Below are 40403 nucleotides of genomic sequence, written 5' to 3'. Positions count from 1 at the left end.
CGCACCCGGCGGCGGCCGGGGCGTTCCCGGCCGGCCCGCCGTGCCGGTCGTGCCGCAGCCCGGCCGCCCGCCCCGGCTGCGGGTCGCGCTGCCCTCCGCGCCGGTGCCGCCCGCGCTGCCGGCCGCCCCCGTCCGTTCCGTCCCCCCGGCGCACCAGCCGCCGGTCGCACCGCCCGCACCAGCAGAAGGAACCGAATCATGACCGCAACAACTCCGCCGTCCGGGGGCCTCGACTGGCTCCTCAACGACCTGGTCGGCCGCGTCGCGACCCTTCGGCACGCGGTGATCCTCTCCAGCGACGGTCTCGCCACCGGCGTCTCCAGCGGCCTCGGCCGGGAGGACGCCGAGCACCTGGCCGCCGTCGCCGCGGGCTTCCACAGCCTGGCCAAGGGCGCCGGCCGGCACTTCCGGGTCGGCGGCGTCCGCCAGACCATGGTCGAGCTGGACGAGGCCTTCCTGTTCATCACCGCCGCCGGTGACGGCAGCTGCCTGGCCGTGCTCAGCGACGCCGAATCCGATGTGGGCCAAATCGCCTACGAGATGGCACTGTTGGTGAAGCGCGTCGGCGAGCACCTGGCCGCCGAGCCGAGGACCGAGACCACTCCGCCCGGGAGATGACCGACCGATGAGCGAGCCCGAGCCGACCGAGCCGACCGAGGGCGCCGCCCCGGGCGGCCCCAGCGGTGAGATCGCGGACGAGACGTCGGCCGACGAACCGTCGGTCGACCTGTTCGCGCCCCGCACGCCCGTGGACGACCGCTGGTTCGACGACGACGCCGGTCCGATGGTCCGGCTGTTCTCGATGACCGGAGGACGCGCCCGGCCGGTCGACGACGGCCTGTTCGACCTGATCTCGCTGGTCACCGCCGCCGGGCAGGCCCTCGCGCCCGGCGGCGCCCCCACCGATCTGCCGCTCGGCCCCGAGCACCACGCGATCATCCAGCTCTGCCGCGAAGAACCCCTCAGCGTGGCCGAGTTGGGCTCCTACACCGACCTGCCGGTGAGCGTGGTGCGGGTGCTGCTCGGCGACCTCCACGACGCCGACCTGATCAGCGTCACCCGACCCTTCCAGCTCGCCCAGCAACCGGACGAGCGCCTGCTGCGAGACGTGATCAATGGCCTCCGTGCACTCTGACGCCCCGTCGACCTCCACCACCCGCAGCGCGCCCTGGGGCGCCAACGCGGTCAAGATCCTCGTGGCCGGCGGCTTCGGCGCGGGCAAGACCACCCTGGTCGGCGCCGTCAGCGAGATCCGGCCGCTGCGCACCGAGGAGACGCTCAGCGAGCGCGGCCGCCCGATCGACGACACCGTCGGCGTCGAGGCCAAGCGCACCACCACCGTCGCGATGGACTTCGGCCGGATCGACCTCCGGCCCGGCCTCGCCCTCTACCTGTTCGGCACCCCCGGCCAGGACCGCTTCTGGTTCGTCTGGGACGAACTCGCCCGCGGCACGCTCGGCGCGGTCGTGCTGGCCGACACCCGGCGCCTGGCCGACTCCTTCCCCTCCGTCGACTACTTCGAGCAGCGCGACATCCCGTTCGTGGTCGCCGTCAACTGCTTCGAGGGCACCGAGGTGTACGCGCCGGAGGACGTCCGCGCCGCACTCGACCTGCCCGGGACGGTGCCGGTGCTGCTGTGCGACGCGCGCCGCCGCGAGGACGGCAAGGAACTGCTCGTCCGGCTGGTCGAGCATGCCGCCGAGCGGCTCGGAATCCGATTGTAGGACTGGCGGCATTGTCGCAGGTCAGCGGAGTGCCGTCCGCATGGTGAGCAGAATCTGTCTTGCTGTGCGGACCGGCCGGTACAGTGGGTTGCCTTCCGGGCACTTCGCGTGGAAGTCTCGTACTCATGCCCGCCGTTCGACGCGGGCCCGATGACACCCGCCGGGGGAGGAGCAGCGCCATGGCCGATGCGGCCCGCATAGCGGCGCTTCCCGCGCTCACCGTCCGGCGATACATCGACCAGGGTCTGATCTACAGCGCCTGCTGTCGCTGAGGCACCGCCACCATCCTGTTCCCGCGGATGTGGTGGCGGTTTCGTGCGTCCCCCGCCGATCCCCGCCGTGCTCCGGAGAGCAGCCCGTGCACCCTCGCACCCTTCTCGACCCGTTCTGGCCCTCGCGCCAGGCCCACCACTTCGATCAGACCTGTCGGCGCGCACCACGCGCCTCCCGCCCGCCGCGCTGACCCACCGTCAGCGACGGCGCGCCGGAAGCGCAGACGACGACCACCCACCGACCGTCACGCGCGAAAGAGCCCACGATGTCCTACGCCGCCACCGCGACCCCGCACCTGCGCGCGGTCCGCACCCTGCCGAACCACTCCCTCGACACCGAGCACCGCCGAGTCGCCCCGATCACCCGGCCGGCGCCCGCGATCGCCCCCGAGAGCCTGCTCGCCGGCCTCCAGGACGGCGCGGCCGTGGTCGCCGCACTGCCCCAATCCGTGCTCCCGCAGGGCCTGTTGACGCAGCTCGGCGCGAATGCGAACGCGCCGCTGGTCGGCTACCTGGTGCTGGTCCCGGCCGAGAAGGTCGCTCCCGCGCCCGCACCGGCCCCCGTCGCCGCACCCGCCCCGGTCCGGCCGTTCACCCGCCCCGCCGACAGCGGCATCTCCGTCGACCTCGACCGCCGCAACGCGTACGTCGACGGCTCGCTGCTCGACCTCACCTACCTCGAGTTCGAGCTGCTCGCCCACCTCACCGAGCACCCCCACCGGGTCCACACCCGCGACCAACTCGTGCACACCGTCTGGGGTTACGGCCACGTCGGCGACGGCCGCACCGTCGACGTCCACGTCGCCCGGCTGCGCCGCAAGCTCGGCGCCGCCTACCGCGACACCATCGTCACGGTCCGCCGGGTCGGCTACAAGTACGCGCCGGTGGCCTGAGACTCCGTACGACCGGCCCGGCGAGCCGCGTCGCCGGGGCGGTCGTGCGGCACCCGGGCGGCGGCCCGCACCGAACGGTGCGGGCCGCCGCTCTGTTGCGTGCCCGGAGAAGTGTGCGGCCGTGTCCAGGGAGCACCTCTGCTCGTTGGCCCGTGCGAGTGACGCCCGGAGGTGTTTCGGGCCGGGCCCGATCGGGAGTTCCGCCCCCGTTGAAGAGGAGTGCTGCTCGCCATGCCAACGTCAGCCGTGCGGTTCGGAGACCTGGAGATCGCCTACACGACGGAGTTCAGGCTGGGCCTGGACAGCCGGGGCAAGCGGACCAAGCTGAGCTGCTCCTTCTACCATCCGGTGCCGCCGGAGGGGTTCCACGTGCTGGGCAGCCTCGGCTTCCCCGGCCTCACCGATCCGAACGGGAAGGTCGCGGCGCTCTGCGTGCGCGACGTGGCCGGAGTGGAAGGCGACGCGCTGGCCCTCCCGAAGGACTACGAGTGGGTGTGGAACGACGCCGGCACCGGTGGCACGGACGGCTCGTGCTGGCGGCCGGTCCCGCCGCCCGGCTACCGGGCGCTGGGGAACGTGTTCGTCTACGGCCACGACAAGCCTCCGGTGGACCTGGTGCGGTGCGTCAAGGACTCGTTGACGGTGCCCGCACCCGCGGGTGACCTGATCTGGAACGACTCGGGCGGCGGGGGCAAGTACGACTTCAGCGCCTGGAAGGTCTGCGCGCCCGAGCAGTTCGTCGACGAGACGCCGGGCGCCACCAAGGCCGTGATCACGCCCGAGTCGTTCGTCGCGCTCGCCGGGTACGAAAAGCCCTCCCACGCGCCCGAGTTGAACGCGCTGTGCCTGCCCCTGTCCACCGAGCGGCCCGGGCTGTCCCCGGAGCCCCCGAGGCTGACGGGCCGCACCCGGCCGGCGCAGTCCACGCCCGCGGTGACCGACCACAGCGTGCGCGTGCCGCTGACCGCCGTCCGCGACGACGCGAAGTCGCTGGCGTGGCGGATCGAGAACTCGCCCTACTACACGATCGAGCGGCGGGTGTGGTGGTCGCTGCTGCTGTTCAACGACAACCGCACCGACACCGACCAGACCGTCGAGGACGCGGTGACCGTCGGCGTGGAGAAGTCCAGCAGCGAGACCTTCAGCAGGAGCACCGGCGTCTCGGTGAGCGCCGAGGTCGGCGTCAAGATCTTCGGCACCGGTGCGACCGTGAGCGCGACCGTGACCGGCGAGTTGGGTTACGAGTCCTCGACCTCGGTCACCGAGTTCCGCTCGCGCACCGTCACCCGCCGGCTGGTCACCCCCAAGAACACCGCCGGCGCCCTCTGGGTGGCCTCCTACGGCCTGCGGACGCTGCGGGCCGACGGCACTGTCGTGGGCTCCCAACTCAGGTTCGACGGCGACGCGTTCCACCACGCGCAATACCCCTCCAGTGAGGCGTCGTCCGGCGCCGGCATCCCGTCGCTGGCCCGGCTGGTGTCCGTGTACAGCGGCAAGGTGCTCGACGTGGCGGGCCCGAGCGCGGCGAACGGCGCGGTCGTCCACCAGTGGGAGTGGAACAACGGCGACAACCAGAAGTGGCGGATCGAGCCGGCGGGCGACGGCTACTACCGGCTGGTGTCCGTGTACAGCGGCAAGGTGCTCGACGTGGCGGGCCCGAGTACGGCGAACGGCGCGGTCGTCCACCAGTGGGAGTGGAACAACGGCGACAACCAGAAGTGGCGGATCGAGCCGGCGGGCGACGGCCGCCACCGGCTGATCGCCCGTCACAGCGGCAAGGCGCTGGACATCGCGGGGCCCAGCGCGGCCAACGGGGCGGTTGTCAACCAGTGGGAGTGGAACAACGGCGACAACCAGAGGTTCCGCCTCGAAGCCGTCACCGGCTGACTCGTTCGACGACCTGGCGGGCGGGGGTTCCGGGTGGATCCTCCGCCCGCCCCAGGGGTTCAGTCGGAGGAGACGATCTCGTTGACGAGCCAGGAGCCGAGTTCCTCGGTCATGGGTACCTGGTGCTGTGACCGCATAGGTCTCCCGAGGTGGCACCAGTGAATCGACTGGATGCCCCGTGGCAGTTCGTCCGAGGGTGTCAGAAGCGGTGCCGGGCTCGGTCGGCCCGCGAGCGGCTGCCGCTGCTCGTCCGGGTCAGTGGGTGAAGCGCGGGTCCGATGCGTCGTACTGGTATCCGCGGGACAGAACGCCCGCGACCTCGGCCTCGCCGTGTGCCTCGGCCCACGCGCGGATCAACGCCTTCGCGGCGCTGTGGCGTTCGGCCACCTCGCGCAGCGGCACCACGACTTCGGCCACCACCTCGCCCTCCGGCACGCCCTCGTCGTCGGCGGCCCCGGCGTTGCCGTCGTTCACCGCGGCAACCCTGACCCGGCGCGGTGTCCCGGGGGCGTCCGGCAGCGGGATCAGTTTGACGAAGTACGAACCCTCGAAGAAGTAGAAGTCACGGACTTCACCGTCGAGCGCCCCTGCCACCGCGGCCCCCATCGAGCCGAGCACGGAGAGAACCGCATCCGTCCACCCCGAGAACGGGAACTCCCGGCTGCCCAGCGTCAGCCAGGCCGGGCCGTCGACGAAGAGGGGATCGCGGGAGTCGACCTTGATCCGGTCCGGAACGACCTGCACGTCGAACAACTGCCACCGCTCCCGTGTACCCGAAACCGCACCAGTTGCGACCCCGGCGCAGTCTAGTTGGGCGGCCGGGCGCGTTCACGTCGTCGGGCGGCCAGGACATCGGGTTCGCCCAGGAGGAATTGGTCGGGGCACAGGTGGACGTCGTTCCTTCTCGCCCGGCACAGGATCTTCTCGCCGTTGTGGGCGGAGAGGCTGTCCAGGATCACGTAGCTACCGGCGCCGACCCGGGGGACCTGTGCGGTCAGAGCACTGGCGTCGGGCCGGGCACGCACGCGTGCCCGGCCCGGCAGGGTGCGGCGGGTCAGCGCGGGGCGCGGATGGCGTCGATGATGCGGGTCCAGTTGTCGCCGCCGTGCCCGTTGTCGACGGCGTGGCGGTAGTGGGCCTGGACGGCGAGGGGGAGGGCGAGGTCGAGGCCGAGGGTGGTGCTGGTCTCGACGATGTGGTCGGCCGTCGCGCCCATCATGGTGACGGTGCTGAGGTGGCCGGGGTGTTCGCCCGCGTCGAGGGCGGTGCCGGGGACCTGCTCGACGGCGCGCAGGATGGCGCCGATCCGGTCGGCCGAGGCGAGCAGTTCGGGCAGGGCCTCAGCGGCCTTCATACCGGCGGTTCCCAGCATCGCGGTGGCGTGCATCAGGGAGGACAGGGTGGTGAGGAACACGGCGAGTTGGGCCTGGTACATCATCTGGGCGAGGCCCGGGTCCGTGCCGAGGTAATTCGGTGTGCCGAGCAGCTCCAGCACCGCAGTATGACGCTGCATCAGTCGAGGGTCGCCGCTGTAGTAGACGTGGGCCGCCGGGGTGCCCACCATCGGCGCGGGAACCATGACGCCGCCGGTGAGGAAGTCCGCGCCGTGGCCGGCCGCCCAGGCCGCCGCCTCGCGCGAGCGGTCGGGGGTGTCGGAGCTGAGGTTGGCCAGGGTCCGGCCGGCCAGCGAGGCGGTGGAGCGGTCGAGGATGTCGTGCATCGCCCGGTAGTCGGTGAGGCTGAGGAGCACCAGGTCGCTCGCCTCCACCGCTTCGGCGGGCGTCGCGGCGAGCGTCGCCCCGGCGGCGACGAGGTCGGTGGCGCGGGCGGGGGTGCGGTTCCAGACGGTGACGGGGTGTCCGGCGGCGAGCAGGGCCCGGGTCATGGCCTGGCCCATCGGGCCGAGGCCGATCACGGTGACGGCGCTGAGCTTCTGTGGTTCGTTCACCCCTCCATGCTCGGAGGCTGCCTCCTGTTCCGGAAGTACCTACTATCTTCTGCGGTACTTACCTTTTTGTAGGGGGATCGGGATGGTCAAGGCACCGCGGCAGGGTCCGTACATCTGCGGCATCGACGCCGCGCTCGACGTGGTGAGCGGCAAGTGGAAGGGCCTGATCCTCTGGGAGCTGGACACCCACGGCGTTCGCCGCTTCGCCCAACTCCGGCGCGCGCTACCGGGGGTGAGCGAGAAGATGCTGACGCAGCACCTGCGCGAACTGGAGCAGGACGGGCTGGTCCACCGCGAGGTGTACGCGGAGGTGCCGCCCCGCGTCGAGTACTCGCTGACCGAGCAGGGGCGCACGCTCAACGAGGCGCTGCGGCCGCTCGGGCTGTGGGGGACGGAGCGGGTGCGCCGGGAAGGGCTGGGGACGGTCGCCGTCGATCAGTGATCCTCGCCCCGCAGGCCCAGGGCCTCGCGGAAGTCGTCGAGGGCGGCGTCGAAGCGGCAGGCGGCGGTGCGGAAGGTCGACCGGTCGATCAGCACCTCGGCCAGGGTTCGGCCTCCGGCGGCCGGGTCGTGCGCGTCCAGTCGACGGGCCAGTTCCACGCCCTCGTCGAACAGGGGTTGCAGCTCCGGCAGTTGCGCGGTGAAGGCGTAGGTGCGGTGCTCGCACCGGACGGTGGAACGGACGGTGAGGACGCGGTGCAGCCGGAGCAGCTCGGGCAGGTGCCGGTCCGGGGCCTCGGCCAGGGTGTTCACCTGTTCCCGCAGGGTGGCCAGGCGGTCGAAGTAGCGCTGCCCGACCTCGGCGGACCACTGCCTGGGGCCCGCGCCCGAGGGTGGACACGGGCCGTCGGAGGCCAGCCGTTCGCCGTCGGCGGCGGACCAGGACAGCAGGGTCGCCCAGAACGGCGCCTGGTCGCCGCTCCGCACCTTGCGCTCACCGGTGGTGGCCAACTCCGTCAGCGCGGCCAGCGCCGACTGCCGTGCGGCGGCCGCCCGTTCGGCGTGACCGCGGCCGTCGAGCAGTTCCGCGTACCGGACCAGCGCGTAGAAGTGGCAGGCCAGCGGGCCGCGGTCGTCCGTGGCCTCCCCCGCGTCCAGGTCGACGAGCACCTCGAACGCGGCGAGCGCTTCGTCGATGCGGCCGGCGTCGGCGAGCGTGGCGGCCCACTCCGCGAGGGACCGGGCGAGCGTGTCGAAGTCGGGCCGCAGCGGCCGGATCGCCGCCACCCACTCGGCGAGGGCGTCGGCGGCCTCGGCGTGGCGGCGCTCCTCGGCGAGGGCGGTGGCCCACAGGTGCAGCGCGCTGACGGCGGGGACTCCGGAGAGTTCGCCCGGGGGGCGCTCCATGGCGACCATCTCGGCGAGCATGGCGAGCCCTTCGGTGCGGCGGCCGAGGGCGTAGAGCTCCCGGTGGCACAGGAGGAAGGCCCTGAACAGGAGCTTCTCGCGGTCGGGTGTGCCCGGATCGATGGCCCGTGCAGCGGCCACCGCCTCCTCGCACAGCGCGAGTCGGAGCGGGTGGCTGTCCCGCAGGCCGTGCTCGTAGCTGAGCGACAGCAGGGCGTTGACCAAGCGGGGTAGGTGGGTGGCCGGGTTGACCTGGGCGAGCACCCGGTAGGCCTCGACCTCTTCGCGCCGGGTGGGCCCCGTAGTGGCGAGCAGCTTGGTCCGGGCCCGCAGAACGTCGTCCTGATCGATTGTCGGCGAGGGATTCATGACGGGGATTCTGGGCGTCCCGGACGGACCCGAACAAGGCCGGTGACCTGTGCGGTTCGTCCTACGAAAAGGCCTGTCGACCTGTCATGATGGGTGTGTCGTCGGCCCTCGGGCCTCGGCCGGGCGCAGCGGACCCACCGCCCCGGCGGGGTCGCTGCCCGGCTCTCCTCCCCACTCCCGTTCGGCGGGCGTCTTCGCCTGCCCGGCGTCCGGTCAGCGCTCGTCCGGGGGCAGCAACAGCACGGCCAGCGCCTGGGCGCAGGTCTGGGCCTGGGCGAGGGTGTGGGGGAGGGACTCGGGGGTGAGGTGGGCGGGGGTGGAGCGGAGGGCGAGGGCGAACCGGGCGGTGCGGGTGGCGTCGAGGACGGGGACGGCGAGGGTGCGGATGCCGGGGGCGGACTCGCCGTCGTTGAGGGCGTAGCCGCGTTCCCGGGTGAGGGCGAGTTCGGCGTCGAGGTCGGCGGGGTCGGTGAGGGTGCGGTCGGTGTAGGCGGGGAGCGGGCCGGGCGGCGGGCTCTCGGTGGAGGCGGGCCAGGCGAGCAGCACCTTGCCGAGGGCGGTGGAGTGCAGCGGGCGGCGCAGGCCGAGGCCGGTGGACGGCAGGACGGAGCCGCCGACCAGGATGACGGCGTGCGGGCCGGAGCGGATGGCGAGGTCTGCGGTGGCGCCGGTGCGGCGGGCGAGCTGGTCGAGTTCGGGGCCGGCCAGGTGCAGTCCGCGCTGGTGGAAGGTGAGTTGGCCGAGTTCGGCGACGGCCGGGCCGAGCCGGTAGCGGGCGGTGCGCTCGTCCTGGTCGAGGAATCCGGTGACGACCAGGGTGCGGGCGAGGCGGTGCGCGGTGGAGACCGACAGGCCCATCCGGCGGGCGAGTTCGGAAGCGCTGAGGTCGGGACCGTTGTCGTGGAAGCAGTGCAGCAGGCCGAGCGCCCGGTGGACTGCCTGGGCGCCGGCCGGCGGTGACTGCAGGGTTCCGGGGCTGGCGGGCATCGCACCTCTTAGGGAGTGGCTCAATCGGGTCAACTGGGCTGGGATTTCCAGGATATGGGGGTGATCGCCAACGGAGCATGTCGGCGGTGTTGCGGCGGCTCACCCGCACATGAACAACTGATCCCATCATCTGGCAAAGCTTGATCGAGGCCCTGGCGTCGTGGAACGCTCGACCCATCGGCCGACATCGGCAGCCACCGGCCCATCGGGCCGGTCCGACAGGAGGGAGCGCGCCGTGAACACCGTCCGGCAGCGCCCCTGCTGTTGCTGTTGAGAGCTCTCCCCCGAACTCCCTTTTCCCGTCGTGCAGTTCCCACTGTGTGGGACACCTGCGCGTTTTCCCAGACTTCCCGGAGCCCCGCCATGAGCCCCGCACCCGCCGTGCCCGGCACGCCCCCGTACCCCGACACCCTGTGGTTCACCCGTTGCCCGGTGCCCACCGCCACCGGCATCGCCGCCGATCAGGGCTGGCTGGCCGCGGAGTTCGCGGCCGACGGCATCGAGGTGCGTTCCCTGCAGGACGTCCCGCCGGAGGTCGCCGCCGACCACCACTACACGCACGCACTGGCCGGGCTGTTCCGCGAGGGCGGCAACGTGCCTGCGCTGTGGGCCCGTTCGCGTGGCGAGCGGACCCGGCTGATCGGCCTGACCTGGATCGAGGAACGCCAGACGATCCTGGTCCGGGAGGGCAGCGGCATCCGGTCCGCCGAGCAGTTGCGGGGGGCCCGGCTCGCGGTGCCCCGGCACCCGATCGGCATCGACTTCTGGCGGGCGATGGCCCTGGCCGGCCACCGCGGCGCGTTGGAATCGGCACAACTCGGCCTGGCCGACGTCGAGTTGATGGACATTCCGGCGGAGCCGGACGGCGACCAGTGGGCGGCCGAGCTGGCGGCGCTGCGGGACGGCCGGGTGGACGCCGTGTACGTGAAGGGCGCGCTGGCGGTCGAGGCCGCCCGCCGGTACGGCGCGGTGCCCGCCGTGGAGCTGGACGCGCTCGCCGACCGCCGCCACCGGGTCAACAACGGCACCCCGCGACCGATCACCGTCCACCAGCAACTGCTGGACGAACACCCCGAGTTGGTGGCCCGGTTCGTCGCCGTGCTGCTGCGGGCCGCCGACTGGGCGGCCGACCGGCCGGCCGAGGTGGCGCGGATCCTCGGCGCGGAGACCGGCGCCGGGCCGGAAGGCGTCGCCGGGGCGTACGCCGGGGGCGGGCACCGCACCCTGCACCTGGACCTGTCCGCCGAGCGCCTCGACCTGCTCGCCCAGCAGGAGCGGTTCCTGCACGCCCACGGTTTCCTCGCCGACCGGGTGGACGTCCAGGCCTGGGCCGACCCCGCGCCGCTGGCCGCCGCCCGCGCCCTGCTCGCCGCCCGTCCCTGACGCCCGTCCCCGACGTTCGTCCCTGAGACCCACCCTGACGTCCGCGCCCGACGCCCGCGCCCGACCTTCCGTGATTCCAGAGGAGAGACCCATGCGCAGCACCACTTCGCGCACCCCTGTCACCGCCACGCTCACCGCCGTCGCCGCCGCCCTGGTCCTCACCGCCTGCGGCTCGTCCGGGCCGGACGCCGCCGGCAGCGCCGACGGCAAGGGCGGCGAGGTGGTGCTCCGGGTGCCCGACCCCGGGAACTCGGGGTTCCTGGCGAAGGGGAAGAAGGACGGGTCGCTGGACCGGGCGCTGGCGGCCGTGCACGCCAAGGTGGCGTGGACGGGCAGCGCCGGGCCGTTCGCCCCGGCCGCGCAGGCGCTGAACGCCGACCAACTGGACGTCGCCCAGGGCTCGATCACCTCGGCGGTCACCGCGCTCGCCCAGAAGCCCGGCTTCAAGCTGTTCGCGCAGATCGCACCCGACGAGGCCGGCGAAGGCATCCTGGTGAAGAACGGCTCGCCGATCAAGGAGGTCAAGGACCTGGTCGGCAAGAAGGTCGCGGTCTCCCAGGGCGGCACCTCCGAGTACCTGCTGCTGAAGGCGCTGGAGAAGAACCGGATCCCGGTCGACCAGGTGCAGCGGGTCTACCTGCGGGCCGACCAGACCTCCGGGGTGTTCAACTCCGGTCAGGTGGACGCCTGGGCGACCTGGGGGACGTTCTCCATCCCGGCGATCGCCAACACCGGCGCGCACTTCCTGGTCGACGGCAAGGCCGTCGGCAGCGACAACTACGCGGTGTGGGCGGCGCGTTCGGCCTTCGCCGAGCAGCACCCCGAGGTGCTGAAGGCGTTCTACGGCTACCTGCACGAGAACGGCGCCAAGGAGAAGGCCGACCCCGCCGCCTACCTGAACGTGTTCACCGACGCCGGGCCGACCGCCGTCACCCCCGCCGAGCAGCAGGTCGCCGTCGACTTCGGCAGGAAGCGCGCCGTGGACTCGCCGATCACCGACGCGGATGTCGCCCGGTTCGCGGTGGTCGCCGGGTTCTACGCCGACCAGGGCGTCACCAAGTCGAAGGTCGACGTCAAGCCCTACCTGATCGACATCGACGCGCTCGGCGGAGCGGCGAAGTGACCGTCACCACCGCCACCTCCGTCACCACCGAGCAGGCGCAGGCCGCAGGGCTGGTCGCCCCGCGCGCCCGGACCACCGCCGACCGCCCGCGCGGCGTCTCGCTCGCCCTGCGCACCCTCGGCCCGCTCGCGCTGCTCGCCGCCTGGCAGCTCTCCTCCGCCACCGGGGTGCTGACCCCCGACGTGCTCGCCTCGCCCGGCCAGGTCGTCCAGGCCGTGGGGGAGTTGTGGGGCAACGGGCAGCTGGCCGACGCACTGTCCACCTCGCTGACCCGGGCCGCGCTCGGCCTGCTGTTCGGGGCGGGCGTCGGGCTGGTGCTCGGCGTGGTCACCGGGTTCTTCCGGCTCGGCGAGGAACTGCTCGACTCCGCCGTCCAGGTGCTGCGGACCGTCCCGTTCCTGGCGCTGGTGCCGCTGTTCATGGTGTGGTTCGGCATCACCGAGACCGCGAAGGTCGCGCTGATCGGCGTCGCCACCTCCTTCCCGATGTACGTCTCCACCTCCGGCGGCGTGCGCAACACCGACCGCAAGCTCGTCGAGGCGATGCGCAGCTTCGGCCTGTCGCGCTGGGCGGTGGTCCGCGAGGTCGTCCTGCCCGGTGCGCTGCCCGCGCTGCTGTCCGGCCTGCGGCTGTCGATGACGCTCAGCGTGATCGCGCTGATCGCCGCCGAGGAGATCAACTCCACCGAGGGGATCGGCTACTTGATGGCCCAGGCGCAGAACTTCTCGCGCACCGACGTGCTCGCCGTGTGCATCCTGATCTACGGCCTGCTGGGCCTGGCCGCCGACGGCGCGGTGCGCGTCCTGGAGCGGCTGCTGATGCCCTGGCGTCCCGTCAACGGCCGGGCGGTGGTGGGACGATGAGCGCCCCCGCCGTTCACGTCCGCGGACTGCGACGGGTGTTCGGCGCCCGCGCCGTCCTGGACGGCATCGACCTGGACATCGCCCGCGGCGAGTTCCTCGCCCTGCTCGGCGCGTCCGGCACCGGCAAGACCACGCTGCTGCGGATCCTCGGCGCACTCGACCGCGCCGACCAGGGCACCGTCCTGGTGCCGCCCGCGCGGACGGTGGTCTTCCAGGAACCCCGGCTGATCCCGTCCAAGCGGGTCCTCGGCAACGTCACCGTCGGCCTGCCGCGCGGCGAGGCCACCCGGGAGACCGGCCGGCAGGCGCTCGCCGAGGTCGGCCTCGCCGACCACGCCGACGCCTGGCCCAGCACGCTCTCCGGCGGCGAAGCGCAGCGCGCCGCACTCGCCCGGGCGCTCGTCCGCGAACCCCAACTGCTGCTGCTGGACGAGCCGTTCGCCGCTCTGGACGCGCTCACCCGGCTGCGCATGCAGGACCTGGTCGGCGACCTGTGCCGCCGGCACCGCCCCGCCGTGCTGCTGGTCACCCACGACGTGGACGAGGCGATCCGCCTCGCCGACCGGGTCGCCGTCCTGCGCGACGGCGCACTCGTCCGGGACGAGACCGTGGCCGTCGACCGCCCCCGCGACCCCGCCGACCCCGCCTTCGCGGCGCTGCGCCGCGACCTGCTCGCCGACCTCGGCGTGCACCAGGCAACCGAAGCCCACTGACTGACGCCACGTCAGATCGCAAGGAAGAAGAGAGAACCGCTGCCATGACCGTCACCGTCGGTGTGCACCGCTCCAACCCGTCCCTCTACCACCTGGCCCGACTCGACTACCTGCAGCAGGAGTTGGCCCCGCTCGGCGAGAGCGCCGAGTTCCACCACTACGCCGACGGCACGAAGACCGGCGCCCACCTGGCCGACGGCACCATCGACTTCGGCGGGACGGGCTCCACCCCGCCGATCACCGCGCAGGCCGCCGGGCACGACATCGTGTACACCGCGGTGTCCGCGCCCCGGCCCGACCACGGGGCGCTGCTGGTCGCCGCCGACGGGCCGATCGCCTCGGTCGCCGACCTGAAGGGCGCCACCGTGGTGCTCGCCGTCGGCTCCTGGCAGACCCACCTGCTCGCCAAGTCCCTGCACCAGCACGGGCTCTCCTACCGGGACGACATCACGGCCGAACGCCCCGCCGGGGACGAGGCGGAGCGGCTGCGCAGCGGCGCGATCGCCGGTTGGATCGCGCAGGGCGCGGAACTCGCCGCCGCCCGCCGCACCGGCGAGTTCCGCGAACTGATCCGCACCACGGATGTGATCACCGACCGCTCGGTGTTCTTCGCCCGCCGTGAACTCGCCGTCCAGCGGCCCGAGGTGGTCGCCGCGATCGTCGCCGCCCTGCAGCGCGCCGACCACTGGGCCGCCGCCCACCCCGAGGAGGCTGCCGCGCTGGCCGCCGCCGACCAGGGCGGCGAGGCCGCCGACTGGCACACCGCGCTGACCGCGCTGCCCTGGCAACTGGAGCCCGCCACCGCCGAGTTCGTCGCCGAGCAGCAGGAAGCCGCGGACATCTTCCACCGGGTCGGCTTCATCGACCGGCCCGTCACCGTCGCCGACATCCACCTGCCCGCCCTGGAGCAGCCCGTCGCCGACGCCATCTCCCGCGCCGGAAAGGGGAACTGAGCGCCATGGCCACCGAAGTCCTGTGGTACCTGATCCCCCGCGAGGGCCACTACCCGTGGGAGCCCGAGGGCCGCCGACCGGTCGACCTCGGCTACCTCCAGCACCTCGCCGCCACCGTCGAACGCCTCGGCTACACCGGCGCGTTGCTCGCCACCGACCAGTACGACGTGTGGGCGCTCGGCTCCGCGCTGGCCGCCGCCACCGGCCCCGGCTTCCAGCCGCTGCTCGCCGTCCACCCCGGGCTGGTCTCGCCCACCCTGCTTGCCAAGATGGCGCTGTCCTTCGAGCACCTGCACGGCGCCGGCCGGCTCCGCTTCAACGTGGTCAACGGCTCCACCAACCAGCTGCGCGAGTACGGGCTGCACGTCGACCACGACGACCGCTACCGGCTGTCCGCCGAGTACTGGAGCCTGGTCAAGCGCCTCACCAGCGGCGAAGTCTTCGACCACGAAGGCGAGTTCTACCGGCTGAAGAACGCCGGTGAGTCGCTGCGCGACCTGCCGCCGCTGCGCGAGGGCCACATCCCGCTCTGGTTCGGCGGATCCTCCCCGGCCGGCATCGAGGTCGCCGCCGAACACGTCGACGTGTACCTCACCTGGGGCGAACCCCCGCACCTGCTCCGGCAGAAGCTCGACCTGGTCCGCGAACGCGCCGCCGCCCACGGCCGCACCCTGCGGCTCGGCCTGCGGCTGCACCTGATCGTCCGCGACACCGAGGAACAGGCCTGGGCTGCCGCCGACCGCCTGCTCGACGTCACCAGCCAGGCCACGTACGCGCGGCAACTCGGCGCCCGGCAGGGCGAGGACGGCGTCGGCTGGCAGCGACAGTTCCGCCAGCACGGCGGCCGGGTGCCGGCCCGGGCCCGGGAGCTGGAGACCCACCCCAACCTGTGGCCCGGCATGAGCCTGTTCCGGCCCGGCCCCGGCACCGCCGTGGTCGGCTCCACCGAACAGGTCGTCGAACGGCTCCGGGAGTACCAGGAGCTGGGCGTCGACACCTTCATCCTGTCGGGCAACCCGCTGCTGGAGGAGGCGTACCGGGTCGCGGAGACCGTTCTGCCGCAGCTGCACTGACCGCGGACGGGCGGGCGGCCGGGGAGAACCGGCCGCCCGCCCGTCGGGTCCCGGTGGACGTCAGACGGTCAGGCGGTCGATCTCCGCCAGCTCCTGCGCGGTGAGCGGGCCGGCCGCCAGCGCGTCCAGGTTCTGGTCCAGCTGGCGCACGCTCGACGCGCCGACGATCACCGACACCACCCGCTCGTCCCGCAGCACCCAGGACAGCGCCAGCTGCGCCAGGCTCTGGCCGCGGCCCTCCGCGATCTTCGCCAGCGCCCGGAGCTGCGCCAACTTCGCCTCCGTCAGCGCCTCCTGCTTCAGGAAGTGCCCCACGGACATCCGCGAACCCGCCGGCACGTCACCGCTCAGGTAGCGGTCCGTCAGCAGCCCCTGCGCGAGCGGCGAGTACGCGATCAGCGCCGTCTGCGTCTCGCCCACCGCGTCCAGCAGGCCCTGCTCCGGCTCCCGGTTCAGGATCGAGTAGCTGGCCTGGTTCAGCAGGCACGGCGTGCCCAGGTCCCGCAGGATCGCCACCGCCTGCCGGTGCTGCTCCGCCGGGTAGTTCGAGATCGCCGCGTACAGCGCCCGGCCCGAACGCACCGCCGTGTCCAGCGCCCCCATCGTCTCCTCCAGCGGAGTCGACGGGTCCCACCGGTGCGAATAGAACACGTCCACGTAGTCCAGACCCATCCGGTCCAGCGACTGGTCCAGACTCGCCAGCAGGTACTTGCGGCTGCCGCCGTCCCCGTACGGGCCCGGCCACATGTCCCAGCCGGCCTTCGACGCGATGAACAGCTCGTCCCGGTACGGGCGGAAGTCCTGCGCGAACAGGTAGCCGAAGTTGCGCTCCGCGCTGCCGTACGGCGGGCCGTAGTTGTTCGCCAGGTCGAAGTGCGTCACCCCGCGGTCGAACGCCCGGCGCAGCACCGCGCGCTGCACCTCCAGCGGCTGGGTGTCACCGAAGTTGTGCCACAGGCCGAGCGAGACGGCGGGCAGCTGCACGCCGCTGCGCCCGGCGCGGCGGAAGGTCATCGAGGCATAGCGGTCGTCCGCGGCGAGGAAGGTCATACCGGCATCCTGCCAGGTGAGCGCCGTGAACGGGACCAACGGCCCTGCCGTTCCCGAACCCCGGGACGTACCCTGACCGGGCGCGAGACGTACGAGGAGGAAGCCGTGGCGCTGTCGGACATCACCACCAGGGCCGAGCTGGAATCCGCCCTGCGGCGCTTCTACGGCGCCGCGTTCGCGGACCCGCTGATCGGCCCGATCTTCACCGAGATCGCCCGCCTCGACCTGGAAGCGCACCTGCCGAGGATCACCGACTTCTGGGAGAGCGCCCTGCTGCGCACCGCCGCCTACCGGGGCAACGCGCTCGCTCCGCACGCCGCGCTGCACGCGATCAGCCCGCTCACCGCCGAACACTTCGGCCGCTGGGTGCAACTCTGGCGCGCCACCCTGGACGGTCGTCACGCCGGCCCCGTCACCGAACGGGCCAAGGCGCAGGCCCAGCGGATCGCCGTCGCCATGCTCCGCCGCCTCGGCGAGGGCGACACCGGCGGCGGCAGCGGAGGGTTCGTCCCGCTGGCGGCGGTCCGTCTCGCCTCCGGGGCCTGAGCGGGAGACGTCGGAGCGGGAGACGCCTGGGCGGGCAAGGCCCGCGCGGGAGATGCCGGGGTGGGGACGCCTGGGCGGGGGCGCTCAAGCGGGGGACGCCTGAGCGGGGGATGCGCGTCGTTCGCGTCGTCCACCCGTTTTCTGCGGATTCGGCACGCAGGGGTGGGGATTCGTGGTGCGCCCGGATTCCGGTTCTCCCGCTCCTCGGCTTGCGGTCGGGCCGGAGAGGGTGGGGGAGTTCCGGTATGCGGGCAGTGGTCATTTCCTGACCGTCGGCGCGCCGGGCGCTGTCGGCAACACTCGCGGTGTGGTCCGCGGGATTCCGGAGCGGCGGCGGGGGGAGTTCGCCGTGGCGGTCAATTCACGCGCTGCGGTCGGCAGTTGTTCAGCGCTGGCCCCAGGTGACGTCCGGGTCGGGGCCGGCCGGGGCCTGGCCCCAGGTCACGTCCTCGTCGCGGTCGTCCGGGGCCGACAGCGAGACGCCGTTCGCCCGGACCGTGTGGGCGGAGGCGGAGGGCGCGGCGGAGATTCCGACCAGGACGGTGATTCCGGCGGAGAGCAGACCGACGAGGACGGTGCGGGACAGGCGGGTGACGTTCACGGAATTCTCTTCTCTGGGATGATCTCGATGCGAATTCGGAAATTTTCCCGGTGAATTGCTTTACCGGTATTTCCTTTTCGTCGGCGTCCGGTTCGTTGCTGCTCCCTGCCGACGCCTCATACTTTGGCCGCTCGTTCGACCGCAGGGAAGAGTCTGAGGGTGGACGGATCATGCAGTGGCACAAGTCGTCCACGAGTGCCTCGTGGTAGGGCACTGCCCCGGCAGGCGGTGGCGAGGGTGAATCCGCAGGTGGGAGCGGTCGGAGGGGCGGCCCCCGGGTGCGGGCGGAGCGCTCGGTGCGCGGGTGGTGGACGGTTCCGGACAGCCATCGCATAGGCTCGGCGCACGATGGTGCGGATCACTGTGCTCGGGGCACTCACGGCGCAAGTGGCGGGGGACGCAGTTCGGCTCGGCGGCCCGCGTCAGCGTGCCGTGCTCGCCCGCCTGTTGGTCGCCCGCGGCGCGGCGGTGTCGGCCGAGCGGCTGATCGACGACCTGTGGGACGGCGACCCGCCCGCGAAGGCGGCCGTCTCGCTCCAGGCCTACGTCTCCAACCTGCGGCGGCTGTTGGAGCCCGCGCGCGGCCCCCGGCAGGAGTCACGACTGCTGGTCAGCGCCGGGCGCGGCTACGCACTGCGCGAAGTGGACGTCGACGCGGCCGAGTTCGAGACGCTGACAGCGGCGGGCGAACCGGCGCGCGCGCTCGCGCTGTGGCAGGGCGCCGCGTACGGGGAGTTCACCGACCGGCCGTGGGCCGTCGCCGAGACCGCCCGGCTGGAAGAACTCCGCACCGGCGCCCGGGAGTCGGTGACCGCGCAGGCGCTGGCCGAAGGACGCTTCGGCGCGGCGGTGCAGGACGCCGCGGCACTGGTCGAGGACCACCCAATGCGGGAGGAGGGCTGGCGGCTGCTCGCCCTCGCCCTCTGGCACTCCGGCCGCCAGGCCGACGCCCTCGCCGCCGTCCGGCGCGCCCGCGCCCACCTGGCCGCCGAACTCGGCCTCGACCCAGGCCCGGCCCTCGCCGACCTCGAAACCGCGATCCTGCGGCAGCAGTTGGACCGGCTCGCGCCGACCGGCCCGGCCCTGGGCGTGAGGGGCTTCGCCGGCGGGGGTCGGGGCGGGGCGCAGGGCGGCGGAGCCGACGATGCACGGCGGGCCGACGGGCCAGGTGCCGGACGGGGGAGAGCCGGGAGATCGGACGAGGACGTCGCCGGCCGCAGCGGTGGCGGGGTGCGCGACGGTGTGTGGGGCCCGCCGGCCCGGCCGGCCGGTGGGCTCACCGGAGGAGGCGGGCCGGGGGCGGCGGCGCCCGCTCGCACCGGAAAAGGCGACGGACGGCCGGCGCCGGGCCGACGGGCCGTGCCGTCCGGCGTCGGCGGGGTGGCCGTGCCCGGCGGGGTGTTCGTCGGACGGCAGGAGGAGCTGGCCGCGCTCCGGCGGGCCGCCGAGGCCGCGCGCGGCGGCGTCGGGTTCGCGCTGGTGAGCGGCGAGGCCGGGGCCGGGAAGTCCACCGTGCTGGGGCGGCTGGGCGAAGAGCTGGGCGCGCACGGCTGGCGGGTGGTCACCGGGCGCTGCCCGGAGAGCGCCGGCGCGCCCGCCGCCTGGGCCTGGACCGAGGTGCTGCGCGAACTCGTCGGACAGGAACCGGACGCCGCCGCCGACCCCGAACTCGCTCCGCTGCTCGGCGACCTGGAGCCGACCGCAGGTCAGGACGCGCTGTCCGGCCGGTTCCGCCTGCACCGAGCCGTCGTCGCCCGGCTGCACGCCGCCGCCCGCCGCGCCCCGCTCGCCGTGCTGCTCGACGACCTGCACGCCGCCGACCCGGAGACCCGCGAACTGCTCGGCGAACTCGCCGCCCACCACGCCCCCGGCCCGCCCGCCGGCGGCCTGCTGGTGATCGCCGCGCTGCGCCCCGGCGAGGGCGAACTCTCCGACGTGCTCGCCAGGTTGGCCAGGCGCTCGCCCACTCGGGTGCCGCTCGGCGGCCTCGCCGAGGCCGACGCGGGACGGCTGATCGAAGCAGTCTGCGCCGCTCCCGTCCGCCCCGAGACCGTCCACGCCCTGGCCGAACGCACCGGCGGCAACCCGTTCTACCTGGCGGAGATCGCCCAACTGCTGGCGCTGGAGGACGAATCGACCGCGCTCAAGCAGGTGCCGCAGGGCGTCCGGGACGTCCTGCGGCGACGCTTCGAGCGGCTCCCCGCACCCGCCGTCGACCTGCTCCGGCTGGCCGCCGTCGCCGGCCGGGAGAGCGACGTCGACCTGCTGGTGCGGGCCGGCGAGCAGGACGAGGACACCGCCACCGAAGCCGTCGAAGCGGCCGTCGCCGGCGGCCTGCTGCTCGAACCGCGGCCCGGCACCGTCCGGTTCGCCCACCTGCTGGTCCGCGACACCCTGTACGCCGACCTCGGCGGGCTGCGCCGGGCCCGCCTGCACGGCCGGATCGGGCACGCGCTGCACGACCGGCGGCCCGGCGAACTCGCCGCCCTCGCACACCACTTCACCCAGGCCGCGAGCGCCGGCACCGCCGAACTCGCCGTCCAGCACTGCGTCCGTGCCGCCCAGGCCGCCGAACGGCGCTACGCCCACCGCAGTGCCGTCACGCTGCTCCGGCAGGCCGTCGACAACCTGGAACGCGCCGCCGAACAGCCCGGCGAGGACCGGGCCGCCCGCCGCATCGAGCTGCTCGGCGCGCTGCTGCGCGCCCAGATCCGGGCCGGACAGGTCACCGACGCCGGGGACACCAAGGCGCACGCCCTGCGACTGGCCCGCGAATCCGGCCGCGAGGACCTGCTGATCGCCGCCTGGACCGCCTGGACCGAACCCACCCCGTGGGTCACCCACCCCTACGGCAGCATCGACCAGGACGCCGTCGACACCCTCGGCCGGCTGCTGCGCCGCACCGACCTGCCGGCCGCCACCCGGTGCCGGCTGCTCGACGCGCTCACCCACGAACTCGACTGCACCGGCTCGCCGCAGGCCGTCGACGCCGCCGCCCAGGCCGTCGCGCTGGCCCGCGCCGAGGGCGACCCGCAGCTGCTGTGCCTCGCGCTCGCCGCCCAGGCCCGCGCCTGCGACCACGAACTCGCCTCCGTGGACCGGCTCCTGCTCGCCGAGGAGATCACCGCGCTCGCCGTCGCCCACGACCTGCCCGCCTACCGCTGGCACGCCGAACACCTGGCGGCCACCGCCGCCGCCGTCCGCGGCGACCTGCCCGCGCTGCGCCGCCACCTGACGGCCGGTGAGGAGCTCGCGCAGCGCTACCGGCTGGCCGAGCTCTCCGACGTGGTGCTCTGCCAGCGCGGGATGCTGGAACTCGCCGCCGACCGGGTCGAGCAGGCCACCGCCCTGTACGACCGGGCCATGGCGGGCCTGCGGGAGCGCGGCTCGCTGCACGCCGACGCACTCGACGCGCTGGTGCGGATCACGATCGCCCACCGGGAGGGCCGCCTCGGCGAGATGCTCCCGCTGATCGACCAGCACCGCGCCCAGTACGGCCCGCTGGTCGCCGACGTCACCGCACTCGCCCTGCTCGCCGTCGGACGCCCGCCCGAGGAGGCCCGCGCGGCCCGGGTCGAGCGCCGCACCGTGCAGGCCGACTACTTCCGCTCGCTGTTCCTGGTGCTGCGCGCCGACGCCGCGATGGCCCTGGACGAGCGCGCCGAGATCGCCGAACTCCTCGACGAGCTGCGGCCGTTCGCCGACCTGGTGGCGGGCGCCAGCTCCACCTCGATCGCCTCCCGCCCGGTCGCCCTGTCGCTCGGCGAACTCGCCCGCCGGCTCGGCCGCACCGCCGAGGCCGCCGACCACTTCCGGCACGCCGCCGAGGTCGCCCGCCGCTGGGAGTCGCCGAGCTGGGAGGCCCAGGCCCGCACGGCGCTCGGCGCGCTGGAAGGCTGACGGCAGGTCACCCCCCCGCAGCGCCACTTGGAAGATCGCCACGCCCGCGCCAAGTGGACTCCAAGACGCCTCTCCCACACTGGTGTTCGTCAGTGACTCGAACGCCTTACGGGAGGCACCCGCACCATGTCCACACTCCTCGGCCGCCTCGGCGGGGCCGCCGCCGCCCGGCCCTGGCGCACCGTCGCCGCCTGGCTGCTGCTGATCGCCGCGATCTTCGGCCTGGCCCGGGCGTTCGGCGGTGAGTCCCGCGACAGCTACCGGGTGCCGGGCACCCGCTCCACCGCCGGACTCGACCTGCTGCACGAGCGCTTCCCGGAGACCGCGGGCGCCGACGCCCGCGTGGTGGTCCACGACCGCACCGGGAAGGCGCTTCCCGAAGACGCCCTGACCGCGCTGCGCACCCGCCTGTCCGGCCTGCCGCACGTGCTCGCCGTCTCCCCGCCGATACCCTCGCAGGCCGGTGACACCGCGCTGCTGACGCTGAGCTACGACGTCGAGGTGACGGCCTTCAAGGACTCCGCCGGAATCGACGCGCTGCACGACGCCGCCCGGCCCGCCACCGACGCCGGCTACCAGGTGGAGCTCGGCGGCCAGGTCCCCGAGCACTTCAGCGCCCCCGACGGCACCGCCGAGGCGATCGGCATGGGCGCCGCCCTGATCATCCTGGTCCTCGCCCTCGGCACCGTGGTCTCCGCCGGCCTGCCGCTGCTGGTCGCCCTCGCCGGCCTCGCCCTCGGCACCGGCCTGATCACCCTGCTGTCGGCCGTCACCGACATCAGCAACACCGCCCCCACCGTGGCCTCCATGGTCGGCCTCGGCGTCGGCATCGACTACGCGCTGCTGCTGGTCGCCCGACACGTCGAAGGACTGCGCCGCGGCCTGGACGCCCGCGCCGCCGCCACCGTCGCCAACGCCACCGCGGGCTCCTCCGTGGTGGTCGCCGGCTCCACCGTGCTGGTCTCGCTGTTCGGCCTGAAACTCGCCGGCCTCTCCATCTACGCGTCCTTCGGCTACGCGACCTTCGCCACCGTCGGCGGCGTCATGCTCGCCTCGCTCACCCTGGTCCCCGCCCTCGCCACCCTGGCCGGCCCCCGCCTGCTGCGCCGCGCCGAACGCCGCGCCACCGCCGGGGGCGAGCCTGCCCGGACCACGGCCACGCCCACCCGCACCGAGCGCTGGGCCCGGCTGATCGGTCGCCGCCCGGTCGCCGCCGCGGTGCTGTCGCTGGCCGTTCTGCTGGGCCTGGCCGCGCCGATGCTCGGCATGCGCACCTGGCCGCAGGACGCCGGCAGCCAGGCCGCCGACAACACCACCCGCAAGGCGTACGACCTGATCGCCGAGGCGTACGGCCCCGGCGCCAACGGGCCGCTGCTGCTGGCCGTCGACCTCGACCGGCTGCCGAAGAGCGAACTCCCCGCGTTGGCGGCCAAGGTGGCACAGGACCCGGCGGTGGTGCAGGTCCAGCCCGCCCGGTTCAACCAGGCCGGGAACGCCGCCGTGATCACCGTCCAGCCGAGGACCGGCCCGCAGGACGAGGCCACCGCGCAGCTGGTGAAGCGACTGCGCGACCACGACCTGCCCGCCGGCGCCGAGGTGACGGGCGTGGTCGCGACCTTCTCCGACATCTCCGACCGGCTCTCCGCCCGCCTGTGGCTGGTGGTCCCGTTCGTGGTGGCGCTGTCGCTGGTGCTGCTCACCGTGCTGTTCCGGGCGCCGGTGATCGCGGTGAAGGCCGCCGCGATGAACCTGCTGTCGGTGGCCGCCGCGTACGGCGTGATGACGGCGGTGTTCCAGCACGACGCGACCGCGAAGCTGCTCGGGCTGCCGCACGCCGTGCCGGTGTCCAGCTGGGTGCCGATCCTGATGTTCACCGTGCTGTTCGGCCTGTCCATGGACTACGAGGTGTTCCTGCTCGCCCGGGTCCGCGAGGACTGGCTGGCCACCGGCGACGCGAAGGGCAGCGTGGTGCGCGGCCTGTCCGCCACCGGACGGGTGATCAGCAGCGCGGCCGCCATCATGGTCGCGGTGTTCACCGGCTTCGCGATCGACCCCGACATGACCGTCAAGATGATGGGCGTCGGCATGGCCGTGGCCGTCCTGATCGACGCCACCGTGGTCCGCCTGGTGCTGGTGCCCGCCACCATGACCCTGCTCGGCCGCCACAACTGGTGGCTGCCGCGCCCGCTCGACCGGCTGCTGCCGCAACTGCGCATCGAGCACGGCGAGGAACCGCCCACCCCCGCCGAGCCGCTCCGGCCGGCCGCGGTCTGACGCGCCGCGACCGACCTGCCGACAAGGGCCCGCCCCCCGGGGCGGGTCCTTGCTGCGTGCGGGTGGCCGCCCGCGTGGTCCGCCCCGCCCCGGCCCCGCCCGTGCGTACCGTGGGCGCATGAGCGTGCGAGTGGAGCGGGTGTACGAGGCGCCGGACGGCGGGGTGCGGGTGCTGGTGGACCGGCTCTGGCCGCGCGGGCTGAAGAAGGAGGACGCGCACCTCGACCGGTGGGCCAAGGAGGTCGCGCCGTCCACCGAGCTGCGCCAGTGGTTCCACGGCCCGCGGAGCGAGTACGGGGAGTTCGCCCGCCGCTATCGGACCGAGCTGGACGCGCCGCAGGTGCAGCAGGAACTGGCCGAGCTGCGGGAGCTGGCGCAGAACGACGACCTGGTGCTGCTGACGGCGGTGAAGGAGCCGTCGCACAGTCATGTGAACGTGCTGCTCGAACGGTTGGAGCAGGCGGGCTAGCTCCGCCCGGTCGGTGCGGCCCGGCGGTGTGTTCTCTCCGGCATATGTGTGCAGACAGGATGTAATGCGGACATGAGCCTGCTGCGGGAGAACGCCGTTCTCGCCCTCTTCTTCTGCCTCGGCCTGGGCTACCTGGTCGGCAAACTGCGGATCGGACCGATCCAACTCGGCGGCATCTGCGGCGTCCTGATCGTGTCGATGCTGATCGGCGCGCAGCACGTCTCGGTGAACGCCGACGTCAAGAACATCGCGTTCGCGCTGTTCATCTTCTCGCTCGGATACATCGCCGGCCCGCAGTTCTTCGCCAACCTGAACGCCCGCGGTCTGCGCTTCGGCGTGCTCTCCCTGATGGAGGCCGTGGTCGTCATCCTGATGGCGCTCGGCTTCGCCACGTTCTTCGACCTGGACGTCGGCACCGCCGCCGGCATCCTGGCCGGCGCGGCCACCGAGTCCGCCGCCGTCGGCACCGCGCAGGACGCCATCGCCAAACTGCCCGGCATCACCGCCGAGCAGACCACCCAGCTGCAGGCGCACGTCGCCACCGCCTACTCGGTCTGCTACCTGTTCGGCCTGATCAGCATCGTCCTGCTGACCAGCCAGCTGTTCCCGATGCTGATGCGGATCGACCTCGCCGACGCGTCCCGGCAGCTGTGGGAGAAGATGCGCGGCGGCGACGCCGGCCAGCAGCCCGGCGAGGAGCCCTCACTGCCCGCACTGGTCGGCCGGACCTACCTGGTGTCCCAGGGCGAAGGCACCCGGATCAGCCGACTCCAGGAAGCCTCCGGACAGTTGATCACCGTCGAGGCGATCAGCCGGGGCGGGCGCAGACTCGACCCCGACGACGACCCGGTGCTGCGCCGCGGCGACCAGGTGCTGGTGGTCGGCCGCCGGACCGCCGTCATCGACACCGGCCACGAACTCGGCCCCGAGACCAGCACACCCGGCCTCGACCGGGCGTTGGCGGTCCGTCAGGTCGTGGTCACCAACAAGAAGGTCGCCGGGCACCCGCTGAACGACGTCCGCGACCGCGACAGCCAGGCCACCGGCGGCGTCTTCCTCACCGACATCCAACGCGTCGACCACCACCTGCCCGCCGTCGGCGAGACCGAGGTCCACATCGGCGACACGCTCACCGTCGTCGGCGCCCCCACCAAGCTGGACCGGTTCGCGAGCCGGGTCGGCGCCACCGTCCGGGAGGACACCGCCGACTGGATCTACCTCTCCTTCGGCATCTGCCTCGGCGTCCTGCTCGGCAAGGTCAACGTCCACTTCGGCGACGTCAACCTCACGCTCGGCACCGGCGGCGGCTGCCTGATCGTCGGGCTGGTCTTCGGCTGGGCCCGCTCGCTGCGACCCACCTTCGGGGCCTACCCGCCGGTCGCGGCCCAGACCATGAAGGACCTCGGCCTGGCGATGTTCATCGCGGTCACCGGGATGGCCGCGGGCCCCGACGCCGGCCCGCTGCTCAAGCAGTACCCGGTGCTGCTGCCCGCCGCGGGCATCCTGATGGTCGCCGTCCCCGCCTTCCTCGGCCTGTTCGTCGGCCGTAGGCTGCTGAAGATCGAACCGCCGATCCTGATCGGCGCGATCGCCGGCCAGCAGTGCTCCACCCCCGCGATCACCGCCATCGGGAACGTGGCGCAGAGCAGCGTCCCGATGCTCGGCTACACCGTCACGTACACCATCTCCAACTTCCTGCTGCCGCTGACCGGTCCGGTACTGGTGGGCCTGGTCGGGCTCTGAGCCCCCGTCGGCGGCAGTCGAACAGCTGACCCGAACCGCTAGGAGAGACGCCACCCATGACCAAGCCGTCGATCAGCCGCGAGGAGATCCACCGGCTCTCCCGGCTCAGCCCGTTCGAGCTCAAGAGCGAGTTCGTCCGGCTCGCCGAGCACTACCAGGCCGACCGGCCGGGCCAGAAGGACAAGAGCACCGCCCACATGCTCAACGCCGGGCGAGGCAACCCCAATTGGATCTGCACCGGCCCGCGCGAGGCGATGCTCGCGCTCGGCCACTTCGCCCTCACCGAATCCCGCCGGGTCTGGACCGCCGACAACCTCGGCGGCATGCCCGAACGGATCGGCATCGCCGCCCGCTACGACCGCTTCGCCCGAAGCCACCCCGAACTGCCCGGCATCGACCTGCTCTCCGCCTGCCTCAGCCTCGCCGTCGACCGCTTCGACCTCGACCGCGACGCCCTCGTCCACGAACTCGCCGACGCCGCGATCGGCGACAACTACCCCGTCCCCGGCCGGATGCTGACCGCCGTCGAACAGATCGCCGCCGGCTACCTGCGCGACGAACTGATGGACCGTCGGCCCCCCGCGGACCGCCTCGACCTGTTCGCCACCGAAGGCGGCACCGCCGCCATGTGCTACATCTTCGACTCCCTCGTGCAGAACGGCCTGCTGCACAAGGGCGACCGGATCGCCCTGATGGTGCCCGTCTTCACGCCCTACATCGAGATCCCCGAACTCGACACGTACGAGTTCGACGTGGTCCGGATCGAAGCCTCCTCCTTCGCCGAGGCCGGCGTCCGCGAATGGCGCTACCCCTCCGAGGAGGTCGCCAAGCTGGCGGACCCCTCGATCAGACTGGTCTGCCTGGTCAACCCCAGCAACCCGCCCTCGCTCGCGCTCTCGCAGCGGGTCACCGACCAGATCCGGTCCATCGTGGAGAGCACCAACCCCGGGCTGATCATCGTCACCGACGACGTCTACGGCACCTTCGTCGACCACTTCCGCAGCCTCGCGGCCGACCTGCCCCGCAACACCCTGCTCGTCTACTCCTACTCCAAGCACTACGGCTGCACCGGCCACCGCCTCGGCCTCATCGGCCTGCACCGCGACAACGTCGTCGACGACGCCCTGGCCGCACTCCCGCAGGCCGAGAAGGACCGACTGGCCGCCCGCTACGGACGGCTCAGCCTCGACCCCGGCCGCATCCGCTTCATCGACCGCCTGGTCGCCGACTCCCGACAGGTCGCCCTCAACCACACCGCCGGACTCTCGCTGCCCCAGCAGGCCCAACTCGCGCTGTTCTCGCTGTTCGGGCTGCTCCCCGAAGGCAAGGCGTACAAGGCGAAGGTGCAGGCCATCGTCCACCAGCGCCTCGAACTGCTGCTGGAGGGCTCCGGGATGAAGATCTCCCAGGACCCCGAGCGGGCCGGCTACTACGTCGAACTCGACCTGCTCGCCGAGGCCGAACGCACCTCCGGCGCCGCGTTCGCCGCCTACCTGAAGTCCACCTACGAGCCCACCGAGCCCCTGTTCCGGCTCGCCGAACAGACCGGTGTCGTACTGCTCAACGGCGGCGGCTTCGACGGCCCCGAATGGTCGGTGCGGGTCTCGCTGGCCAACCTCGACGACCTCGACTACCTGAAGATCGGCCACCACCTGAAGGCCATCCTCGACGAGTACCGGGCGGAGTGGACGGCGACCGAGCTGCGCTGAACGGTTCTCGGGCCCGGTCGTCACTGCTCGGCGGCGGCCCGGACCACGCCGTGGTCGAAGGCGAACACCACCGCGTGCACCCGGTCCCGCACCCCCAACTTGTCCAGCACGCGCCGGACATGGGTCTTCACCGTCGCCTCGCCCAGGTGCAGCGCCGCTGCGATCTCCGCGTTCGACCGCCCCCGGCCCAGCAGTTCCAGCACCTGCCGCTCACGCGGCGTCAACCGGTCCAGCGCCCGCTGCCCCGTCGCCGACCCGCCCGGCGGCGCCGAGCGGGCGAACTCCGCCAGCAGTCGACGTGTCACCGACGGCCCGAGCAGCGACTCCCCGGCCGCCACCGTGCGAACTCCCGCCAGCAGGGCCTCCGGTGGCGTCCGCTTCAACAGGAACCCCGCCGCGCCCGCCCGCACCGCGGCGAACACGTACTCGTCCAACTCGAAGGTGGTCAGCACCAGCACCCGGGCCTGCGGACAGCGCACCGCCAACTCCGCGGTCGCCGCCACCCCGTCCAGCACCGGCATCCGGACGTCCATCAGCACCACGTCCGGCCGACACGCCTGTGCCACCTGCACCGCCTGCGCCCCGTCCGCGGCCTCGCCCACCACCAGCAGGTCCGGCTGCGTCCCGATCATCATCCGCAGGCCGGCCCGCATCAGATCCTCGTCGTCCGCCACAAGCACCCTCACTGCCACGGCAGTTCCACCTCCACCCGCCACCCGTCGGCGACCGGCCCGGCGGTCAGCGTGCCGCCGAGTGCGGCGGCCCGCCGGCGCATCGAGGCCAGGCCGCGGTGCGAGGTGCGGTGCGAACTCCCGGGCGTGGGTGAGCCGTTGTCGACGACGGTGAGGCGCAGCGCGGCCGGGGCGGCGGCCAGCCGGACGGTGGTGGCGGTCGCCGTCGAATGCTTCAGGGTGTTGGTCAGGGACTCCTGCACGATGCGGCGGAGCGTCTCGGTCTGCCGCTCGGTCAACCGGTCCGCCTCGTCGTCGAGTTCGAGGGTGGGGGAGAGGTGCGGGGGCAGATCGGCGAGCAGCGCCCGGAGGGCGTGGACGAGCGGCGGGACGGGCCGGAGCAGGCCCAGGACGCGGTCCAGGTCGGTCATCGCGTCCCGGCCCACCCGCTCGATCCGCTCCAGGGCGACCCGCACCTCCGGCGGCCCGCCCGGCAGACAGAGCCGGGCCGCGCCCGCGTGCGTCACCATCACCGTCACCGCATGCCCCACTGCATCGTGCAACTCCCTCGCCATCCTCGCCCGTTCGTCGGCGATCAGCCGTTCGGCCCGCAACTCGGCGGCCGCGCGCCGACGTTGCTCGGCCCGCTCCAGCCGCAGCCGGGTCGCCACCCCGACCGCCGCCGACGCCGCATGCACGACGCAGCCGAGGACGAACCCCGGGCGGGTCGAGAGGGCGGCCAGAACGGCCGCCACCGGGACGGCCGCGAGCGCCGCCGCGACCACCGGCGGCCGGCTCCGGCCCAGCACCACCAGCGGCAGCGCCGACGCCAGCGACAGGTTGGTCACCGGATCGCCTGCCAGCACCACCGCGACGGTCGCCGCGGCCCCCGCCCACAGCGCCCCCACCGGCACGATCCGCCGCCCCACCAGCGCGGCGAACCACACCACGACCGCGACCCGCGACGCCACCGTCCCGTGATCGAGCGACGCCGTCCACCCCGCGCCCCCCACCGCGATCCCCGCCGACGCCCACGCCACCACCCCGTCCAGCGCCACCCACCAGCCGCGTGCGACGGGCCGGTCCGGGCGCCACCAGGCGTCCGGACCGCGCAGGCGTCGTGCCACTCGCGTCTCCCCTCCCGGACGACCGGCTCGGCCGTCAGCCGGTCGACTGCGCCTGCGCCTGCGCGAGCGCGGCGCGCAGCCGCCGCACCTCGTCGAGCAGGCGCGGCACGTCCTGGCGGGCGGCGGCGATGAAGTCGATGTCCGCATCGGTCCGGGCGTCGATTCCCCGGATCTCGCGACCGCCGGTGACGCGCGTCAGGTAGAGCTCGTCATCCTCGTCCGGGTCGGCGTCGAGCTGGATGAAGCTGCAACCGCCGGTCGCCTGCCGACTCTCCAGCCAGGCGACCCACCGCCCCGGAGTGGCAGCGGCAGCGCGCTGCTCGATGGCGGCCAACTCCCCGTCGGACAACAGCTGCTCGGCCCTCATGGTCCCCCCTCGGCGGCAGGCCGCCTGTCGTGGGTGCAGGTGGCGCCGCCCCACGGTAGGCCGGGTGGTCGGATCCGCGCGTCCGCCCAGGAGTTGACGTGTCGTCCCCCTCCGGGAGGAGAGCCCGCCCGGGCGGCAACACCTCGCCGCCGACGCGTCCCCCGTCGGCGCCTGCCGGGAGGCCCGTCGAATGATGGTTCGTCTCCGGTCGGAGCCCGTTACGATCGCGCCATGACTGTGGACGGACGGATCAAAGAGGCGGAACTCCTTTACGAACGCGCCGTGTTCGGGGACGACAGCAGCGTCTTCGATCCTGCGGAGCGCGGGCTGGACGGAGTCGAGGCGGATCTCGCCCTCGCCCGGGGGAAGCTCATCCACGCCCGCTACCTGCGCGAACGAGTGGAGGACCCAAAGGAGTTGGTTCTCTTCGAGCGGGCCGCCGAGCTGTACGGCCGACTGGGCGACGAGCGCGGCGAAGCGGAAGCGCTGTTCTGGATCGGCACGTTCCACCAGCTGGTGCGGGACGACAACGGGACGGCGCTGCCGGCCCTCCGCCGCGCCCGCGAGCTGGCCGCCCGGGCCGGGGACCGGCTGACCCTCTCCTACGTGCTGCGCCATCTCGGGTTCGCCGACCACATGGCGGGCCGACTCGACGCCGCCCGCGCCCACTTCGAGGAGTCCACCCGGCTGCGACGCGAGCTCGGCTTCCTGCCCGGCGTGGCCGCCAACCTGATCGGCCTCGCCTTCCTGGCCGCCCAGCAGGACCGGCGCGGGGACGCCGCGGAGCTGCTCGCCGAGGCGGGCCGACTCGCCGAGCAGAGCGGAGCGCACGGCGTGCAGCGCTGGGTGGCGGAGGCCCGGGCGGAACTCGACCTGGCCTAAGCACCGAGCGGCCGGCTGGCCTGAGCGCCGGCAGGGGTCGGCCCGGCGGGCGGGGTGAACGGCCTTGGCCGGTGGGCCGGTTCGGCCTCAGCTCTCGGCGGGCCGATGGTCCGGTTCGGGCGCGGGGTGCGGCTCCGGCTCCGGTGCAGGGTGCGGCATGAAGCGGCTCAGCGAGTAGTGGGGCGGGGAGCCGTCGCGACCGCAGGGCGCGTCGATCCGAAGCTCGTCGGAGCGCAAGTCCGGTTCGGCGAGCACGAGTTCGTTGACGTAGGCCTTCAACTCGTGGGCGTCGCCGGTGGTGAACAGGAACGTCCAGCTGCCCGCCTCCGGCGCGAAGCGGGCGGCGTGCTGCTGAACGCGCTCCTGCTGCCGGCGCTTTCTCTTCCGTTGACCTGGCATTCGGTCAGCATCCCCGGCGGCCGTCACCCTCGCAAGCCGGTTTCCCGAGCTCAACGGTGGTGCCTCCGCGGCTGATCGGCCGCCGGCTCGCCTGCTCAGTGCGGGAGTTGCTGCTCGCCGAGAGTACGCAGGTGGCGGGCGAGGGCGGTGCGCTGAGCGGGGGTGAGGCCGCCGGTCAGGTCCGCGTCCGCAGCCTCGGCGGCCTCGGCGCAGCGGGCGAGCAGGCGACGACCCTCGGCGGTGAGGGTGAGCATCTGGCGGCGGCGGTCCTCGGGGTCGCGGACGCGTTCGACCGCGCCGAGTTCCTGCAGTTGGTCCGCGAGCGCCACGATCAGGCTCGGCACGACTCCCAGGCGGGTCGCCAACTCCTGCTGGGACGCGGCCGATCCGTCATCCAGTGCGGCCAGCAGGGCCGCGTGCTTGGGCTTGATCCCCAGCGCTTCGACCCGGCCCGCGAAGCGGTCCGATGCGAGGGCGCCGAGGACGCCCAGGTTGAAGACCACTGTGGCGCGCAGCGCCGCTGCTCCCTTGGCATCGCTCACGGTCCGAATGGTAGCGTCCCCATATCGTTCATAGTTCGAATGATTCAGGGGGAGATGGAATGACCGCTCTGCTGGTGGCCAACGCGCTGGTGGCGCTGCTCAGCGCCGGATCCGGGGTGGTCGGGGCGATCCGTCCGGGGCTGGTGCTGGCCGCGAACGAACCGATCACCGCCGGGACGCACCTCTACGCCCGGGCCTACGCGGCCCGCGCCGTCCCGCTCGGAGTCCTCACCGCGCTGGTAGTGACGGTCGGTCCGTGCGCTGCGGCCTGGCCGGTGCTGCTGGTGGCCGGGCTGGCGCAGGTGGGCGACACCGCGATCGGCGTCCGCCGGCGAAACGTCGGCATGACGATCGGCGCCGGCACCACCGCCGTCCTGCACCTCGCCACCGCCTGGTGGCTGGGTCGATGAGCGGCATCGGCCCCTTCGGCACCCGGTGTTCGCCGCCGAACCGGCCGTCTGCGCGGCTGCCCACCCGCCCCTGGCAGTGCACGCCCCGGGCCGGCGAGGGCGGCCGCGGCACCGAGGACGGCGGCCCGAACTGCCCAGTGGCCGGGCCGGGTCCAGGCGCAGTCGGTGGGAACCCTCAGCCCCAGTAGGGGGTGGCCCATCCCTGAGGGGGAGCGGTCCATCGTCCGAAGGTAGGTCCAGGGTCGGAGTCGGCCTGGACCGTGGGCTGACGACCCGGGCCGCTGTCACCTGTCAGCGTGTCAACTGTCGGAAACAGCAGGGGTGTTGGGTTTTTCACCCTTCGGCATGGACGCGGGAAGGTGGACGGACATGGCGGAACACAGGGGCGGAACGGGTCCGGGCGGTCGCGGGAGCACGGGGCGTCGGCGCGGGCGCCCGGCCGTGCGACTGGTGGCGCTCGCGCTGGCGGGCGCGGGTTTGGTGGGGGTGACGGCCCCGGCGGCCGACGCCCTCGGCGCAAGGGGACGGGGCGGAGTGGTGACGGTGACCGCCGCCCAGGACCCGGCGCAGGACACCGCCGACCGGGGACCGCGCAAGGGCGTCGACCCCAAGGCCCTGGACGCCGCGATGCAGGCCATCGTCGACTCCGGTGGCGCCTCGGCCTCGCTCGCCCGGGTCGGCGGGTTCGGCCGCACCCTGTGGAAGGGCGCCGCGGGCACCGCCGACTACGCGACCGGCGCCCCCGCCTCGGCGACCGGCCGGTTCCGGATCGGCAGCGTGACCAAGACCTTCGTCTCCACCGTCGTCCTCCAGCTGGTCGCCGAGGGGCGGCTGGGCCTGGACGACCCGGTGGAGCGGCTGCTGCCGGGCGCCGTGCCGAACGGAGCGAACATCACCCTGCGTCAACTGCTCAACCACACCAGCGGGCTGTTCGACTACACCGAGGACCAGGCCTTCGACCCCACGGCGCCCGGCTCCCTCGAACGATGGCTGGAGTCCGGCCGCTACACCCGCTGGACGCCGCAGCAGCTGATCGCCCTGGCCGACGACCACCCGGCGTACTTCCCGCCCGGCCAGGGCTACCACTACTCCAACACGGACTACGTCCTGGCCGGACAGATCATCGAGCGGACCACCGGCCGCAGCTGGCAGCGGGAGGTGGAGCGCCGGATCATCCGCCCGCTCGGCCTGACCGGCACGTCCATGCCCGACCACGAGACGACCGTCCCCGGCCCGCACGCGCACGGTTACTTCGACCTGCCCGCCGGCCGCGTGGACGTCACCGACCTGGACCCGAGCATGGCGGGCGCGGCCGGCGCCGGGATCTCCACCACCGCTGACCTCAACACCTTCCTCACCGCCCTGCTCGGCGGACGGCTGCTGCCCAGGCCGCAGCTCGCCGAGATGATGACGGTCACCCCGCAGAGCCAGGGCAGGTACGGCCTGGGCCTGGAGCGGACCACCACCGACTGCGGGGAGTTCTGGGGCCACACCGGCGGCATCCCGGGCTTCAGCACCTTCCTGTACACCAGCACCGACCTGCGCCGTCAGCTCTCCGTCTCGATGAGCGGCAACGGCCTCTCGACCCCGCTGCCCACCCGGAAGGCCTTCGAGAAGCTGATCGACGCCGCGACCTGCACCGGCTGACCCCGACCGGCCGACAGTTCCACCCCGGAGTGCCGGTTCCCGGAGGGCACTCCGGGGTGGATCGTCCAGGCGAACCCGGGCGTGGGGCCCAGTGGTCCCTGTTGCCCCTGGAACGGTTCTGCGGCGCCCCACCGCTGTCGACGCCTGTGACCGTCCTCTGCTAGCTTCGCCTGCACCAGAGCAGTGCCATGTCGACGCGTCACCGAGAGGGTGAGGTTTATGGCTGCCGGGAGCGAGTTCCGTCACGTCCCCGACCGGGTCGCCGACTGAGCCGGCTTCTGCCGCCAGCGGCCCGGACCGCTTCACAACTCCGGAGTTCGTCAACAATGCAGAGCATGATTCCCCGCCCGCTGAGCCTGCTCGTGCTGGGTGGCACGCGTTTCGTGGGTCGCACCCTTGTCGAGGCCGCACTGGCCGAGGGGCACCAGGTGACGCTGTTCAACCGCGGCCGGACCGCGCCCGAGCTCTTCCCCGAGGTCGAGACCGTCATCGGCGACCGCACCACTGACCTGTCCGCGCTCGGTGGCCGCCGCTGGGATGCCGTGGTCGATGTCGCGGGCTACGAGCCCGAGGTGGTCCGCCGTTCGGTCACGGCGCTGGGCGGGCGCGTGGGCCGGTACGTCTTCGTCTCCTCCCTGTCGGTTCTCGCCGACCAGGCCACCGTGCAGAACGAGGACGGCGAACTGCTCGTCCTCGACGGAGACCTGCCGCCGCATCAGCTCTATGGCGCGCGCAAGGCCGCCTGCGAGCGGATCGTGCTGGGGGCATACGGCGAGCGTGCCAGCATCGTCCGGCCCGGCATGATCGTCGGTCCTCACGACCCGACCGACCGCTTCCCCTACTGGCCGCGGCGCTTCCGGCGGGGCGGCCGGGTGCTGCTGCCGGGAAACCCGGCCGACGCCGCCCAGTTCATCGATGTCCGCGATGTCGCGGCGTGGATCCTGGGGTGCATCGCAGCACAGCGCGGCGGCGTCTACAACGTCACCGGCCGCCCCCTGCCGTTCGGCGAGTTCTTCGCCGCCTGCCAGGCACTGGTGAACCCCGGTGCGGAGCCGGTCTGGGTCGGCACCGAGAAGCTGCTGAAGGCCGGCGTCGCCCCGTGGATGGGCGTCCCGATGTGGATCGGCGCCCCCGAGTGCGCGGCGATCAACCGGGTGGACATCTCCCGCGCCTTGGCCGCCGGTCTGACACACCGTCCGCTCGCCGAGACTGTTGCCGACACACTCGCCTGGGACACCGCTCGCGGTGGACCGGCCGTCGACGACGAGGGGCTCACCGCTGCGCAGGAGCAGCGGCTGCTGGATGAGCTGACGTGATCCGGCGCGGTGTGATCCTGCGCTGAGAACGGGGCGGTCCCGGGTGAGCGAGGCCGGGGACGGCGGCCGGGGACGCCGGCTTCATCCCGGGGCGGCTCGCCCAGGGCCACCGCCCTTCTCGGCGCCCGGGCGCGGCGGGCGCGGCGGGTGCTCGGCTGTCGGCCGGCCGGCCAGCCCTTCCGCCTGGAGACGACATGGCCACCGTTGATCATTGTCCGTTGTGCGGACAAGCGATGATCAGCCGGTGGCCGTGGGCCACAGCGTGGATCCTGCCCGATGGCAGTCGGTGTTCGAGGGCCTGATGGCGTGGGTCGCAGGTCGGTTCGCCCGGGTGGAGCCGCGCCGCCGAGCACGGGGGTTCGTGCTGAGCCGGTTCGCGGACCTGCCGAGGAAGAACTGTTGCACGCTCGCCGAGCACGCCGGTGACGCCAGTCCGGCCGGCATGCAGCACCTGCCGAGCCGCGCGTCCTGGGCCGCCGACCAAGTACGCGACGACATAAGGGACTTCGTGGTCGAGCATCTCGGCGACCAGGACGCCGTGCCGGTCGTCGACGAGACCGGGGACGTGAAGGACGGTACTGCGAGCGTCGGCGTGCAACGCCAGTACACCGGCACCGCGGGCCGAATCGAGAACTCCCGGGTAGCGGTATGCCTCGTCCACTCCTCCCCGGACGGGCACGCCGCCATCGACCGGCGCCTCTGCATCCCGCGCTCCTGGACGCAGGATCCCGACCGGTGCCGGACAGCGGGCATCCCCGAGGATCCGGGTTTCGCGACCAAGCCCGCCCTGGCCACCGAGATGATCGCCCAGACCCCGGACGCCCGACGTGCCGGCCACCTGGGTCACCGGCGACGAGGTCGATGGCGGTGACCCGCACCTGAGCGCCGAGTTGGAGAGGGGTCGGATCGGTTACGCCCCGGCCATCTCTCGCAAACGGCCGACCACCACCCGCGCAGGTGCCTTCCCAACCGGCGGCCTGGCCCACAGCCTGCCGAAGAACGACTGGCAGCGGCTGTCGGCTGGAGCCGGTGCGATCTCGCCCTCTACCGCTGCTGCTCGGTCCGGCCGCACTCCGCGACCACCTCGTCGATCAACCCCGGCGGGAGCGCACATGTCAGCACCCCAACGCGATCCGGTCCGAGAAGCGGTCAGCCACCGACGACTTCACCTGTCCGGGCCCAGGTGCAACCCGCTCGACGAGCAGACCCCATCGAATTCACCGGTATTGGCCCTGGCTCATTTCTCCGGGCGGCGGCGACGCGCCGGTGGCCGGCTTCGAACAGGATTCGGGGCCGCTTAGCGCTTCCGGGCGGATATTTCGAAAGAATTTTGGAAATGCGCGCGGAGAATCAAGATGATTCGGATTGCGAGCAGGCCGCACGGGCGCGGGTGAGTACGATGACTCAGCCGGCCCGTGCGGCCTGCCCTTTCGCGCTACGGGTTCAATTCAGCCCGCGATTGTCTTCGGACTCATCCGCAGTGGGAGTTGTACTGCACCGCGGTCGACGCGATGGTGCCGTACCAGTCGATGCACTGCCCCGGAGCGTAGACCCTCACGGGGCCGGCGTAGGTGGTGTAGTTGCCGCCGTCGTGGATCCAGGTGGAGCTGCCGGAAATCTTGATGCCGGCATCCACGAAAACGGCCGATCCGGAGCTGTTGCGGACCGTGACGACGCAGTTCTGCCCGTTGCCGCTGTTGTAGGTCAGGAACACGGTGCCGCCGCTGACCGACAGCGAGTCGATCACCGAGTACCCCGAGCCGCAGGCGCCGTTGTACGAGGCGGCCTGGGCGGTCGTCGGGGCGGCCAGCAGGCCGGCGCTCGCGGTGGCCAGTACGGCTGCGCCGGCGGCGATCCGCTTGGCGGTCTTCGTTCCACGAATCATGTTGTCGTCCCTCCCATTGTTCGCCCACCTGGCGAACGGGAATGAGCATGTCATTCGATTTGAATCGACGCAAGGGTGTTCGGGAAATGTGGGAGGCAATTGACCGACTGTTCGATCCCGGATGGTGGGACATGCTGCAAAAAAGGGCGATTTGACCGGTCGTGATGTTCGATCGGATCTGCGTTTTCGGGCTGGTGGGCATGATTCGCCTGGGCGGCGTGTGGAAATTCGAAGAACGTGTGCTGACAGGTAATTGCGGGTTTCGGGATTCGCGAGGGAATTCCCGGGGCTGCTGTGGCGGCAGTGGTGTCGCAGGCCGAGGGAGGGTCCACCGCGAGGGGGACCAGGTCGAGCCTCGGAGGGGACGCCGGTGGGGCGGGCAGGGCGTGAAGGTGGGCGGCATGAAGAAGCTGCTTGCGGGTGGGTTGTTGGTGGTCGGGCTGCTCGGCGGGGCCGTGGGGGCCGGGGTCGGGACGGTGGCGGCGGGCGCGGTGTGGCCGGTGTCGGGGGTGATGGCGGGCGGCGCGGTGTGCGGGGTGGCCGTCGGGTGCGGGCTGCCGGTGTGGGGTGCGCGGCGGTTGGGCGGGTGGCCGCGCTGGTTGCCGGTGGTGATGAGCGCGGTGCTGGTGGCGACGCTGGGGGCGGCCGTGCTGTGGCCGGGGGAGCGGGCGGTGCCCGGACAGGCCGCCGCGTACTGGGAGTTGCCCACCGGGTCGCGGCTCGCGTACCACCTGACGCCGGCTCGGGGGACGGTCCGGCCCGAGCCCGTCGTCCGGCTGCACGGCGGCCCGGGCACGCCGGGCGAGGCGGCGGACGGGCTGGACGAGGAGCTGAGCCTGGCGGGCTACCAAGTGTACGCGTACGACCAGTTGGGGTCGGGGGACTCGCCGCGACCGGCCGGCCTCGGCGGGTACACGGTGCAGCGGCAGGTCGACGACCTGGAGGCGATCCGGCAACGGCTCGGCGCGGAGCGGATGGTGCTGATCGGGGCGTCCTGGGGCGGCACCCTCGCCGCCGAGTACCTCGCCGCGCACCCCGACCGTGTCGCGCAGGTGGTGTTCACCTCGCCCGGCGCGCTCTGGACCCCCGAGTACACCGACGAGCAGGCCGGGCAGCTCTGGGACCGGCTCACGCCCGAACAGCGCCGGCGGGTCGACGGCCTCGGCGGCAGCGGGCCGCGCCTCCCGGTCTGGTCGGCGCTGCTGGCCCTCGACCCCGCGCAGGCGCACGTCCTGCTGCCCGACGACCAGGTCGACGCGCTGTTCCGGAACCTGCTGGCCATCTCCGGCTCCGCCGCCACCTGCCACCCCGGCGAGGCCGCCGAACTGCCCGTCAAGACCCCCGGCTTCTACGCCAACCAGCTGATCGCCGCCGACCTGCGCCACCGCCCCGACCCCCGGCCCGTGCTGCGCACCGTGCACGTCCCGGCGCTGGTGCTGCGCGGCGAGTGCGACTACAAGCACTGGGAGGTCACCCGCGAGTACCGCGACACCCTGCCCGGGGCCCGACTGCTGTACGTCCCGGGCGCGGGCCACGCCATCGCCGTCGACCGGCCCGATGCGTACCGCGCCGCCGTGCTCGCCTTCCTCACCGGCGCCCCGCTGCCCGGCGCCCCGTACACCGGCGCGGACGACCCCGCGAAGCGGTGACGGCGGCCGCGACCCCGGAGGGAAACCGCTTTCCGCATTCGGTCGGCCGGGTGCTCCCGCGCGCGCTCGGAAACCGCTTTCCGCACCCCGCGCCGTCCCTGTTTGTCCGGGCGGCGCGGGGCGGCGCATGCTGGAGAAGGACCAACCCGGCTCCGAGGAGAGTGCCATGGAGATCAGGGGACCCAGCGGAGTGGTCGCCGGGGTCGACGGTTCGGTGCCCGGCAACGAGGCTGCCGAGTGGGCGGCCCGCGAGGCCGAGCGGCGCGGGGAGAGCCTGCACCTCGTGCACGCCGTCAACACCGGCACCGTCACCCTCTCGCCCCGCACGGGAACGACCGTCACCGACCTGATTCTGCGTGAGGCGGCAGAACTGCTGGAGAGCGTGCGGTCCGGGCTGGAGGCCGCGCACCCCGGGCTGCGGATCACCGGTGACGTGGTCCCGCGCGACGCCGCCGAGGCCGTGCTGACCGCGGCCGAGCACGCCGGTGTCGCAGTGCTCGGCACGCGTGGGCACGGCGGGTTCGCGTCGCTGCTGCTCGGCTCGGTCAGCCTGCGGGTCGCCGCGCACGCCGCCTGCCCGGTGGTGGTGGTCCGCGGCACCGAGCACCCGGACGGGCCGGTGCTGGTCGCCGTCCACGACGAACGGGACGCCGCCGCGCTGCGGTTCGGGTGCGAGACGGCGGCCCGGCGGGGCCTCGCGGTGCGGGCGCTGCACACCTGGTCGCCGGTGGTCGCCGACGTGGGCCGGATGGCGCCGATGGTCGACGAACTCGGCGAGGAGAGCCGGCTGCACGAGCAACTGATGCTGCGCACCTGCGACCCGGTGCGCGACGAGTTCCCCGCCGTCGACGTGCAGACCCAGCAGCTGACCGGCGGCACCGCCGCGACCGTGGTCGAGGAGTCCCGCACCGCCGCGCTGGTGGTGATGTCCCGGCACCAGCCGGCCCCGCGCTTCGGCCTCCGGCTGGCCACCCCCGTGCATGCCGTCCTGCACCACGCGAAGTGCCCGGTGGCCGTCGTCCCGGTGTGAACCCCGTTCCCCGTCCGGGCGGGCCCGTCGCCACATGACGGGCCCGCCCGGTACGCGCCCGGCTGCCGCCGGCGGGGCGGCGCTGCCGGTTCGTGCAGCAACGATCCGGTGGTCGCGGTGGCGCGGCAAGGGCGGTAGGGGCCGTGCCATCCGATCGGCGCAATAGGTCGGTTGGTCGTACGTCGGACGAGCTTATGAGACGTCAACCAGCCAGCTGCGGCGATGGGCTGGGGTGGAGCGGGCGCGTCAGTTCGGCTCGGTGAGCGGTCCGGTCAGGCGGCGGAAGGCGGTCTCGGCGAGCTCGGCGGCGCCGGCCGGGTCGGTGTCGCCCGCGGCCCAGGCCTCGACGGCCACCCGCATGGCGGCGTTGGCGGCGGCGGCCAGCAGGCGAATGTCGAGGCTGTCCGGGGGCAGGTCGGCGAGCGTGGCCAGGACCGGGCGCAGCGCGGTCTCGGCGTCGTGCTGGGTGCGGTGCCAGACGTCGCGCAGGGCCGGGTCGTCGGGCATGGCGCGGAGCAGGCCGCGGGTCCAGGCGAGGGCGGCGGCGGGGCGGCCGGGGGAGGGGTCGAGCGAGCCGCGGGCGGAGTCGAGCAGGGCGGGCAGCAGCGGGGTGCCGGGGGCGGTGGCGGCGAGCAGCTCGATCCACTGGCG

At 73.2% G+C, this 40403-nt stretch carries 39 protein-coding genes and 1 pseudogene (1 of these 40 only partly in view); 26 read left to right on the top strand and 14 right to left on the bottom strand.

All coding sequences use genetic code 11. From position 1 onward, the window contains the following. The 6 genes and pseudogenes from CG736_RS38535 to CG736_RS05475 all read left to right on the top strand — a co-directional run. A pseudogene (locus CG736_RS38535) lies at window positions 1-202 on the top strand (DUF2330 domain-containing protein); the annotation flags it as partial. Next, window positions 199-618: a roadblock/LC7 domain-containing protein gene (locus tag CG736_RS05495; protein ID WP_043911107.1), complete on the top strand. Its 420-nt coding sequence runs from the start codon at window positions 199-201 to the stop codon at window positions 616-618. The pseudogene CG736_RS38535 and the gene CG736_RS05495, both read left to right, overlap by 4 nt. Before the next feature lie 7 nt (window positions 619-625). Beyond that, window positions 626-1135, top strand: a complete 510-nt coding sequence (locus CG736_RS05490) for a DUF742 domain-containing protein (protein ID WP_100584953.1) — start codon at window positions 626-628, stop codon at window positions 1133-1135. Further along, window positions 1116-1724, top strand: a complete 609-nt coding sequence (locus CG736_RS05485; RefSeq protein ID WP_100584952.1) for an ATP/GTP-binding protein — start codon at window positions 1116-1118, stop codon at window positions 1722-1724. The genes CG736_RS05490 and CG736_RS05485 overlap by 20 nt, the downstream gene beginning before the upstream one ends. Before the next feature lie 538 nt (window positions 1725-2262). Then, the gene (locus CG736_RS05480) at window positions 2263-2889 is read left to right on the top strand and encodes a winged helix-turn-helix domain-containing protein (RefSeq protein WP_063856556.1); all 627 of its coding nucleotides are present in this window, start codon (window positions 2263-2265) and stop codon (window positions 2887-2889) included. Between the two features lie 231 nt (window positions 2890-3120). Next, a complete protein-coding gene (locus tag CG736_RS05475) occupies window positions 3121-4776 on the top strand; it encodes an RICIN domain-containing protein (protein WP_157815425.1) in 1656 nt (551 codons plus the stop codon). A 255-nt stretch (window positions 4777-5031) separates the two neighbouring features. Here the strand turns inward: CG736_RS05475 and CG736_RS05470 are convergent, their stop codons facing one another. The 3 genes from CG736_RS05470 to CG736_RS05465 all read right to left on the bottom strand — a co-directional run bounded on the left by CG736_RS05470 (window position 5032) and on the right by CG736_RS05465 (window position 6724). Continuing rightward, window positions 5032-5529, bottom strand: coding sequence for a hypothetical protein (locus tag CG736_RS05470; RefSeq protein WP_100584950.1), 498 nt, complete (start codon window positions 5527-5529; stop codon window positions 5032-5034). Between the two features lie 53 nt (window positions 5530-5582). Beyond that, the gene (locus tag CG736_RS35960) at window positions 5583-5735 is read right to left on the bottom strand and encodes a hypothetical protein (protein ID WP_157815424.1); all 153 of its coding nucleotides are present in this window, start codon (window positions 5733-5735) and stop codon (window positions 5583-5585) included. A 95-nt stretch (window positions 5736-5830) separates the two neighbouring features. Then, window positions 5831-6724 (bottom strand): NAD(P)-dependent oxidoreductase, encoded by an 894-nt coding sequence (locus CG736_RS05465; RefSeq protein WP_255418982.1) that lies wholly within the window; start codon window positions 6722-6724, stop codon window positions 5831-5833. Between the two features lie 82 nt (window positions 6725-6806). Between CG736_RS05465 and CG736_RS05460 the strand changes: the two genes are divergently transcribed. After that, window positions 6807-7166: a helix-turn-helix domain-containing protein gene (locus CG736_RS05460; protein WP_100584949.1), complete on the top strand. Its 360-nt coding sequence runs from the start codon at window positions 6807-6809 to the stop codon at window positions 7164-7166. On the opposite strand, the gene CG736_RS05455 is transcribed toward CG736_RS05460, so the two are convergent. Continuing rightward, complete coding sequence (locus CG736_RS05455; protein ID WP_100584948.1) at window positions 7160-8440, bottom strand: hypothetical protein; 1281 nt, start codon at window positions 8438-8440, stop codon at window positions 7160-7162. The genes CG736_RS05460 and CG736_RS05455 overlap by 7 nt on opposite strands. A 213-nt stretch (window positions 8441-8653) precedes the next feature. Continuing rightward, window positions 8654-9427: an IclR family transcriptional regulator gene (locus CG736_RS05450; protein WP_100584947.1), complete on the bottom strand. Its 774-nt coding sequence runs from the start codon at window positions 9425-9427 to the stop codon at window positions 8654-8656. Between the two features lie 363 nt (window positions 9428-9790). Between CG736_RS05450 and CG736_RS05445 the strand changes: the two genes are divergently transcribed. From CG736_RS05445 to CG736_RS05420, 6 genes are all read left to right on the top strand, one after another. Beyond that, window positions 9791-10810, top strand: coding sequence for an ABC transporter substrate-binding protein (locus CG736_RS05445; RefSeq protein ID WP_100584946.1), 1020 nt, complete (start codon window positions 9791-9793; stop codon window positions 10808-10810). 91 nt (window positions 10811-10901) lie between these two features. Continuing rightward, entirely contained in the window at window positions 10902-11933 is a 1032-nt protein-coding gene (locus tag CG736_RS05440; RefSeq protein WP_100584945.1) for an ABC transporter substrate-binding protein, read from the top strand. Next, window positions 11930-12796: an ABC transporter permease gene (locus CG736_RS05435; protein WP_100584944.1), complete on the top strand. Its 867-nt coding sequence runs from the start codon at window positions 11930-11932 to the stop codon at window positions 12794-12796. The genes CG736_RS05440 and CG736_RS05435 overlap by 4 nt, the downstream gene beginning before the upstream one ends. Continuing rightward, window positions 12793-13509 carry an ABC transporter ATP-binding protein gene (locus tag CG736_RS05430; protein ID WP_100584943.1) on the top strand — a complete coding sequence of 239 codons (717 nt, stop codon included), beginning with the start codon at window positions 12793-12795 and terminating at the stop codon, window positions 13507-13509. Before CG736_RS05435 ends, CG736_RS05430 begins: the two co-directional genes overlap by 4 nt. Before the next feature lie 44 nt (window positions 13510-13553). Next, entirely contained in the window at window positions 13554-14462 is a 909-nt protein-coding gene (locus CG736_RS05425; protein WP_100584942.1) for an ABC transporter substrate-binding protein, read from the top strand. 5 nt (window positions 14463-14467) lie between these two features. Further along, entirely contained in the window at window positions 14468-15535 is a 1068-nt protein-coding gene (locus tag CG736_RS05420) for an LLM class flavin-dependent oxidoreductase (protein WP_100584941.1), read from the top strand. A gap of 60 nt (window positions 15536-15595) precedes the next feature. Here the strand turns inward: CG736_RS05420 and CG736_RS05415 are convergent, their stop codons facing one another. Then, entirely contained in the window at window positions 15596-16585 is a 990-nt protein-coding gene (locus CG736_RS05415; RefSeq protein WP_100584940.1) for an aldo/keto reductase, read from the bottom strand. Window positions 16586-16690: 105 nt separating this feature from the next. Here CG736_RS05415 and CG736_RS05410 point away from each other — a divergent pair, with 105 nt between their 5' ends. Beyond that, on the top strand, window positions 16691-17131 hold the full coding sequence (locus tag CG736_RS05410) for a group III truncated hemoglobin (protein ID WP_100584939.1): 441 nt from the start codon (window positions 16691-16693) through the stop codon (window positions 17129-17131). Window positions 17132-17516: 385 nt separating this feature from the next. On the opposite strand, the gene CG736_RS05405 is transcribed toward CG736_RS05410, so the two are convergent. After that, on the bottom strand, window positions 17517-17732 hold the full coding sequence (locus CG736_RS05405; RefSeq protein WP_100584938.1) for a hypothetical protein: 216 nt from the start codon (window positions 17730-17732) through the stop codon (window positions 17517-17519). A 348-nt stretch (window positions 17733-18080) separates the two neighbouring features. On the opposite strand from CG736_RS05405, the gene CG736_RS05400 reads away from it, so the two are divergent. The 5 genes from CG736_RS05400 (at window position 18081) to CG736_RS05380 (ending at window position 27827) form a co-directional block, all read left to right on the top strand. Then, window positions 18081-21632, top strand: coding sequence for a BTAD domain-containing putative transcriptional regulator (locus CG736_RS05400; RefSeq protein ID WP_232733794.1), 3552 nt, complete (start codon window positions 18081-18083; stop codon window positions 21630-21632). A gap of 126 nt (window positions 21633-21758) precedes the next feature. Continuing rightward, the gene (locus CG736_RS05395) at window positions 21759-23906 is read left to right on the top strand and encodes an MMPL family transporter (RefSeq protein ID WP_100584937.1); all 2148 of its coding nucleotides are present in this window, start codon (window positions 21759-21761) and stop codon (window positions 23904-23906) included. A 118-nt stretch (window positions 23907-24024) separates the two neighbouring features. Continuing rightward, complete coding sequence (locus CG736_RS05390; RefSeq protein ID WP_100584936.1) at window positions 24025-24375, top strand: DUF488 domain-containing protein; 351 nt, start codon at window positions 24025-24027, stop codon at window positions 24373-24375. A gap of 72 nt (window positions 24376-24447) precedes the next feature. Then, on the top strand, window positions 24448-26118 hold the full coding sequence (gene aspT, locus CG736_RS05385) for an aspartate-alanine antiporter (RefSeq protein ID WP_100584935.1): 1671 nt from the start codon (window positions 24448-24450) through the stop codon (window positions 26116-26118). A 56-nt stretch (window positions 26119-26174) separates the two neighbouring features. Then, complete coding sequence (locus tag CG736_RS05380) at window positions 26175-27827, top strand: bifunctional aspartate transaminase/aspartate 4-decarboxylase (RefSeq protein ID WP_100584934.1); 1653 nt, start codon at window positions 26175-26177, stop codon at window positions 27825-27827. 20 nt (window positions 27828-27847) lie between these two features. Here CG736_RS05380 and CG736_RS05375 read toward each other — a convergent pair whose 3' ends face one another. The 3 genes from CG736_RS05375 to CG736_RS05365 are packed head-to-tail and all read right to left on the bottom strand — an operon-like array spanning window position 27848 to window position 29992. After that, window positions 27848-28519: a response regulator transcription factor gene (locus CG736_RS05375; protein ID WP_100584933.1), complete on the bottom strand. Its 672-nt coding sequence runs from the start codon at window positions 28517-28519 to the stop codon at window positions 27848-27850. Beyond that, window positions 28510-29625, bottom strand: a complete 1116-nt coding sequence (locus tag CG736_RS05370) for a sensor histidine kinase (RefSeq protein WP_100584932.1) — start codon at window positions 29623-29625, stop codon at window positions 28510-28512. The genes CG736_RS05375 and CG736_RS05370 overlap by 10 nt, the downstream gene beginning before the upstream one ends. A gap of 34 nt (window positions 29626-29659) precedes the next feature. Then, window positions 29660-29992, bottom strand: a complete 333-nt coding sequence (locus CG736_RS05365) for a hypothetical protein (RefSeq protein WP_100584931.1) — start codon at window positions 29990-29992, stop codon at window positions 29660-29662. A 231-nt stretch (window positions 29993-30223) separates the two neighbouring features. Between CG736_RS05365 and CG736_RS05360 the strand changes: the two genes are divergently transcribed. Next, on the top strand, window positions 30224-30874 hold the full coding sequence (locus CG736_RS05360) for a tetratricopeptide repeat protein (protein WP_100584930.1): 651 nt from the start codon (window positions 30224-30226) through the stop codon (window positions 30872-30874). Window positions 30875-30961: 87 nt separating this feature from the next. On the opposite strand, the gene CG736_RS05355 is transcribed toward CG736_RS05360, so the two are convergent. Together CG736_RS05355 and CG736_RS05350 are read right to left on the bottom strand one after the other, a co-directional pair. Continuing rightward, a complete protein-coding gene (locus CG736_RS05355) occupies window positions 30962-31273 on the bottom strand; it encodes a hypothetical protein (protein ID WP_100584929.1) in 312 nt (103 codons plus the stop codon). 95 nt (window positions 31274-31368) lie between these two features. Then, a complete protein-coding gene (locus CG736_RS05350) occupies window positions 31369-31815 on the bottom strand; it encodes a MarR family winged helix-turn-helix transcriptional regulator (protein WP_100584928.1) in 447 nt (148 codons plus the stop codon). Between the two features lie 59 nt (window positions 31816-31874). Between CG736_RS05350 and CG736_RS05345 the strand changes: the two genes are divergently transcribed. The 4 genes from CG736_RS05345 (at window position 31875) to CG736_RS05330 (ending at window position 36059) form a co-directional block, all read left to right on the top strand. Next, the gene (locus tag CG736_RS05345) at window positions 31875-32225 is read left to right on the top strand and encodes a hypothetical protein (protein ID WP_100584927.1); all 351 of its coding nucleotides are present in this window, start codon (window positions 31875-31877) and stop codon (window positions 32223-32225) included. 441 nt (window positions 32226-32666) lie between these two features. Further along, window positions 32667-33872, top strand: coding sequence for a serine hydrolase (locus tag CG736_RS05340; RefSeq protein WP_232733793.1), 1206 nt, complete (start codon window positions 32667-32669; stop codon window positions 33870-33872). Between the two features lie 335 nt (window positions 33873-34207). After that, window positions 34208-35188 (top strand): NAD-dependent epimerase/dehydratase family protein, encoded by a 981-nt coding sequence (locus tag CG736_RS05335; RefSeq protein ID WP_232733792.1) that lies wholly within the window; start codon window positions 34208-34210, stop codon window positions 35186-35188. 244 nt (window positions 35189-35432) lie between these two features. Further along, the gene (locus CG736_RS05330) at window positions 35433-36059 is read left to right on the top strand and encodes a transposase (protein WP_100584925.1); all 627 of its coding nucleotides are present in this window, start codon (window positions 35433-35435) and stop codon (window positions 36057-36059) included. A 600-nt stretch (window positions 36060-36659) separates the two neighbouring features. On the opposite strand, the gene CG736_RS05325 is transcribed toward CG736_RS05330, so the two are convergent. After that, window positions 36660-37073 carry a spore-associated protein A gene (locus CG736_RS05325; protein ID WP_100584924.1) on the bottom strand — a complete coding sequence of 138 codons (414 nt, stop codon included), beginning with the start codon at window positions 37071-37073 and terminating at the stop codon, window positions 36660-36662. Window positions 37074-37474: 401 nt separating this feature from the next. Between CG736_RS05325 and CG736_RS05320 the strand changes: the two genes are divergently transcribed. Further along, window positions 37475-38722, top strand: a complete 1248-nt coding sequence (locus tag CG736_RS05320; protein WP_100584923.1) for an alpha/beta fold hydrolase — start codon at window positions 37475-37477, stop codon at window positions 38720-38722. Between the two features lie 166 nt (window positions 38723-38888). Next, entirely contained in the window at window positions 38889-39752 is an 864-nt protein-coding gene (locus tag CG736_RS05315; RefSeq protein WP_198520350.1) for a universal stress protein, read from the top strand. 246 nt (window positions 39753-39998) lie between these two features. On the opposite strand, the gene CG736_RS05310 is transcribed toward CG736_RS05315, so the two are convergent. Continuing rightward, window positions 39999-40403: the 3' portion of a TetR/AcrR family transcriptional regulator gene (locus CG736_RS05310; protein ID WP_100584921.1), read on the bottom strand. The gene runs 222 nt beyond the window's last position; the window shows 405 of its 627 coding nt (coding positions 223-627); its start codon lies beyond the right edge, outside the window — the gene reads right to left on this strand; the stop codon is at window positions 39999-40001.

Origin of the sequence: Kitasatospora sp. CB02891 (assembly GCF_002803145.1) — a bacterium.
GTDB lineage: Bacteria > Actinomycetota > Actinomycetes > Streptomycetales > Streptomycetaceae > Kitasatospora > Kitasatospora griseola.
Note: the sequence above shows the minus strand (reverse complement) of the source record. Positions and strands in the feature narration are given on the sequence as shown.

Bases quoted from the DNA above. Each gene is read 5' to 3' on its own strand.
- CG736_RS05415 (WP_100584940.1), bottom strand. From the start codon at position 16,585: ATGACCTTCCTCGCCGCGGACGACCGCTATGCCTCGATGACCTTCCGC.
- CG736_RS05360 (WP_100584930.1), top strand. From the start codon at position 30,224: ATGACTGTGGACGGACGGATCAAAGAGGCGGAACTCCTTTACGAACGC.
- CG736_RS05445 (WP_100584946.1), top strand. From the start codon at position 9,791: ATGAGCCCCGCACCCGCCGTGCCCGGCACGCCCCCGTACCCCGACACC.
- CG736_RS05460 (WP_100584949.1), top strand. From the start codon at position 6,807: ATGGTCAAGGCACCGCGGCAGGGTCCGTACATCTGCGGCATCGACGCC.
- CG736_RS05345 (WP_100584927.1), top strand. From the start codon at position 31,875: ATGACCGCTCTGCTGGTGGCCAACGCGCTGGTGGCGCTGCTCAGCGCC.
- CG736_RS05485 (WP_100584952.1), top strand. From the start codon at position 1,116: ATGGCCTCCGTGCACTCTGACGCCCCGTCGACCTCCACCACCCGCAGC.
- CG736_RS05355 (WP_100584929.1), bottom strand. From the start codon at position 31,273: ATGCCAGGTCAACGGAAGAGAAAGCGCCGGCAGCAGGAGCGCGTTCAG.
- CG736_RS05440 (WP_100584945.1), top strand. From the start codon at position 10,902: ATGCGCAGCACCACTTCGCGCACCCCTGTCACCGCCACGCTCACCGCC.
- CG736_RS05380 (WP_100584934.1), top strand. From the start codon at position 26,175: ATGACCAAGCCGTCGATCAGCCGCGAGGAGATCCACCGGCTCTCCCGG.
- CG736_RS05480 (WP_063856556.1), top strand. From the start codon at position 2,263: ATGTCCTACGCCGCCACCGCGACCCCGCACCTGCGCGCGGTCCGCACC.
- CG736_RS05495 (WP_043911107.1), top strand. From the start codon at position 199: ATGACCGCAACAACTCCGCCGTCCGGGGGCCTCGACTGGCTCCTCAAC.
- CG736_RS05400 (WP_232733794.1), top strand. From the start codon at position 18,081: ATGGTGCGGATCACTGTGCTCGGGGCACTCACGGCGCAAGTGGCGGGG.
- CG736_RS05395 (WP_100584937.1), top strand. From the start codon at position 21,759: ATGTCCACACTCCTCGGCCGCCTCGGCGGGGCCGCCGCCGCCCGGCCC.
- CG736_RS05450 (WP_100584947.1), bottom strand. From the start codon at position 9,427: ATGCCCGCCAGCCCCGGAACCCTGCAGTCACCGCCGGCCGGCGCCCAG.
- CG736_RS05335 (WP_232733792.1), top strand. From the start codon at position 34,208: ATGATTCCCCGCCCGCTGAGCCTGCTCGTGCTGGGTGGCACGCGTTTC.
- CG736_RS05325 (WP_100584924.1), bottom strand. From the start codon at position 37,073: ATGATTCGTGGAACGAAGACCGCCAAGCGGATCGCCGCCGGCGCAGCC.
- CG736_RS05475 (WP_157815425.1), top strand. From the start codon at position 3,121: ATGCCAACGTCAGCCGTGCGGTTCGGAGACCTGGAGATCGCCTACACG.
- CG736_RS05455 (WP_100584948.1), bottom strand. From the start codon at position 8,440: ATGAATCCCTCGCCGACAATCGATCAGGACGACGTTCTGCGGGCCCGG.
- CG736_RS05430 (WP_100584943.1), top strand. From the start codon at position 12,793: ATGAGCGCCCCCGCCGTTCACGTCCGCGGACTGCGACGGGTGTTCGGC.
- CG736_RS05490 (WP_100584953.1), top strand. From the start codon at position 626: ATGAGCGAGCCCGAGCCGACCGAGCCGACCGAGGGCGCCGCCCCGGGC.
- CG736_RS05390 (WP_100584936.1), top strand. From the start codon at position 24,025: ATGAGCGTGCGAGTGGAGCGGGTGTACGAGGCGCCGGACGGCGGGGTG.
- CG736_RS05320 (WP_100584923.1), top strand. From the start codon at position 37,475: ATGAAGAAGCTGCTTGCGGGTGGGTTGTTGGTGGTCGGGCTGCTCGGC.
- CG736_RS05420 (WP_100584941.1), top strand. From the start codon at position 14,468: ATGGCCACCGAAGTCCTGTGGTACCTGATCCCCCGCGAGGGCCACTAC.
- CG736_RS05315 (WP_198520350.1), top strand. From the start codon at position 38,889: ATGGAGATCAGGGGACCCAGCGGAGTGGTCGCCGGGGTCGACGGTTCG.
- CG736_RS05425 (WP_100584942.1), top strand. From the start codon at position 13,554: ATGACCGTCACCGTCGGTGTGCACCGCTCCAACCCGTCCCTCTACCAC.
- CG736_RS05365 (WP_100584931.1), bottom strand. From the start codon at position 29,992: ATGAGGGCCGAGCAGCTGTTGTCCGACGGGGAGTTGGCCGCCATCGAG.
- aspT (WP_100584935.1), top strand. From the start codon at position 24,448: ATGAGCCTGCTGCGGGAGAACGCCGTTCTCGCCCTCTTCTTCTGCCTC.